General features: G+C 38.4%; 59 protein-coding genes. 27 read left to right on the top strand and 32 right to left on the bottom strand.

Annotated elements, in window-relative coordinates:
* Positions 1 to 226 precede the first annotated feature (226 nt).
* From R2R28_RS15260 to R2R28_RS15270, 3 genes are all read left to right on the top strand, one after another.
* Complete coding sequence (locus tag R2R28_RS15260) at positions 227 to 835, top strand: superoxide dismutase (RefSeq protein ID WP_316826550.1); 609 nt, start codon at positions 227 to 229, stop codon at positions 833 to 835.
* Positions 836 to 930: 95 nt separating this feature from the next.
* A complete protein-coding gene (locus R2R28_RS15265; RefSeq protein ID WP_316826551.1) occupies positions 931 to 1392 on the top strand; it encodes a hypothetical protein in 462 nt (153 codons plus the stop codon).
* Between the two features lie 36 nt (positions 1393 to 1428).
* On the top strand, positions 1429 to 1659 hold the full coding sequence (locus R2R28_RS15270; RefSeq protein ID WP_316826552.1) for a hypothetical protein: 231 nt from the start codon (positions 1429 to 1431) through the stop codon (positions 1657 to 1659).
* Between the two features lie 151 nt (positions 1660 to 1810).
* On the opposite strand, the gene R2R28_RS15275 is transcribed toward R2R28_RS15270, so the two are convergent.
* Positions 1811 to 2743 (bottom strand): hydrogen peroxide-inducible genes activator, encoded by a 933-nt coding sequence (locus R2R28_RS15275; RefSeq protein WP_316826553.1) that lies wholly within the window; start codon positions 2741 to 2743, stop codon positions 1811 to 1813.
* 132 nt (positions 2744 to 2875) lie between these two features.
* Positions 2876 to 3802, bottom strand: a complete 927-nt coding sequence (locus R2R28_RS15280; protein ID WP_316826554.1) for a GDP-L-fucose synthase — start codon at positions 3800 to 3802, stop codon at positions 2876 to 2878.
* 113 nt (positions 3803 to 3915) lie between these two features.
* Between R2R28_RS15280 and trmB the strand changes: the two genes are divergently transcribed.
* The 6 genes from trmB to R2R28_RS15310 all read left to right on the top strand — a co-directional run bounded on the left by trmB (position 3916) and on the right by R2R28_RS15310 (position 6872).
* Positions 3916 to 4566: a tRNA (guanosine(46)-N7)-methyltransferase TrmB gene (gene trmB, locus R2R28_RS15285; protein WP_316826555.1), complete on the top strand. Its 651-nt coding sequence runs from the start codon at positions 3916 to 3918 to the stop codon at positions 4564 to 4566.
* The gene (locus R2R28_RS15290; protein WP_316826556.1) at positions 4566 to 4901 is read left to right on the top strand and encodes an MGMT family protein; all 336 of its coding nucleotides are present in this window, start codon (positions 4566 to 4568) and stop codon (positions 4899 to 4901) included. Before trmB ends, R2R28_RS15290 begins: the two co-directional genes overlap by 1 nt.
* Before the next feature lie 63 nt (positions 4902 to 4964).
* Positions 4965 to 5309, top strand: a complete 345-nt coding sequence (locus R2R28_RS15295) for a carboxymuconolactone decarboxylase family protein (RefSeq protein ID WP_316826557.1) — start codon at positions 4965 to 4967, stop codon at positions 5307 to 5309.
* A 69-nt stretch (positions 5310 to 5378) separates the two neighbouring features.
* On the top strand, positions 5379 to 5741 hold the full coding sequence (locus R2R28_RS15300; RefSeq protein ID WP_316826558.1) for a four helix bundle protein: 363 nt from the start codon (positions 5379 to 5381) through the stop codon (positions 5739 to 5741).
* Between the two features lies 1 nt (position 5742).
* A complete protein-coding gene (locus tag R2R28_RS15305) occupies positions 5743 to 6330 on the top strand; it encodes a DNA-3-methyladenine glycosylase I (RefSeq protein WP_316826559.1) in 588 nt (195 codons plus the stop codon).
* On the top strand, positions 6330 to 6872 hold the full coding sequence (locus R2R28_RS15310; protein ID WP_316826560.1) for a GNAT family N-acetyltransferase: 543 nt from the start codon (positions 6330 to 6332) through the stop codon (positions 6870 to 6872). Before R2R28_RS15305 ends, R2R28_RS15310 begins: the two co-directional genes overlap by 1 nt.
* Before the next feature lie 37 nt (positions 6873 to 6909).
* On the opposite strand, the gene R2R28_RS15315 is transcribed toward R2R28_RS15310, so the two are convergent.
* On the bottom strand, positions 6910 to 7590 hold the full coding sequence (locus R2R28_RS15315) for a hypothetical protein (protein WP_316826561.1): 681 nt from the start codon (positions 7588 to 7590) through the stop codon (positions 6910 to 6912).
* 192 nt (positions 7591 to 7782) lie between these two features.
* Here R2R28_RS15315 and R2R28_RS29190 point away from each other — a divergent pair, with 192 nt between their 5' ends.
* From R2R28_RS29190 to R2R28_RS15330, 4 genes are all read left to right on the top strand, one after another.
* On the top strand, positions 7783 to 8346 hold the full coding sequence (locus tag R2R28_RS29190; protein WP_410479183.1) for a type II CAAX prenyl endopeptidase Rce1 family protein: 564 nt from the start codon (positions 7783 to 7785) through the stop codon (positions 8344 to 8346).
* A 94-nt stretch (positions 8347 to 8440) separates the two neighbouring features.
* Complete coding sequence (gene polA / locus R2R28_RS15320) at positions 8441 to 11248, top strand: DNA polymerase I (protein ID WP_316826562.1); 2808 nt, start codon at positions 8441 to 8443, stop codon at positions 11246 to 11248.
* A gap of 52 nt (positions 11249 to 11300) precedes the next feature.
* Positions 11301 to 12125, top strand: coding sequence for a TonB family protein (locus R2R28_RS15325; protein WP_316826563.1), 825 nt, complete (start codon positions 11301 to 11303; stop codon positions 12123 to 12125).
* Between the two features lie 103 nt (positions 12126 to 12228).
* Complete coding sequence (locus R2R28_RS15330; protein WP_316826564.1) at positions 12229 to 12570, top strand: hypothetical protein; 342 nt, start codon at positions 12229 to 12231, stop codon at positions 12568 to 12570.
* 208 nt (positions 12571 to 12778) lie between these two features.
* On the opposite strand, the gene R2R28_RS15335 is transcribed toward R2R28_RS15330, so the two are convergent.
* From R2R28_RS15335 to pdhA, 8 genes are all read right to left on the bottom strand, one after another.
* Positions 12779 to 13456 carry a metal-dependent hydrolase gene (locus R2R28_RS15335; protein ID WP_316826565.1) on the bottom strand — a complete coding sequence of 226 codons (678 nt, stop codon included), beginning with the start codon at positions 13454 to 13456 and terminating at the stop codon, positions 12779 to 12781.
* A gap of 57 nt (positions 13457 to 13513) precedes the next feature.
* Positions 13514 to 13819, bottom strand: a complete 306-nt coding sequence (locus R2R28_RS15340; protein ID WP_316826566.1) for a YbaB/EbfC family nucleoid-associated protein — start codon at positions 13817 to 13819, stop codon at positions 13514 to 13516.
* Positions 13820 to 13842: 23 nt separating this feature from the next.
* Positions 13843 to 14826 carry a hypothetical protein gene (locus tag R2R28_RS15345; RefSeq protein WP_316826567.1) on the bottom strand — a complete coding sequence of 328 codons (984 nt, stop codon included), beginning with the start codon at positions 14824 to 14826 and terminating at the stop codon, positions 13843 to 13845.
* A 5-nt stretch (positions 14827 to 14831) separates the two neighbouring features.
* Positions 14832 to 16061 (bottom strand): serine hydrolase domain-containing protein, encoded by a 1230-nt coding sequence (locus R2R28_RS15350; RefSeq protein ID WP_316826568.1) that lies wholly within the window; start codon positions 16059 to 16061, stop codon positions 14832 to 14834.
* Between the two features lie 68 nt (positions 16062 to 16129).
* The gene (locus R2R28_RS15355; RefSeq protein WP_316826569.1) at positions 16130 to 16681 is read right to left on the bottom strand and encodes a cupin domain-containing protein; all 552 of its coding nucleotides are present in this window, start codon (positions 16679 to 16681) and stop codon (positions 16130 to 16132) included.
* Between the two features lie 219 nt (positions 16682 to 16900).
* Entirely contained in the window at positions 16901 to 18676 is a 1776-nt protein-coding gene (locus R2R28_RS15360) for a DUF885 domain-containing protein (protein WP_316826570.1), read from the bottom strand.
* A gap of 141 nt (positions 18677 to 18817) precedes the next feature.
* Positions 18818 to 20488, bottom strand: coding sequence for a pyruvate dehydrogenase complex dihydrolipoamide acetyltransferase (locus R2R28_RS15365; protein ID WP_316826571.1), 1671 nt, complete (start codon positions 20486 to 20488; stop codon positions 18818 to 18820).
* Positions 20489 to 20518: 30 nt separating this feature from the next.
* Positions 20519 to 21514: a pyruvate dehydrogenase (acetyl-transferring) E1 component subunit alpha gene (gene pdhA, locus R2R28_RS15370; RefSeq protein ID WP_187592273.1), complete on the bottom strand. Its 996-nt coding sequence runs from the start codon at positions 21512 to 21514 to the stop codon at positions 20519 to 20521.
* A 495-nt stretch (positions 21515 to 22009) separates the two neighbouring features.
* Between pdhA and R2R28_RS15375 the strand changes: the two genes are divergently transcribed.
* From R2R28_RS15375 to R2R28_RS15390, 4 genes are all read left to right on the top strand, one after another.
* Positions 22010 to 22567: a C40 family peptidase gene (locus tag R2R28_RS15375; protein WP_025141508.1), complete on the top strand. Its 558-nt coding sequence runs from the start codon at positions 22010 to 22012 to the stop codon at positions 22565 to 22567.
* Positions 22568 to 22780: 213 nt separating this feature from the next.
* Positions 22781 to 23878: a CapA family protein gene (locus tag R2R28_RS15380; RefSeq protein WP_316826572.1), complete on the top strand. Its 1098-nt coding sequence runs from the start codon at positions 22781 to 22783 to the stop codon at positions 23876 to 23878.
* 44 nt (positions 23879 to 23922) lie between these two features.
* Positions 23923 to 24108, top strand: a complete 186-nt coding sequence (locus tag R2R28_RS15385) for a hypothetical protein (protein WP_316826573.1) — start codon at positions 23923 to 23925, stop codon at positions 24106 to 24108.
* The gene (locus R2R28_RS15390; RefSeq protein WP_316826574.1) at positions 24105 to 24230 is read left to right on the top strand and encodes a hypothetical protein; all 126 of its coding nucleotides are present in this window, start codon (positions 24105 to 24107) and stop codon (positions 24228 to 24230) included. The genes R2R28_RS15385 and R2R28_RS15390 overlap by 4 nt, the downstream gene beginning before the upstream one ends.
* 1 nt (position 24231) lies before the next feature.
* On the opposite strand, the gene R2R28_RS15395 is transcribed toward R2R28_RS15390, so the two are convergent.
* Positions 24232 to 24417: a hypothetical protein gene (locus tag R2R28_RS15395; RefSeq protein ID WP_025141500.1), complete on the bottom strand. Its 186-nt coding sequence runs from the start codon at positions 24415 to 24417 to the stop codon at positions 24232 to 24234.
* Positions 24418 to 24530: 113 nt separating this feature from the next.
* Here R2R28_RS15395 and R2R28_RS15400 point away from each other — a divergent pair, with 113 nt between their 5' ends.
* Positions 24531 to 25469 carry an SPFH domain-containing protein gene (locus tag R2R28_RS15400; RefSeq protein WP_316826575.1) on the top strand — a complete coding sequence of 313 codons (939 nt, stop codon included), beginning with the start codon at positions 24531 to 24533 and terminating at the stop codon, positions 25467 to 25469.
* 124 nt (positions 25470 to 25593) lie between these two features.
* On the opposite strand, the gene R2R28_RS15405 is transcribed toward R2R28_RS15400, so the two are convergent.
* The 4 genes from R2R28_RS15405 to R2R28_RS15420 all read right to left on the bottom strand — a co-directional run bounded on the left by R2R28_RS15405 (position 25594) and on the right by R2R28_RS15420 (position 30688).
* A complete protein-coding gene (locus R2R28_RS15405; RefSeq protein WP_316826576.1) occupies positions 25594 to 27759 on the bottom strand; it encodes a carboxy terminal-processing peptidase in 2166 nt (721 codons plus the stop codon).
* A 396-nt stretch (positions 27760 to 28155) separates the two neighbouring features.
* The gene (locus R2R28_RS15410; RefSeq protein ID WP_316826577.1) at positions 28156 to 28848 is read right to left on the bottom strand and encodes a hypothetical protein; all 693 of its coding nucleotides are present in this window, start codon (positions 28846 to 28848) and stop codon (positions 28156 to 28158) included.
* A gap of 29 nt (positions 28849 to 28877) precedes the next feature.
* Complete coding sequence (locus tag R2R28_RS15415; RefSeq protein ID WP_316826578.1) at positions 28878 to 29720, bottom strand: isoaspartyl peptidase/L-asparaginase; 843 nt, start codon at positions 29718 to 29720, stop codon at positions 28878 to 28880.
* Between the two features lie 68 nt (positions 29721 to 29788).
* Positions 29789 to 30688, bottom strand: coding sequence for a cyanophycinase (locus tag R2R28_RS15420; RefSeq protein ID WP_316826579.1), 900 nt, complete (start codon positions 30686 to 30688; stop codon positions 29789 to 29791).
* A 269-nt stretch (positions 30689 to 30957) separates the two neighbouring features.
* Between R2R28_RS15420 and cphA the strand changes: the two genes are divergently transcribed.
* Positions 30958 to 33573 carry a cyanophycin synthetase gene (gene cphA, locus R2R28_RS15425; RefSeq protein WP_316826580.1) on the top strand — a complete coding sequence of 872 codons (2616 nt, stop codon included), beginning with the start codon at positions 30958 to 30960 and terminating at the stop codon, positions 33571 to 33573.
* Positions 33574 to 33740: 167 nt separating this feature from the next.
* Here cphA and R2R28_RS15430 read toward each other — a convergent pair whose 3' ends face one another.
* The 13 genes from R2R28_RS15430 to R2R28_RS15490 all read right to left on the bottom strand — a co-directional run bounded on the left by R2R28_RS15430 (position 33741) and on the right by R2R28_RS15490 (position 44259).
* Positions 33741 to 34196: a PA2169 family four-helix-bundle protein gene (locus tag R2R28_RS15430; RefSeq protein WP_316826581.1), complete on the bottom strand. Its 456-nt coding sequence runs from the start codon at positions 34194 to 34196 to the stop codon at positions 33741 to 33743.
* A gap of 100 nt (positions 34197 to 34296) precedes the next feature.
* Positions 34297 to 35214 carry a glycosyltransferase gene (locus R2R28_RS15435; protein ID WP_316826582.1) on the bottom strand — a complete coding sequence of 306 codons (918 nt, stop codon included), beginning with the start codon at positions 35212 to 35214 and terminating at the stop codon, positions 34297 to 34299.
* A gap of 142 nt (positions 35215 to 35356) precedes the next feature.
* Positions 35357 to 36118 carry a class I SAM-dependent methyltransferase gene (locus tag R2R28_RS15440; protein ID WP_316826583.1) on the bottom strand — a complete coding sequence of 254 codons (762 nt, stop codon included), beginning with the start codon at positions 36116 to 36118 and terminating at the stop codon, positions 35357 to 35359.
* Positions 36119 to 36131: 13 nt separating this feature from the next.
* Entirely contained in the window at positions 36132 to 36779 is a 648-nt protein-coding gene (locus R2R28_RS15445; RefSeq protein WP_316826584.1) for an FkbM family methyltransferase, read from the bottom strand.
* On the bottom strand, positions 36776 to 38101 hold the full coding sequence (locus tag R2R28_RS15450; RefSeq protein WP_316826585.1) for a flippase: 1326 nt from the start codon (positions 38099 to 38101) through the stop codon (positions 36776 to 36778). Before R2R28_RS15450 ends, R2R28_RS15445 begins: the two co-directional genes overlap by 4 nt.
* A gap of 76 nt (positions 38102 to 38177) precedes the next feature.
* Complete coding sequence (locus tag R2R28_RS15455; RefSeq protein ID WP_316826586.1) at positions 38178 to 38792, bottom strand: hypothetical protein; 615 nt, start codon at positions 38790 to 38792, stop codon at positions 38178 to 38180.
* Positions 38793 to 38833: 41 nt separating this feature from the next.
* Positions 38834 to 39352: a DinB family protein gene (locus tag R2R28_RS15460; protein WP_316826587.1), complete on the bottom strand. Its 519-nt coding sequence runs from the start codon at positions 39350 to 39352 to the stop codon at positions 38834 to 38836.
* Between the two features lie 19 nt (positions 39353 to 39371).
* The gene (locus R2R28_RS15465) at positions 39372 to 40076 is read right to left on the bottom strand and encodes a DUF4476 domain-containing protein (RefSeq protein WP_316826588.1); all 705 of its coding nucleotides are present in this window, start codon (positions 40074 to 40076) and stop codon (positions 39372 to 39374) included.
* 77 nt (positions 40077 to 40153) lie between these two features.
* Complete coding sequence (locus R2R28_RS15470; protein ID WP_316826589.1) at positions 40154 to 40843, bottom strand: YjjG family noncanonical pyrimidine nucleotidase; 690 nt, start codon at positions 40841 to 40843, stop codon at positions 40154 to 40156.
* A 266-nt stretch (positions 40844 to 41109) separates the two neighbouring features.
* On the bottom strand, positions 41110 to 41427 hold the full coding sequence (locus tag R2R28_RS15475; protein ID WP_316826590.1) for a protein tyrosine phosphatase: 318 nt from the start codon (positions 41425 to 41427) through the stop codon (positions 41110 to 41112).
* 59 nt (positions 41428 to 41486) lie between these two features.
* Complete coding sequence (upp, locus tag R2R28_RS15480; RefSeq protein ID WP_316826606.1) at positions 41487 to 42131, bottom strand: uracil phosphoribosyltransferase; 645 nt, start codon at positions 42129 to 42131, stop codon at positions 41487 to 41489.
* A 219-nt stretch (positions 42132 to 42350) separates the two neighbouring features.
* Complete coding sequence (locus R2R28_RS15485) at positions 42351 to 43619, bottom strand: DUF7033 domain-containing protein (protein WP_316826591.1); 1269 nt, start codon at positions 43617 to 43619, stop codon at positions 42351 to 42353.
* 133 nt (positions 43620 to 43752) lie between these two features.
* Positions 43753 to 44259: a DUF6702 family protein gene (locus R2R28_RS15490; protein ID WP_316826592.1), complete on the bottom strand. Its 507-nt coding sequence runs from the start codon at positions 44257 to 44259 to the stop codon at positions 43753 to 43755.
* 194 nt (positions 44260 to 44453) lie between these two features.
* Between R2R28_RS15490 and R2R28_RS15495 the strand changes: the two genes are divergently transcribed.
* Together R2R28_RS15495 and R2R28_RS15500 are read left to right on the top strand one after the other, a co-directional pair.
* Positions 44454 to 45038 (top strand): HupE/UreJ family protein, encoded by a 585-nt coding sequence (locus R2R28_RS15495; protein WP_316826593.1) that lies wholly within the window; start codon positions 44454 to 44456, stop codon positions 45036 to 45038.
* Between the two features lie 11 nt (positions 45039 to 45049).
* Positions 45050 to 47422: a M1 family metallopeptidase gene (locus R2R28_RS15500; RefSeq protein ID WP_316826594.1), complete on the top strand. Its 2373-nt coding sequence runs from the start codon at positions 45050 to 45052 to the stop codon at positions 47420 to 47422.
* Between the two features lie 156 nt (positions 47423 to 47578).
* Here R2R28_RS15500 and R2R28_RS15505 read toward each other — a convergent pair whose 3' ends face one another.
* On the bottom strand, positions 47579 to 48739 hold the full coding sequence (locus R2R28_RS15505; protein ID WP_316826595.1) for an ATP-binding protein: 1161 nt from the start codon (positions 48737 to 48739) through the stop codon (positions 47579 to 47581).
* 288 nt (positions 48740 to 49027) lie between these two features.
* Between R2R28_RS15505 and uvrB the strand changes: the two genes are divergently transcribed.
* The 5 genes from uvrB to R2R28_RS15530 all read left to right on the top strand — a co-directional run bounded on the left by uvrB (position 49028) and on the right by R2R28_RS15530 (position 53586).
* Complete coding sequence (uvrB, locus tag R2R28_RS15510) at positions 49028 to 51070, top strand: excinuclease ABC subunit UvrB (protein ID WP_316826596.1); 2043 nt, start codon at positions 49028 to 49030, stop codon at positions 51068 to 51070.
* A 78-nt stretch (positions 51071 to 51148) separates the two neighbouring features.
* The gene (locus tag R2R28_RS15515; protein ID WP_316826597.1) at positions 51149 to 52441 is read left to right on the top strand and encodes a DUF3472 domain-containing protein; all 1293 of its coding nucleotides are present in this window, start codon (positions 51149 to 51151) and stop codon (positions 52439 to 52441) included.
* A 55-nt stretch (positions 52442 to 52496) separates the two neighbouring features.
* Positions 52497 to 52694: a YwbE family protein gene (locus R2R28_RS15520; protein WP_090497912.1), complete on the top strand. Its 198-nt coding sequence runs from the start codon at positions 52497 to 52499 to the stop codon at positions 52692 to 52694.
* Complete coding sequence (locus R2R28_RS15525) at positions 52694 to 53230, top strand: TonB-dependent receptor (protein WP_316826598.1); 537 nt, start codon at positions 52694 to 52696, stop codon at positions 53228 to 53230. The genes R2R28_RS15520 and R2R28_RS15525 overlap by 1 nt, the downstream gene beginning before the upstream one ends.
* A 104-nt stretch (positions 53231 to 53334) precedes the next feature.
* A complete protein-coding gene (locus R2R28_RS15530; protein WP_316826599.1) occupies positions 53335 to 53586 on the top strand; it encodes a DUF4834 family protein in 252 nt (83 codons plus the stop codon).
* Between the two features lie 159 nt (positions 53587 to 53745).
* On the opposite strand, the gene R2R28_RS15535 is transcribed toward R2R28_RS15530, so the two are convergent.
* A complete protein-coding gene (locus tag R2R28_RS15535; protein ID WP_316826600.1) occupies positions 53746 to 55080 on the bottom strand; it encodes a paraquat-inducible protein A in 1335 nt (444 codons plus the stop codon).
* Between the two features lie 33 nt (positions 55081 to 55113).
* Positions 55114 to 56439: a paraquat-inducible protein A gene (locus tag R2R28_RS15540; protein ID WP_316826601.1), complete on the bottom strand. Its 1326-nt coding sequence runs from the start codon at positions 56437 to 56439 to the stop codon at positions 55114 to 55116.
* A gap of 205 nt (positions 56440 to 56644) precedes the next feature.
* Between R2R28_RS15540 and R2R28_RS15545 the strand changes: the two genes are divergently transcribed.
* A complete protein-coding gene (locus R2R28_RS15545) occupies positions 56645 to 57616 on the top strand; it encodes an aldo/keto reductase (protein ID WP_316826602.1) in 972 nt (323 codons plus the stop codon).
* The last annotated feature ends 27 nt before the right edge of the window (positions 57617 to 57643 follow it).

Genomic DNA, 57643 nt, shown 5'->3' on the forward strand with positions numbered 1-57643 from the left:
AAAATGCTATTGATCCAACAAACCATCAACTATTAACCAATAGAAATTAATCATTTTTAACCAATCCATCCCGGAGTTATCGACCTGAACCTTACAACTTTCAGACCTTTTAACTTTACAACACCAGAGCAGAAAACGATTTGATGATAATAACATGAACAAATCTTAACGTTCTAATGTTATATTTGCTACAAGAAACATTTTTAAATCTTAAAACATAAACATTATGGCTTTTGAATTACCTGCGTTACACTACGCAACCGATGCATTAGAACCGCATATTGATAAAACTACCATGGAAATCCACCATGATAAACATCATCAAGCTTACGTTACCAACTTAAACAAAGCGTTAGAAGGTAAACCAGAAGCAACTTCTAGCATCGAAGAAATTGTAAAACACATTTCAAAATTCCCTCCTGCTGTTAGAAACAATGGTGGTGGTCACTATAATCACTCTCTATTCTGGAACATTTTAGGTCCAAATAAAGGTGGTGAGCCAACTGGCGATTTAGCAAAAGCAATTAACGAAACTTTCGGTTCGTTTGCTGAGCTTAAAACTAAATTACAAGAAGCTGGTGCTACCCGTTTCGGTTCGGGTTGGGCCTGGTTATCAGTTGGTGCTGATAAAAAACTTCAGGTTTCTTCTACTCCAAACCAGGATAATCCTTTAATGGACATCGCTGAAGTAAAAGGTACTCCAATTTTAGGTATTGATGTTTGGGAACATGCATATTACTTAAAATACCAGAACAAACGTCCGGATTATTTAGCTGCAATCTGGAATGTAGTTAACTGGGATGCAGTTGCTGAACTTTACAAAAAAGCTTTGTAAGCTAATTCCAATAAAATTTAAGAAAGGTCCCGATGCAAATCGGGACTTTCTTGTTTTAAGATAATTAAGTAACTTCGCACTACTAAATGTTTAAAATGAAAAGGCTTGTAATTTTATTTTTAATTGTTATTGGTGTAAATGGATGGGTGAGCGCGCAGCAGAACAAAATGCCTACACCTACTGAAATTGCACAAAAAAATGTAGACGACCTGGATAAAAGGTTAAAATTGAATGCTACGCAAAAAAGTGTGATTTATAGTTTCACTTTTAACCAGGCAAAAGAACAAGCCGATTTAATTAAAAGACAACAGGCCGGAAACTCACGTGAGGAGGATGTAGATAAGTTTTACAAACTACAAAACGAAACCACAAAAAACATCCGCAATGTTTTAAGACCCGAGCAACAGTCTGAATATGACAAAGTTATAGAAGAACGTTTAAGCGGAAAAGGCCTAAAGGGCAAAAACAAGAAAAAGAAAAAAGGTGAGGAAGAAGAAGTGGAAAGCGATATTAAAGGTTTGCTTTCTGGTCCGCCGGTTGAAAAACAAAACCAATAAGCTTAGGGCTTAAATAAAGGTAATAATCTATTAAAAATGCCAGAAATAATCCTCGGATCTCTTGTACTCGGGCTATTACTATCGCCGCAGTTACTTGCTGGTTTTTTAGCAAAAAGAACTGGTAGAAAATTCTGGTTTTGGTTTTTAATCTCCTTTTTAATTCCTATTATTTCGCTGATTATATTGATCTTTTTGGAAGATAAAAATCCTGAAGCCCAAAGTTATAAACTGGCTGATCATGTGGATAAGGATAGGGAGTTAGCTTAAAAGGTTGCGAAATAAACCAATCCTATCGAAAAGTCGTCATTGCGAGGAGGAACGACAAAGCAATCTTTTATGCTTTTGAGTCCTACCATAAAGATTGCTTCGTCAGCTGATAAAGCCTTCTTATAATGACGATCGCAGAGTATGTTGAAACTTAAATCCCAACAATATCTTTTTTCTTTTTTTGCTTCATAGCTTTAGGGATGATTTCTAAAATCTCATCTTTTAACGCATTAAGCATTCGCTTTTTGATAAAGTTTTTATGGGTTACCAGACTAATTTCGCGAACGGGTTCGGGAGATTTAAAATGACGAATTTTACTGCTTTGTTTCGCATTTAATTCTGCAATGGCTAGTTCAGGAAGCAAGGTGGCACCACCATTTAAATCGACCATTCGCACCAAAGTTTCTACACTACCGGTATTGTATTCTAAGCCCTGTAACCTGTTATTTTTAGTAGAGCGGCAGATATTTAAAACCTGGTTACGCATGCAGTGGCCTTCGTTTAAGAGCCAGATGTTTTCGTCGTTCAGGTCTTCCGCATCAACTGCTTTCTTTTTATAAAGCTTGCTGTTTTTGCTGATATAGCTTACAAAATTTTCGTAATATAAAGGTGTTTCTGTAATGTTCGGATCGGTTAGCGGTGTGGCTAAAATCCCACAATCCAGCACACCTGTTTTTAAATGATGGATAATATCTTCGGTAGTATATTCCCAGATTAAAAGTTTCAGTTCGGGATATTTCTCCAGCATGGCCGAAATTACTTCTGGCAATAAATATGGGGCAACTGTTGGGATCACGCCAATTCTTAATTCACCTAAAACATCCTGCTGCTGGCTGCTGATAAGCTCTTTTATTTTCCCGCTTTCTTGTAAGATGATCCTGGCCTGCGCAATAATTTGTGCGCCAATTTCAGTCGGGCTTACAGGCTGTTTACTTCGGTCGAAAATTTTAACACTAATAAGTTCTTCCAGTTTTTGCACCTGCATACTTAGGGTTGGCTGGGTTACAAAACATTTATCGGCAGCGGTTACAAAACTTCTGTAAGTATCAACAGCAACAATATATTCAAGCTGAACTAAAGTCATATAGGTAAAATTGATTTATCTTATCAAAGATATAAATTTTAACTATAATAAAAATGATTGAATTAGAGAATTCGTGAGTGATTGAATTTTGAATGAAAGAGCATGATTAAAAACATTCTCTCCTTCAATACACTAGTACCTGCTTTCGAAATCCTGATAGGCCATTGCAATACCTTCTCTTAATTCAACTTTATGTTTCCAGCCTAAATCATGCAGTTTGCTTACATCCATTAATTTACGCGGCGTTCCGTCGGGTTTGTTTGCATCGAATACCAGTTCGCCTTCAAAACCCAACACCTCTTTAATCAGCAAAGCGAGGTCTTTAATAGTTAAATCGTGTCCGGTACCAATGTTAATCAGGTTTGGTTTGCTGTAATTCTGCATCAGGAAATAACAAGCATCAGCCAGATCATCTGCGAATAAAAACTCACGCATTGGCGAGCCCGATCCCCAAACAACAACCTCCTTTTCGTTATTCGCCTTTGCTTCGTGAACTTTACGAATCAGCGCGGGTAAAACGTGCGAATTTTGTGGATGGTAATTATCATTATAACCATAAAGATTGGTTGGCATTACCGAAATAAAATTACAGCCGTACTGATCGCGGTAAGCATCGCACATTTTAATCCCTGCAATTTTTGCTATAGCATAAGGTTCGTTGGTATGTTCTAAAGTTCCGGTTAATAGGTAATCTTCCTTTAACGGTTGCGGAGCCATTTTAGGATAAATACAACTCGAGCCCAAAAACATCAGTTTTTTAACCCCGCTTATATAAGCATTATGGATAACATTATTCTGGATGGCCAAATTTTCATAAAGAAAATCTGCCCTATAAGTATTGTTTGCTACAATACCACCAACTTTCGCTGCAGCAAGAAATACATAGTCTGGTTTTTCTTCAGCAAAGAAATCGGTAACGGCCTGCTGGTTGCGCAAATCCAGTTCATCCGAAGTTTTGGCAATGATATTTCTGTAACCTTCTTTTTGCAGTTTACGGTAAATGGCCGAACCCACCATACCACGATGGCCTGCAATATATATTTTAGCTTCTTTTTCCACAGTAAATTTTATAGGTTACAAAAATACGATTCCTAAACAAGATTGACATGAATCTTTCTGGCAAAAGAAACATGGGTTATTGATTTAATTGTATTTTTGCAGAAAAAAAACTTTTGGGTAAAGATAAACTTAGGCGTTTTGCAGAAATCGAAACATTTGCAAACGTATATCAATTAGACGCGGGAAAGGCTTTAAAAGGGAATTGGGCTTCACAACATTTTAAAAACGAAAACCCTATTGTGCTCGAGCTCGCCTGTGGCAAGGGTGAATATTCGGTAAACTTAGCCAGGTTATTTCCTGATAAAAATTTTATTGGATTAGATTATAAGGGTAACCGCATCTGGCGGGGTGCTAAAACAGCCATTGAAGACGGCATAGATAATGTTGCTTTTTTAAGGATACAGATTGAAAACATCCTGGATTATTTTAATGAAGGAGAAATTGACGAAATATGGATTACCTTCCCTGATCCACAGCCACAGGATAGCCGCGAGAAAAAACGTTTAACATTCCCAGCATTTTTGAACCGTTATAAACTGGTTTTAAAACCTGGAGGGAACGTTAATTTAAAAACCGATAATGATCAGTTATACGCTTACACCTGCGAAAAGGTTGCAGAATTAGGCCTGCCTGTACATAAAAACACGGATCATTTATATACTTCGGACCTGGTTGACGAAGTGCTATCAATTAAAACCTATTACGAGAAAAAATACCTGTTACACGATAAAAATATTAACTATATTCAATTTTCTTTTGAATAATGGATACCAATTTCTACGAGCAGGTTTATGAGATTGCCCGATTGATCCCCAAAGGAAGAGTTACTTCTTATGGGGCAATTGCCAAAAGTTTGGGCGCGGCAAAATCATCGCGGATGGTTGGGCATGCCATGCTTTATGCCGGCACCGCTCATCCTAAAGTACCTGCCCACCGCGTGGTAAACAGCAGCGGACTCCTTACTGGAAAATTCCATTTTAGACCACCCGAATTAATGGAAGAACTGTTAAAACAGGAAGGTATTGAAGTTAAAAACGATAAAGTGGTTAACTTTAAAAAGGTATTCTGGAATCCACTGGAAGAAATCAACCTCGACTAAAACCCATCAGATTTAATATTAACGTTATTCTCTCATTCAAAATTTATCACTCAATAATTAATCATGGGAAAATTAGTAGAAGAATTTAACGGCTATCGCGAAAAAATGAACGATAGGATTATGGAAACAGCGAATACGAATATTAAACGTTTTTTCGCTTTAGATACCACTTCCTATGCTGATGGAGCCCTGGATGTTAAAACAAAAGAAATGCTTGGACTGGTAGCATCAATGGTGCTCCGCTGTGATGACTGCATTAAATATCATTTAGGCAAATGCTTCGATGCAGGCGTAAACAACGACGAAATGAACGAAATCTTCATGATCGCCAACCTCGTGGGCGGCAGCATCGTAATTCCTCATTATAGAAGAGCAGTGGAGTATTGGGATGAATTGAGTTCTTCTTAGTCCAGAGTCTGTAGTCCAGAGTCCTTAGTCTATTTCTCTTCCCAAATTATTATATTAGTTTAAAAAACTATGGGAAAGTTTAGAGAATTAATTGCCTATAAAAAAGGATTTACTCTTCTGATGGATATCTTTAGCTTAACAAAAGATTTTCCTAAATCAGAGCAAAATAGTTTGGTAGATCAGATCCGCAGATCTTCAAGATCTGTTTGTAGCAGTATTGGCGAAGCTTATAAAAAGAGAAGGTACCCAAATCATTTTACAAGTAAATTATCAGACGCAGACATGGAGAATGGTGAAACTCAGGTTTGGTTAGACGTGGCCCTTGCCTGTAACTATATTTCTAAAGAAAAATTCAATCATTTGGATGCACAATGTGAAAAAATTAGTAAACTATTAAGCTTCATGATTAAAAACCCTGCAAAATTCGCATAATATGACTCAAGACTCTGGACTAAAGACTAAGGACTCAATAAGCCGTTGCTCCTGGGCTACTTCCGATCCACTTTACATCAAATACCACGATGAAGAATGGGGGAAGCCCGTTTACGACGATAAAATTTTATTCGAATTTTTGATACTGGAAGGTGCGCAGGCTGGTTTAAGCTGGATTACCATTTTGCGCAGACGAGAAAATTATCGTAAAGCTTTTGCAGATTTCGAGGTTAAGAAAATAGCTGCTTTTACCGAAAAGGATGTAGAACGGCTGATGAACGATGAAGGTATTATCCGCAACCGTTTAAAAGTAAATAGCGCCATTACCAATGCAAAGCTGTTTATCGAAATTCAGAAAGAATTTGGCAGTTTCTCTACATACATGTGGAGCTTTGTTCCTGAGGGTAAACCGATCCAAAACCATATTGAAAAAATGAGTGATGTTCCTCCAAGAACCGAACTGTCGGATAGAATCAGCAAAGACATGAAAAAACGTGGCTTTAAGTTTTTTGGCACCACCATCTGTTATGCCCATATGCAGGCCACCGGAATGGTGAACGACCATTTATTAAACTGTTGCGCAAGATAATGTTTGCTTCACATACACTATATACTGATAGATTTTTATTGAGGCAATTTCATCCTAACGATCTGGCATCCGTATTTAAAGGCTTGTCGCACCCAGATGTTATACGTTATTATGGCGTAAGTTATTCTAGTCTGGAGGAAACCCATGATCAACTAACCTGGTTTAATGACCTTCAAAAAAACGAAGCAGGCATATGGTGGGCCATCTGCGATAAAGGAAATCATAAATTCTATGGCGCCATCGGGTTTAATGACTTAAGTAAAATCGATAAAAAGGCAGAAATTGGCTTTTGGTTACTACCCGAATATTGGGGAACGGGCATCATTAAAGAAGCAGCCAATCCGGTTTGCGATTATGCCTTTGAGAAATTAAGCTTAAGAAAAATTGAGGCTATGGTTGAAACAGAAAACGAAAACAGTAAAAAGATTCTGAGAAAACTTGGCTTCGATTATCAGGAGACGATGAAGAATTGCGAAATTAAAAATGATAGGTTTATCAGTCTGGCGATTTATGCAAAGTTAAAGAACGATAATATGACTTAAACGATCTTGTAATCCTAAAATCTATCATTAATTCTGTCTACTTTTTAGCCGCATTATAATCCTTTACCCATTCAATTACATCCCTGCTATTAAAGTCCGTTCCTGCTTCTACTTTAGCTCTTATTTCAGGTTGATCGGCCATTTTTTGCAATAGAATACTTCTAACTTCCATCTTTCTGCCATCATCCGTTATTGCTTTCATAGGCACTTCCTGTAAAGGCCCCGCACCTGGCTTTTCGATAAAGTAGCGGACTGCAGGTGCCCCTGCTGGTCTCTCCGGAGCGGAACTTCGTCCACCGCCAATGCTAATTCCTCCACCCATGCCCATACCACCGTAACCACCCGTTCCGGTTCCAATGCCTACTGACGGCCTGAACCTTACTTTTTTCTCTTTTGCCTCAGGCACTAAAGTACCTCCACCGAAAGAATACAGATTAACCGTCCCCATTTCAATTACTTTTACAAAACGGTATTCGAAATTACGTCCGTTTGCAAAACCTTTGCTCACAAAGCTATTGCCGTTCCAGAAGAAATTTTTAACCTCCTTTGCTGGCAAAATCACATCAGCTTCATCATTAGCACTGATAAAAACTGAAAAATAATCGGTCCCCTTTATCGTTCCACGAATCACGTCATCGTTGTTTTTAACGATAAAATCCTGCGCCTGGATTGTAAGGGTTATTGAAAAAAATAAAATAAATAAGCTAAAAATCTTCATATGTTAGTAATCTCGTGATATAACGCAAGTTATTCAAAAATAATATTCAAAATAAGAATGATACAAACACGCTCTACATTTTGGCAATTCTTAAAAAAGCCAAAACTTTTAAAACTTAGTAAAGATAATAAATCTCTTTGGAGAGATATGTTATGGCTGCTCATACTTGATTTATTATTTGCAAGTTTAGTGATGGCCACTTATTATATACTGGCACATTTTAAAATTATTAAAGAATATGTAGAGAAAATCGATCTATTAAAAAAATACGGGTTTATAACAAGCTTATTTATTGCCTGCATTATTGCTCCAACAATAGAAGAATTTTTATTTAGATGGCAATTGCGCAAAAAGTATCTGCCCATTTATTTTGTATGCTTTACCTTCGCTTTAATATCTGCTTATTTTATAAACAGTAAGTACCTCACTTGGTCAATCTATATCTTTTTTCTCCTTGTAGCACTAATTTTTCATGGATATTTTAAACGGATGAACGTCCGTAAAAGACTGGTTTTTCAACAACGGTCATTTGGTTATCTATTTTATTATTCTGCCATTATATTTGGCCTGATACATTTATCCAATATTAAAGGTTTAACGCTTAGTGATCCTGCCTTTATCATATTTGTCATCTCACAAGCTTTTACCGCCTTGTCTTTGGGCTATCTCCGTATAAAATATGGCTTATTATATTCTATCTTACTGCATTGCTTTTTTAATTTTGTAATGATCACACTAGAGTTCTTTTTAAGTTAAAATGAGTATATATCTCTTCTAAACCTTTAACTTTGGTTAATTTATCATCCGGTAAATCTATTTATCGGTGTAATCATAAAATCAGTGTAACCACATGAATAAAAAACTCTTTCTCCTAGACGGTATGGCGCTAATGTACAGGGCGCATTTTGCATTAAGTAAAAATCCCCGTTTTACTTCAACGGGTATCAATACATCGGCAGTGATGGGCTTTACCAATACCTTATTAGATGTTTTGAAGAAAGAAAAACCGACACATATCGCGGTTGTTTTCGATACGGAGGCACCAACAGAAAGGCATACTACATTTGAGGCATATAAAGCCCAACGACAAGCAATGCCCGAAGATCTGGCTGCTGCAATGCCCTATGTAATTAAACTGATTACCGGCTTTAATATCCCGGTGATTACTTCTGATGGTTACGAAGCCGATGATATTATTGGTACACTGGCTAAAAAAGCGGAGCAAAAAGGTTATCAGGTATACTGTATGACACCAGATAAGGATTTTGCGCAACTGGTTTCTGAAAATATTTTTATTTACAAACCGGCCCGTATGGGTAACGATATGGAAATATTGGGTGTAAAAGAAATATTGGCCAAATGGGAAATCGAAAATGTGTTACAGGTAATCGATATTCTGGGTTTATGGGGCGATGCCGTTGATAACATCCCGGGTATTCCAGGCATTGGCGAGAAAACAGCAAAAGCGCTGATCAAACAATATGGCTCGATGGAGAAAATTATCGAAAACTCGCACGAATTAAAAGGCAAGCAGCGCGAAAACGTAGAAAATTTTGCCGAACAGGGTTTGCTTTCTAAAAAACTGGCTACCATTTTATTGGATGTTCCGGTTGAGTTGGATGAAGCGAGCTTAGAGCTTTGCGATCCGAGTCGCGATTTATTAGAACCCTTATTTACCGAATTAGAATTCAGGACGCTAGGCCGCAGGGTATTTGGAGATGAATTTTCAGTTACCACTGCCCGTTTTCAGGAAGGCACCCAAACCGATTTATTTGGCAACCAGGCTGGTGAAGCCATTCAATATACCAATACGCTCGAAGAAGAACCGGCTGAAAAACTTCCGGCTAAAACCATCGAAAATACAGAACACGATTACCAGTTGGTTGATACCGCTGAGCAACGTGCCGATTTAATCAAATTATTGCTTGCCGAGAAACGGATTTCGTTCGATACGGAAACAACAGGCACTGATGCAAACATGGCCGATTTAGTGGGTTTATCTTTCTCGATAAAACCAGGTAGAGGTTATTATATCCCTGTTCCGGCAGAAAGGGAAAAAGCCCAGCTTATTGTTGATGAGTTTAGGGTAGTGCTGGAGAATGAGGCTATCGAAAAAATCGGGCAGAATACCAAATACGACATTCTGGTATTAAAATGGTATGGCCTTCAGGTACAAGGAAAACTGTTCGATACGATGCTTGCACACTATTTAATAGATCCTGATACCCGCCATGGCATGGATGTTTTATCAGAGAACTATTTGGGTTACTCGCCCATCTCCATTACCAAACTGATTGGTGCAAAAGGTAAAAACCAGGGCACCATGCGTGATGTACCGGTAATTGATGTGGTAGATTATGCAGCCGAAGATGCTGATGTTACCTTACAGTTGGCCCACATTTTCGAGCCGAAATTAAAAGAACTAAACGCGGCTAAACTGGCCGAAGAAATAGAGAATCCTTTGGTTTATGTATTGGCAGATATTGAAAAGGAAGGTGTTCGCATTGATATTGAAACCTTAAAGGCCTATTCTAAAGAGCTTGAAACCGAAATCATCAAGTTCGAACAGAATGTATATGACAAAGCAGGGATTAAATTTAACCTGGCCTCGCCAAAACAATTGGGAGAGGTGCTGTTTGATAAACTTCAGCTTGATCCTAAAGCTAAAAAGACTAAAACTGGTCAGTATCAAACCGGAGAAGATGTTTTAACAGCCTTAGCCAGTAAAAGTGATATTGTACAGGATATTTTAGATTTTCGCCAGCTACAGAAGCTTAAATCAACTTACGTTGATGCATTGCCTTTGATGGTTAACCCAAAAACAGGTCGTGTACACACATCTTACAATCAGGCAGTAGCCGCTACTGGCAGGTTAAGCTCTAACAATCCGAACTTACAGAATATTCCGATCCGCAGCGAACGTGGCAGAGAGGTACGTAAAGCCTTTATTGCACGAGATGAGAACCATATCCTGTTATCGGCCGATTATTCGCAGATCGAATTGCGCATTATTGCCGAAATCAGTAAGGAAGAAAATATGCTCGATGCTTTTAACAAAGGGATCGATATCCACACCGCCACAGCCGCCAAAGTATATGGTGTAAGTATCGAAGAGGTAGACGGAACCCAGCGTAGAAATGCAAAAGCAGTAAACTTTGGGATCATCTACGGTCAATCTGCTTTTGGTTTATCGCAGAATTTGGGCATTCCGCGTAAAGAGGCAGCAGAAATTATAGAACAATATTTTGAGCAATACCCGGGCATTAAACGTTACATGAGCGATACCATGAACTTTGCACGGGAGAACGGATTTGTGGAAACGATAATGGGTAGAAGACGCTATTTAAGAGACATTAACTCGGCCAATCAGACGGTAAGGGGTTTTGCCGAACGAAATGCCATTAACGCACCTATTCAGGGCTCGGCAGCAGATATGATCAAAATTGCCATGATCAATATCCATAAAGAAATGAAAGCACAGCATCTGCAATCCACCATGACCATGCAGGTACATGATGAGTTGGTGTTTGATGTGTTACGCTCGGAAAAAGACGTAATGAAAGCCATTATACAGGATAAAATGGCGAATGCTATTAAATTAACCGTTCCTATTGTAGTAGAAATTGGTGAGGGTGATAACTGGCTGGCGGCACATTAACATGAAAACCTTATCCATATTCATTTTATGTTGCCTGATATCCATTGGATGTATGGCCCAAAAAAGTGATACGCTGATTACTTATAGTTTTGGCGAAAACTATTATAAAGAAAAAATTAAGCCGGTTGAAACATATAAAGTGTACAAAAAAGACAGTGTTTGGCTCAAAACAACTTTTAATTGGAAACAGGAATTAATCAAAACGGAGACATTTGCCGATCGTAAACTAAAAAAGCTAAATGGCGGGTATTTTGAATATGAAAACGGTAAAATTTTATTAAAAGGATTATACCTCAATAACAAAAAAACAGGCCTTTGGACAAATTTCGATGCTGATGGCAAACCAAAAGAATCGAAAATATTTGAGGAAGATAAGCTTAACGGACCGCATATCCAATACTGGAAAAACGGCAATACAAAATGGAGTGAGCATTATGCGAAAGCCTATAAAGTTGGTGAATCGAAACTCTTTTATGAAGATGGTAAACTTGCCCTAAAAGAACTTTATGATGGAAAGGGTAACTTGACTGACAGTACCTATCTGGACAGGAATGGAGAACCGGTAACCAAAGCCGGTATTACAACCGAGCCATCATTTCAGGGTGGGATGAAGAAGTTTTATATGTTTTTGGCCAAAAGTATCAGGTACCCTGTAGAAGCCCGAAACAACAGAAACCAGGGAAAGGTATACTTATCCTTTATGGTGTCCGGTACGGGCAAAATAGAAGATATAAAAATTATTTCTGCACCTCACATCAGCCTGGCTGAAGAAGCCATCAGGATTTTGCGCCAATCGCCGGATTGGATTCCGGCCACCCTGTTCGGAAAACCTATCTCTGTACCATGCAACATCAATATTAATTTCACGATAAGTTAGGTTTATTAAAAAAATAAAAATATTCGTTATCTTCATTAAAACTTCATATCAATTAATGAATTTTATATCAACAAAAAAACGAGTAAAACAAAAATCAGAAATTATGAAAAAGTTATTGAGTTTAATCGCAATCGCAGCATTTGGTTTAACAACAGCATTTGCTCAAACACCTGCAACAGCGCCAGCAGCTAAAACCAAAATGGTTGCTAAAAAAGAAGTAAAAACAACAACTGCTCCGGTAAAAGCAGGGGTAAAACAAGAGGCCAAAAAGGTAGAGACTAAAACCACTACTACAGCTGCTAAAGTAAAAGCAGATGGTACGCCAGATATGCGTTTTAAAGATAATAAAGCAAAAGCAGTAACTAAAGTTGCTGGTCCAACTAAAAAAGATGGCACAGCTGATATGCGTTACAAAGCAAATAAAGAAGCTGCTAAGAAGAATTAGGTTCAGGTTTATAATTTGAAGGGTCTCTAATGAAAATTAGAGGCCCTTTTTTGTTTTTACGCTACATGAATTACTCCTTAAGCATGCAATTCGCAAAAAAAATCGTCATCTCGACCGGAACGCAGTGTAGCGGAGAGATCTACCTCGAGATAGATTTCTCTCCCGAATATTCGGGATTGCACTTCAGTCGAAATGACGAATAATTGAACTATAAGCTTATCGTTTCACCTATTTCAGGTAACAATAAAGTTTTCTTTTCGCGCTCAAATTTATCCAAAGCAGCTTTGGTATCAATTTCAATTACAGGGAAAGTATTATAATGTACACCAATTACCTTATCGCAATCAAAATACTTAGTGGCGATTAAGGCATCATCAACATCCATGGTGTAATTTCCTCCGATTGGTAAGATCGCATAATCCAGGTTATAAATATCAGCCAAAACCTTCATTTCGATGGTTAAACCAGTATCACCTGCAAAATAAATTTGTTTACCTTCTACTTCCAGCACAAAACCGGCTGGGTTACCGCCATAACTTCCGTCGGGTAAACCAGAAGAATGTGTAGCAGGTACCATGCGTACAGCACCCCATTCGAAAGTAAATTTACCAAAATTCATTCCATGTACTTTTTCTACACCTTGCTTCGAAGCCCAGTCGGTAATTTCAGGCATTGCAATAACAGTTGCCTGGGTTTGTTTGGCCAATGCTACTAAATCGGCTACATGATCTCCATGACCATGACTAACCAAAATATAATCAGCCTCAATAGCCTTAATATCTATATTTTTAGCTAATGGGTTATGTGATATAAATGGATCGAACAATAATTTTTTACCAGCAGCTTCGAGTAAGAAACAAGACTGGCCATAATAAGTGTATTTCATAATTTTAGTATCAAGTAGTAAGATTTGGGAATCAAGATTGATTTAGTGAGAATGGCACTATTGACCAAACATGCCACCTAAGCCACCCAGCATATCCTGTGCTGATGCCTGCATTTCGGCAGCGCTAACCTGTTCAGCACTTGCCATGGCTTTGTTAATAGCAGTTAATAAAAGTTCTTCCAACTCCTCTTTATCTGCATTTTTTAAAAATTCTTCGTCAATGGCTACTGCGGTAATGGCTTTATTTGCTGTTGCAGTGATTTTTATCGCACCATTTTCAACTTCTCCATATACCGATATGGTATCAAGGCGTTTTTTAATTTCTTCGGCTTTTTGCTGAGCCGCAAATAATTTATCGAACATAACAGTTAGTATTTATAGTAAAACTAAATTCGGCCCAAAATCGTATTCGCTTCATCCAGAAAGCGCTCAATTTTTTTAGTGCCGGTAAAGTGTTTAAGGTTTAAGATGGTTACTTTGTTTTTGGCAGGCAATAAAATCTCTGCCCTTACTTCGGTACCTGAATACATAAGATTGGTTGTTTTCCTGATCACCTGAAAACGGATCAGGTCATCAAAGGGATATTCTTTTATTACTCTGCCTGCAAATGTAGATCGGATAATTTTTCTTTGGCTCTTATCAAAGCGGAAATTCGAAGTTGCCGCAAAAAGAAGCCCGAAACCAATGGCCGCGGGGAGGTAGCTTAAAAACATTCTTTTAAAAGCATTCTCGTTAGCCATAAAGCCGGGATTAAGCAATATAGCAACGGTAGCGCCGATAAAAATGAATCCAAAGATCAAGCTGCCCAGCTTATTATCGCGCAACAGGTATACGCCTCCTTCATCTTTAAAAAACTGAAAGTCGTAAATGGCCTGTTTAGGGATTACGGGAGCATTGGCAAAAACCAGTTCATCAATTTTTGGCAATACTTCTTGTTGAAACTGGATGAGGTTAGGGCTACTGGCTTTGCTGTAACCACCGGAAACAATTAATCCTTTACCATGACGGTTACTTTTTTTAAAAAGCCTGTAATTGTAACCACTGCCCAATATTTCGTAAGGCTCAACAGAAGCGATATCATCAAATGGGATCGACCCTGTAGGCAAAAACGCAATCTTTTTATACAAAACTCTGTTATTTCCATCAAAAACGACTTTCGTTTCGGCAATAAAAATCAGCAAAAGTGGAATTAACAATAAAAGTCCATAATATCCAAAGGTGAGTTCAGTTGAATAACCCTGGATCGATCTCGATAAAAAGAAAATAAAGGCCGCAAATAGTACAAAAAAGATAACACCAACTATCCTTAAATTTCTTTTAGGATAGATGGTTAATGTACCAGGGCCGATAATCCATTTTGTTTTTGCCATAAAAATTAATCTTCATCCGAACCTGGCAAACTTCCGTTACCATGGTAAGCCCCTTTACGGATAATTGGCATATCGAAGTGTTTATAAAGATCGTCGAGATGCATTAAACTTCCGTTAGTCAGATTGCCTAAAAACACAATAACGATGTTTTTGTTTAAATCTCTTACATAAATATGTCTGAACCCATGCCACCAACCCGTATGGTAAACTACTTTATCCATTTTTTCGCCATCAAACATCCTCCAGCCGTAACCATAGTTAAAATGTCCGTTTACGGGCTTATTGTGACCTGTATAAGCAGAATCAAGGCTTTTTTGAGTCAGCAATCTTCCATTTTTTAAATATTTATCAAACAGTACCAGGTCGTGTACCGTACTGTAAATACCTTTATCTCCAACGGGGCCATCCAAAAAGTTTTGTGCAACAGAATAACGCCACGTACGATCGTGACCAACCACATCAACCGGGATTTTTTCATATTCGGTTGTGCTATATACGTGAGTATGTTTTAATCCGGCTGGCTTAAATACGTGCTCCATCATATACTGTGAATACCGTTGTCCGGTTACTTTTTCGATGATGGCACCCAAAACCATAAAGTTTGAGTTATTGTAGTGGAAACGGTTATCGGGTTTGGTGTATGGATTAGGTTTGCGTTCGGCAATTACATCCATCACTTCCTGATTCGTTACTCCTTTTTTCATGTTGCGCTTTTCTTTACGCCAGATATCATCGATAAAGTACACGTAATTCATCATGCCGCTTCGGTGAGAGAGTAATAATTTTACAGTGATCCCATCGTAAGGAAAATTCGGATAAAACTTTTTTACGTTGTCGTTTAATGATAGTTTTCCAGCTTCTACCAATTGCATAATGGCTGTGCCGGTAAAGGTTTTAGTAATCGAAGCCAGCTCGAACTCGGAGTTAATGTTAAGGCTATCGCGGTGAAGATAGTCAGCCCATCCAATGGCTTTTTCGTAAAGGATTTTTCCGTCTTTAGCCACCAGCATATTGCCGTTAAAGCCAAATTTCTTATGCAGGTTATCTACAAAATCAGCAATCCATTTATCTCCTTTTTCCGGATTGTAAACCAATAAAAGGCTATCGGCCTTGTCATCTTCTTTGGTGCGGATTTTTTTTTCTGCCGCCTTTTTCTCTTCAGCTTTTTTGCCTGAACAGGCGGTTAATAAGGTTGCGGAGAGGGCTAATGCTGAACATATATATCGAAAATTCATTTATATCAGGGATAGTGTATTTAAAACCCGAAAATTAAAGAATTTTAGACGGTAAAAACGAAAGAGTTTTACACATTTTCGCATTTTTGATTGTACCAGCACTCAAACAAATGGCCTTTACTTCCATAAACAGGGTCGCTATCCGGATTGTTCACTTTAGCAATGTCATCATCAGCCTCAGGGCGCTCTTCTACCGTACCATATTTCATGTTATACCCGGCACCATTCGGGTAGGCTGCCACCACGGTAAAGTCATCACTTGAGTTTAGTTTTTTGTGTGCAACACCTGCCGGAATGATGATCACATCGCCCTTATCCAGTTCGATACAAACACCGTGATCGCCACCAAACTGTACATCGGCCTTGCCACAGAATACCCCCATCACTTCGTGCGTATTACTGTGGTAATGATGATAATCGAAAATGCCATCCACCCACGAATTGGTATAACCATTCTGCGCAAAAACCTTTCTGATTACCTCTTCCGTATCGTCAGGATGTAACCTGAAAGTACCTTTGTAGATCATTAATGGCAAAGTGGGGTTATTAGGGAAATTGCCATTTTCTTCAATTTTATGCGCAACTAAATAAGCTTCTTGTATCAATTTTTCTCTGTCCATGATTTGGGTGTTTTAATCATTAACAAAGTAATTGGAAAAGGGTTTCGGAATTTGATGAATTGGGATAATAGCGGTTCTTGCAGACACGAACCACGGCGTAAATAATGATCGTCATCTCGACTGGAGCATCGCAGAATGGAGAGATCTATCTAGATAGATTTCTCGGCTGCGTTTCACTTTGCTCGAAATGACGACTTCTTGGACAACTATATATAGATCTTATTTCTGGCTTGCTGCCCAATCATCCATTTTTGTTTCAAAAACAGATAGCGGCAACGATCCATCTTTTAAAACAGCAGTATGGAAAGCGGCCAGTTTAAATTTAGGTCCTAACTCTTTTTCGTATTTAGCCCTTAATTCGCGAATTTTCATGGCACCGGTTTTGTAGCCCAAAGCCTGTGCTGGCATCCCCATATAACGTTCTATTTCGGCTGTAGCGCCTTCGGTACTGATGGCTTCATTATCCGTCATATATTTAATCGCAGCTTCTCTGCTCATGTTCTTGCTATGAATGGCTACATCAACAACCAAACGGATCGCCCGGTGCATTTCATCACCCAAAGCACCCATGTGTTGGTAAGGGTCCTGATAAAGGCCTAATTCTTTCCCTAAAGATTCGCAATACAACGCCCAACCTTCTACATAAGCATTGTGCCCACCAAAACGACGGAAATTAGGTAATGATTTATTCTCCTGTGTTAAAGAAATCTGGTAATGGTGGCCAGGAATTGCCTCGTGCAGAAATAAGGATTCCATCCCCGAAGTAGTGTTAAATGTTTTTGCATCTAAAATCGGCACATAAAATATCCCTGGCCTCGTTCCGTCAGCCGAACCCTGATTGTACTCTGCACTGGCCGAAGCTGCCCTGAAAGCCTCTGTTTGGCGAATTTCGAAAGGTGTTTTAGGTTCTACGTCAAACATCTTTTTCAAATTGGGTTTCATGCGCTGGTGGATATTTTCAAAAGCATCTAAAATTTCTTTTGGTGTTTTATAAGGCATAAATTTTTTATCGGTTTTCATGTACTCGAAAAAGGCTTTTAAATCGCCCTTAAAACCTACCAGATTTTTAATGCTATCCATTTGGCCTTTAATACGGGCAACCTCCTTTAAACCTGTTTGATAAATCTCTTCGGGTGTTTTGGTAGTAGTGGTTTGTTGTTTCACCAGATAAGTGTACCAGGCCAAGCCACCAGGCATGGCAGAATAACCAGATGTTGTACGGCTTTTTGGTAAATATTCATTTTGAAGGTAATCGCCCAGTTTTTTATAGGCTGGAATGATCACATTGGTAATCGAATTGCGGTACGCCCCTGTTAATTTCTCTCTATCTGCTGCAGAAAAACTGTTTGGCATTAACTTAATGGGGCCATAAAACAAACTTTCTTCAGGTTTGGCTACCACCATACCCTGCATCTGGGGAATCATTTTTACCACCAATGCTTTTGGCAATACAATACCTGCTGTTACACCTTTTTTAAAATTTCCAATGGCAGTATCTGCCCATACCGAAAACGCTGCGGCACGCTTTAGCCAATCTTCATAATTTTTTACGGTTTTAAATGGTTGGGCTCCCGTTCCTGAACCGAGTTGACCAATGGTGAGGGGCAGAGCGATCATTTGGTTAAATGGCAGATATTCTGAGTGATATTTCAAACCTTCCAAATTGACTTCCAATTGATCTTTCAGGTAGTCGAAAGATAATTTATCGTTTGCATCAAAACTTTCGCGGTCATACTTACCTAAGCTTTCCAGATAACGCTGATTGTAGCTTTTAAATTCTTTTAAATATGCCTGCGATCCATCGTTGGCCAAAAGATCATTATAACGTTCATCGCCAATATATGTAGCATTAAGCGGGTTTAATTTTAATCCATCCTGATAATATTGTTCACACATGGCAGCAAAAGCTTTATTATCGGCATTCTCCGAACTACTTTTTTGCTTACAGGCAACTACCGCGCTAATACAGGCAGCAAAAAGAATTATTTTCCTCATTTGTTTTGGTTTAAGGTTTAATCAAAAATAGCAAATTAAGTCGCCATTTACTAAAAGCCTTAAACGCAAAAAAGCCACCCTGAAAGGATGGCTTTTAATTTTATAATGAGATCCTTCGAGAAGCTCAGGATGACAAATGCATTACGCCAATAACCTGATTGGCTCTTCTAATAAACCTTTTAACGTTTGTAAGAATTGTGCTCCTGTTGCACCATCAACAACACGGTGATCGCAACCTAAAGTCAATTTCATTACATTACCAGGAACAACAGCACCGTTTTTAACAACCGGAACTTGCTGGATAGCGCCTACTGATAAAATTGCACCATCAGGAGAGTTGATGATTGATGTAAACTCATCAATACCGAACATCCCTAAGTTAGATACGGTAAAGGTAGAACCTTCCCAATCTGCTGGCTGTAATTTTTTAGCTTTTGCTTTTCCACCGAAATCTTTTACTTCAGCAGAAATGTGTGATAATGATTTACCATCAGCAAAACGTACTACTGGCACCAATAAACCGTCTTCAACAGCCATGGCTACACCAATATTGGTATGCTCGTTAAACCTGATTTTATCGCCACCCCATGATGAGTTAACAGCCGGGTGTTTTTTCAAGGCAACCGCAACCGCTTTAATAACGATATCGTTGAAAGAAACCTTAACCGGAGCAACAGCATTGATTGCAGTACGTGCAGCCATTGCATTATCCATATCAATACTGATGGTTAAGTAGAAGTGAGGAGCAGTAAATAAACTTTCTGCTAAACGTTTTGCAATTACTTTACGCATTTGCGAAACCGGAGCTTCAGTAAATTTAACTTCGCCAACGTAAGTAGGAATAACTGGTGCTGGTGCAGCAGCTTTCTCAGCAGCCGGAGCTGAAGCAGACTCTGCTTTAGCAGGTGCAGCTGATGGTTTAAAGTTTTCGATATCTTTTTTAATGATACGGCCACCTTCTGCACTACCTGCAACTTGTGCTAAATCAATCCCTTTATCTTTAGCGATTTTCTTAGCCAAAGGAGATGCTTTAACACGGCTATCTGATGAACTTTCTGCAACAGGAGCAGAAGTATTTGCATCAGCAGTTGCAGCTTGTTTTTCTTCTTTCGGAGCTTCTTCCCCGCCTTCAGCTTTAGCGTTTGAGCTTTGAGCTCCTCCAGCCAAAATTCCGCTAACATCTGTTCCTTCGGGACCAACGATTGCGATAATTCCGTTTACTTTAGCAGCCTGGCCTTTTTCTACACCGATATGTAATAAAGTTCCGGTTGCATAACCCATTACTTCCATAGTTGCCTTATCGGTTTCTACATCAGCAAGTACATCATCATCCTTAACTTTATCGCCAACTTTTTTATGCCATTCGGCTATTACGCCTTCAGTCATGGTATCGCTTAATAAAGGCATGCGGATCACCGTAACACCTTTAGCAGCCAATTCTTCTTCGCTTAAACCACCGCCTTGAGCAGGGGCAGCTTCCTCTTTTTTATCTTCAGCTTTTGGAGCATCGTCTTTGCTTTCAGACTTCGGACTTGCCGACTGTTCTGCTTCCAGAGCAGTTTTATAATCTTCACCTTCTTTACCGATAACGGCCATGATGGCATCAACAGGAACAGCTGTTCCCTCTTCTACACCTATGTATAAAAGCGTACCATCCCAATAAGATTCCATATCCATTGTTGCCTTGTCAGTTTCTACTTCTGCCAAAACATCGCCGCTTTTCACTTTATCGCCCACTTTTTTATGCCACTTCGCCAAAACCCCTTCGGTCATGGTGTCGCTCATTTTGGGCATTTTAATTACATCAGCCATTATATCTAATTAATTGAAATCTTATTAATATTAGTCCATTACGTAAGGGTAGTTCTCGGTCATATATACATCTTTGTATAATTCAGATGCTTCTGGCCAAGGAGATTCTTCAGCAAATTTCACTGCCTGATCAACAGTTGCTTTTACTTTAGCCTCTACTTCTTCAATCCATGCTTCGTCTGCATACTTTTCTTTTAGAATAGTTTCTCTTGCATGCTCAACAGGATCTTTTGCTTTGTAATCTTCTAATTCTTCTTTGGTACGGTATTTAGCAGGATCGGACATCGAGTGACCACGGTAACGGTAAGTTCTCATTTCTAAGAAAGTTGGTCCTTCGCCTTTACGTGCACGTTGAATAGCCTCATCCATGGCGTTGTGAACCGCAACCGGATCCATACCATCAACTGGTGCGCATGGCATATCAAAACCTAAACCAATTTTATAAATATCGGTCATGTTCGTAGTACGTTGTACCGAGGTACCCATTGCATAACCATTGTTTTCGCAAACAAAAATAACAGGCAATTTCCAAAGCATGGCCATGTTAAAAGTTTCGTTTAATGCACCCTGGCGCACCGCACCATCGCCCATATAACAAATGTTAACGTTATCGGTACCTTTATATTTTTCTGCAAAAGCAACGCCAGCACCTAGAGGAATCTGACCGCCAACAATTGCATGACCACCGTAAAAGTTATGCTCTTTACTGAACATGTGCATTGAACCACCTTTACCTTTAGAGCAACCTGTAGCTTTACCGTACATTTCTGCCATAATACTATCAGCACTAACTCCTAAAGCTAAGGCATGGGCATGATCACGGTAAGTGGTAATCATTGAATCGCCTTTTTGCATTGCAGATATTGCTCCTGCAACTACAGCTTCTTGTCCAATGTATAAATGACAAAAGCCACGTATTTTTTGTTGTCCGTATAACTGGCCGGTTTTCTCTTCGAATTTGCGCATCAGCAACATCGACTCAAACCACTTTAACCAGGTATCTTTATTTATTTCTACTGCACTCATTTTAGGGTATTTGTTTTTTGCGACAGCAAATCTAATTTTTTTATTGTAATTTTTGGCACTTTTAAGTGTAAAAACATCATGGTATTGGGGTTAAAATCAGATTTAACAGTTGTTTTACAATTAAATACAAACCAGAAGTGCTTTCGCTCATTTGATGCAGATTTTTTATAATTAAATCAACGCCCTTTATCATAATATGTATTCAATTTATTCTGAAATTTAATTTTGCATTAGCGCTTATTTCCACAATTTAAAAATAAGGCAATCTTAAACCAAAATGGAATATCAAAAACAAAAATACTTTTAAAAAAAGATTGTTTCAGGCTGATTTTCTGTTTGAAAACGGTGGATAAAAAACAAAAATGTTAATAACTTTCACTTTTTATAACATTACATTTGGATAACATTTGTATAATCAATACTTTTGACAACCAACAATAAGCCCATGTGGTGTACGTTAATGTGTAAGTGAATACCCAAACATAACTGTATAACATGATTAAAAAAATTTTGTTTTCTACCCTAATTGCTATCTGCACGCTCTCAACCGCATTTGCGCAAACAAAAACAAAAGAATCTGGTAAAGAATTAAATGACCCTGATAACCTTGCATCACAATATTTTTCGCAGGTAATGGGTGTTGCGGTAGATGCAACCTCGAATTTAAAACTCTACAAATTTATATACGAATGGATCGGAACACCATATAGTTATGGTGGAAACAGTAAAAGAGGCATTGATTGCTCGGCTTTTACTAAAGCGATTTACGACAAAGTTTTCAACACTACCATCAGAAGAAATTCTCGCGATATTTTCAGCATGGTAGATCCCTTATCTAAAGAAGATTTAAAAGAGGGCGACCTGGTTTTCTTCAAGATTAAAAGCAGAAGTATTTCACACGTTGGTATCTACCTTGGTGACAACAGGTTTGCACATGCATCCAGCTCACGTGGCGTAGTAATCAGCAACCTGAACGAGCCTTATTATAGCCGTTACTTTTACAAGGGCGGGCGTGTATTAGAATCGTTTAAAAAAGAATTTGAAGTAGAATAGTTCAGTTGGCGGTTAACGTTTTTAAGTTGACAGTTACTAAAAATATAGAATCCTCCTAAAGAAATTTCGGAGGATTTTTTGTTTAACACAACTCCAGGTCGTCATTTGAGCGGAGTGAAACGCAATGAGAAATCTACTGCAAATCTCTCTCCCGAAACTTCGGGACTGTGCTTCAGTTGAGATGACGACTTTCATAAATACAATACACACTTAATGAAGCTTATTAACACCATTTTAATATTACCTTTTGTTGTAATTACCCTGATCAGCTGTACCAGCAATAATGCACAGGTTGCAGCCCCATTGGTCAAACAAGACACCACAATCAGGAAAATAAAGGATACAATATCCATCACCGCTGTTGGTGATATCATGCTCGGCTCGGCCTTTCCTTCCAAAATCAATCTACCGCCTGATGATGCTATTAACAGCTTTCAAGCGGTAGATAGTTTATTAAAAGGTGATATTGTATTTGGAAACCTGGAAGGCTGTTTTTTGAATTCAGGCAGTTCTAACAAATGTAATGGCATTAACCCTAACAATTGTTATGCCTTCAGAATGCCTGAACGTTACGCGGAGATTTATAAAAAAGCAAGTTTTAACGTTTTAAGCATTGCAAACAACCATGTGGGTGATTTTGATGCGAAGGGGAGAAAAAATACAGCAAGAATTTTAGATTCTTTACAAATTCACTACGCTGGCCAGGTAAACAAACCTTTCGAAATTTTTGAAAAAGATAGCGTTAAATATGCCTTCTGTGCTTTTGCACCTAACGAGAATACGGTATCAATCAACAAGGTCGACAGCGCAAAAGCATTGGTTACCCGTTTAAAAAAAATGGCGGATATCGTAATTGTTTCTTTTCATGGCGGGGGCGAAGGAGCCAGGTTTGAACATGTTCCCCGTAAAAACGAGATCTTTTATAAAGAAAACAGAGGGAATGTTTATGCTTTTGCACATGCGGTGATCGATGCGGGTGCTGATGTAGTTTTGGGCCATGGCCCGCATGTAACCCGGGCAGTTGAAGTATATAAAAATAAATTTATCGCTTACAGTTTAGGTAATTTTTGCACTTATGGCATGTTTAGCTTAAAAGGCAATAACGGCATCGCCCCATTACTTCAACTAAAAATAAATGCCAAAGGCGATTTTTTATATGCAGATATAGTATCCGTTAAACAGGATAAAATTAACCGCCTAACCCTTGATGAGAACGACGCGGCTTTTAAACGCATCAAAGAACTCACTGATATTGATTTCGTCGGTCATCAACTTAAATTTGAGAATAACAAGATCAGCTTAAAAGATTAATCTTCTGCGACATCAATCTCAAATTAATTCAGAATATTTGCCTTATGAAAACGGGATTAATACTTCACTATATTATTGGTATCGCAGCAGCACTTATGGTTTTGGCCGCAGCATACTATATCAATCAAAATCCAAAGAATCTATTATCTGCAGGAATTATCATTTTAGCAGGATCTTTGGTTGCCTTTAGTCAATACCAGATCATCAAACACAAAAAGAAACAAAAATGATTGCTGTTATTCTGGACACTACTCATGCCGCAAATTTTAAAGATGGAATTTATCTTGGCCTGGCCATCGGCGCAGCAATTGTACTTTTTCTATTGTCGAGAAAGTATAGGAGGAAGGGTTAACCTAACTCTCATCCTTCGTATTCTTTACCAATCCAATACCTGATACAAAGAAAATCAGTCCGATAATACCGTAAACCATTAATCCCCTTGTATTTTGGCTGTGGTTTACGAATCCATATCCGGCATAAATTAGGCCGATGATTCCCAATATCGTTAACACGGTTCCAAAAGTGCGTTTTACATTCATGATCTGTTTTTTTTAACATAAGACAAAAATTTACGGCTTTTGTTTGAACACTGGAAAATGGATGATGAATCGTTTGTATTTATTTTTTTATAACTTCATAAAAAAATCTAATTATGCAATACACCATTTACGTTGTAGCTATTGTAGCATTCATTATCCTACTCAGCTCATTTGTTACCGTTAAACAGGGAACCATTGCGGTGGTAACGGTTTTCGGTAAGTACCGCCGTCAGTTAAGACCAGGTTTAAATTTTAAAATCCCATTAATAGAGCAAATTTACTCCCGCATTTCTATTCAGAACCGCTCGGTAGAGTTATCTTTCCAGGCGGTAACGCAAGATCAGGCCAATGTATATTTTAAAGCCATGCTTTTATATTCTGTTGTGAACCAGGATGAAGAAACGATTAAGAATGTAGCCTTTAAATTCGTTGATGCTACAAACCTGATGCAAGCTTTAATCAGAACCATCGAAGGTTCGATCCGTGCTTATGTAGCTACACAAAAACAAGCAAATGTGTTGGCTCAGCGAAATGAAATTGTATTGCATGTAAAAGAGCAGATTGACCAGGTTTTAGATGGCTGGGGTTACCACCTTCAGGATCTTCAGTTAAATGATATTACTTTCGATGAAGAAATTATGCGCTCTATGAGCCGCGTGGTGGCATCAAACAACTTAAAAGCAGCTGCTGAGAACGAAGGTCAGGCGCTATTGATTACGAAAACCAAAGCTGCAGAAGCAGATGGTAATGCGATCAAAATTGCGGCAACTGCTGAACGTGAAGCTGCTCAATTACGCGGACAGGGTATTGCGTTGTTCCGTGCAGAGGTTGCCCATGGGATGAGTAAAGCCGCCCAGGAAATGGAACAGGCCAACCTGGACATTTCGGTAATCTTATTCACCATGTGGACAGAATCTATCAAACATTTTGCTGAAAACGGCGATGGCAACGTCATCTTTTTGGATGGCAGCACCGAAGGCATGAACAAAACCATGAAAGAAATGATGGCTATGCAGGTGAATAAACAAAACGAACCTACGGCGAAGAAATAACGATGAATCTTTAGTCCTCATAGGTTTGACAAGCAAGATGTCTATAAATCTATGAGGGCTTTTAAAAAAAATGCCTCTTTAGCTAAAAACTAAAGAGGCATTTTATATGAATAAATCTCTTAAATTAATTATTCTTAGGCATCAAACCTAAGTTCATTACATAACTGCCTGATTGTTGCATAAAATCTCCCATCACCCTTAACGATTCGTCTTCAATAAAATCGAAGGCATCTTGCTTGGTTACTTTATCACCTTTTTTAATGGCTGGTAATCCCCTTAAAGCTCTTAATTCATTTTGTCTGGCAAGGGTTTTAACTTCCTGTGCTTCGCGTTCAGCTTTAAGTTTAGCTTCATTTAAGGTTACTGAAACTTCATTATCACGTTTTTTAAGATCAGCAATATCCTGTTTAAGGTATTTGAAATCTAAAGAGTTTGAAATCCTTTGTTCGCTGTTTTTAATCAGTTGGGGCTTAACGGCCGTTAAATTGGCAACAGCTTTAAAGTTAGAGCTAGGAATCACATCCCAAGGTAACGCAGATGGTTCGGTATCTTCACCAATTTTATCCATTGGATAAACAGAAGGGAAAACAACATCTGGTGTAACCCCTTTATGTTGTGTACTGCTACCTGCTACGCGGTAAAATTTAGCCATGGTTAAATTGATCTGACCTAAATTGATATCAGCGGGATTAGCGCTACTTGGAGATGTTCCTACTGTTTTATCTTTAGAGATTAAACCGGCTACTCTTTGCAACATGCTTGGGTTTACCAGTTTATTTAAATCGATAGAAGATTGAACGGTTCCTTTACCATAGGTTTGGCTGCCCATTATAATACCACGACCGTAATCCTGAATTGCACCAGCGAAAATTTCAGATGCAGATGCACTTAAACGGTCTACCATTACACCGAATGGACCATCCCATGCTACACCACTGTTTTCATCTTCATCAACTTCAATTTTGCCCCTTAAATCTTTTACCTGCACTACTGGTCCTTTATCAATAAATAAACCTGTTAAAGAAATGGCCTCCACCAAAGAACCACCACCGTTTCCACGTAAATCCAATACAATTGCATTTACCTTATCGTAAGTTTTTAATGAGTCGATCAGTTTTCTTACATCACGGGTAGTGCTTTTATAATTTTTATCGCCAGCATTTGCAGCTTTAAAATCAGCATAGAAAGCTGGCAAAGTGATAATGCCCACTTTAATGTCCTTACCATTACTGTTAATGGTTTTTACTTTTTTCTTGGCAGAAGTTTCTTCCAGTACAATTTTATCGCGAACCAATTCTATAATCACTGGTTTCGACGACATTTCTTTTCCAACCGGAATCACTTTTAAACGCACTTTAGTTCCTTTCGGACCTTTAATTTTCGATACAGTATTATCTAATCTCCATCCCACTACATCAACAAATTCACCATCACCTTGTGCCACGGCAATAATCCTGTCGCCAGCACTTAACTGTTTACCTTTAAAAGCAGGTCCCCCCGCAATAATTTCTGAAATTTTTACCACTTCGTTTTCTAATTGTAAACGCGCTCCAATTCCTTCGAAAGAGCGCGACATATCTTCGTTAAAAGCAGCAGCGTTACTTGGGTTGAAATAATTGGTGTGTGGATCAATAGATTCAGTAAATGCATCCATTAAAATCTGGAAAACATCCTGATTATTGGTTTTTGATGTTTGAGACTGAAGATTCTGGTAACGTTTGGTTAAAGTTTCTACATTTTTTGCCTCGGTTGTTCCGGCAAGATTAAGGTTAATCAATTCGTATTTAACACGTTTTTTCCAGGTGTCGTTTAATGCCGTAGAAGAAACTGCCCAAGGCAATTTTTCTCTATCGTAAACATAAGTATCAGTCTGGTTAAAATCGAACTTGGTTTTAATCTGCGCTAACGAATAAGTAAAATATTCATTTAACCTTTTAGCGTATACATTATAGATAAAAAATGGACCACTTAAATCGCCGTTTTTAAAATCGTCGTCTAAAGTAAACCTGTATTTTTCAAATTCCTTGATATCAGATGCCAGGAAATAATTTTTACCCTGATCTAATGATTTGATGTACTTATCTAAAATAATAGAAGATATAGAATCGTTGATCTGAATTTTTTTATAATTATAACTTTCGATCAAATTCACAACCTCCTTAATCACAAGCTGTTGCTGCTGATCCGGTTTCACATTGGTAATTCCCTCAACTATCGGCTGAGTTTTAGGTGCAGCATGGCAGGCAAGTACAGCTCCGGTAAAAATTACAAAAAATATTCTCTTTAACATCTCTTTAAATGATTTAAAATCCATTTCCAATTCTATATAGCCAATATGATACCATTTTAGCAAAAAAACAAAAAAGAGACAGCATTATTACCGTCTCTTGTTAAAACTTTATCAAATCTAACTAAAAGCTTTTTATTTAACAATTTCTTATAGCACAACGTTAAGAGATATTTTTTGTTTTGGGCAACATTTAAAATTTGACCAAATACAGACGTATAAGGATTTGAAAAGCAAGTTATTAAACTCAATTCGAATAATATTTATGAGTTGTCATCAATTTTAGTATCATTTTCTTAATACGATCCTCATGCTGAACTTGTTTCATCTTTCCTGCTAGATAGACCCTGAAATAAATTCAGGGTGACGGCTTGAGTTAAAAATATCTAAAAGACTTCTTTAGCTCTGATTTGCTTTTTTAGCTGTGGTTTTGCTGGCAATCATTTCCCTTGCATCCTTAATCTGTGTTTTATACTGGCTTGTTTTGATTGAGTTGGCAAGCCACTCTGCCGATTTTAAATCCCTTAGTGCAAGTGTAAAATCTTTCTTTTTGATTTTAACCTGAACAATGCCTAAAATGGATTCGATATAAGCATTATTACTTTTTAACTGCTTTGCCAATATGCCTTGCTGGGTGTAAAACCACATGGATTGGGTATATTTGGTATTGGCGAGGTAAACTTTGCCCAAAAGGCTATAGGTATTCATTATGCCTGCACGGTTGCCCGTTTTGGAATAATTTTTTAGGGCAACGTTTAAAAGGATCTGTTCTGCATCGGTAAAACGGCCCAATTGATAGTGCATGCTGCTCATTTTAATAATCGCCTGCCCGTATCTGTTAAAGTTTTTTACAGAATTATATTCGAAAGCTGCTTTTCCAAATAATGTAAGGGCTTCGTTATAATCACCTTTTCGCTCTAAATCTTCCGCTTCTTCAAAAAAAGAATTTCCATCTTCCAGATCAAATTTAGATACCGCTATGTTAATAGCACTACCTCCATTGGGTTCCTGGATTTCTGTTCTGTCTATGTTTTGAGCCTGAAGTTGTAACGATGCAAAAAGGCCGATTAAAGCCAGTACAATTTTGGTCATGCAACAAAAATAATACTTTAAATCTAATTTTAGCTAAATACCTGTAAATTAACATCAAAAGATGCCCAAACCATATATGGATGAGAATCGCAATGGTATACTTCGCCACCTGCAGTGATGCCTACAATGCCTGCAAAGCCATCAAAAGCCTTTAATTCGGCAAAAGATTTATCTGAAGCATCTTTTAAAGAAAAGCCATCGGTTACACGGGTAACGATTTTTGCGGCCAAAGCACCGCTTACAATATCTTCGCCAACACCGGTACAGGAAATACCTGCAAATTGATTAGCATAATTACCTGCAACAGTTGCCGAATCGCTCACACGACAAGGGATTTCGAATCCTTTGCCACCTGTAGAGGTTGCTGCTGCCAAATTTCCATCAGCATCAAGCGCCACACAACCTACGGTTCCTTTATTGTTTTTCTGGTTTAATTTAGCTTCGTATTCTGATTGACGCTGTGTTGTAATGGGATTAAAATATTCAAATCCATTATCACGGGCAAACTGTTGTGCCCCGTTGCCGCTTAAAACACGGTCATCATAGGTTAAAAGATTCTGCGCAACCTGGATTGGATTCTTCACATCTTCTACGTTGATCACACCACTAAATTTTTCGGTTTTACCATCCATTAAAGCCGCGCTTAACCTTACTTTTCCATCACTTTGGATTTGCGAGCCAATACCAGCGTTAAATAATTCGTTATCTTCTAACAAGGCAACGGTATAAACCACTGTTTCTAAAGCGGTGTGGGTTTTCAGGTATTCGTGCCCGAGCGTAACAACCGAAGCTAAAGCATCTTGCTTGGCCTTTTTTGTTTCCTGATTGGTGGATGACTCGCTAAAGAAGCCGCCGTGTATAATTAGTTTCATTTGTTAGATTTGAGTATGGAGATTTGTGATATGAGACCTCAGATTTGAGACCATAAGCCTTAAACCTTTTAACCTATTGGGATAACCTTTGGATGGTGGATCACCAAACTGTGGTCATTTAAATCATAAACATCGCCATCGCACATTACGTGCACCACCATATTTTTAATCGAAACCGGCTGGCCCATTTCTACATCGGTTAAATTGGTATCAGCCATGGTGCGGCCATCTACTAAAATTACCATGCCAGAGCCAATGGCTTCCATGGTATGCCCATCTGATATGAAAAGACCAGTATCTTCGCCCAAACCAATCCCTAAAATACCGGGATTACTAGCTGCAGCATATAATAAACGACCAATTCTACCACGTTGAACAAAGTGAGTATCAACTATCACATCGTCGATAAAACCCAATCCACCAGTAATTTTTACCTCACCTTTAAGTAAAGCATCTTTACTGCTGCCCTGGTAAATCATGTTTTTAGAACTTGCTGCTGCTCCTGCAGATGTACCCGCAATTACCACCGGTTCATTTCTATATTTTTCCAATAGGATTTGATGGATTTTCGTTCCACCAAAAATAGATGAAAGGCGGAGCTGGTCGCCACCGGTAAAAATGATGACTTCGGCAGCTTTGATACGCTCATAGTTTTCATCAGAATTGGCTTCTTCGCGGTTGGTAATATTTAACACACCAACATTATGTACATCCAACTGAGCGTAAGCTTTGATGTATTCTTCACCAACTTTTTCAGGCATTAATGATGCGGTGGTGATGATCTCGAAACGCGATTGGGTATCTTTAATTGATTCTGTGGTAATCCGTTTTAAAATTCCACGTTCAAAAAAATTCATATTTTCAGGCAGTCCAAATTGTGTTTCTGCGAAGCTACCAGTGTTTATTGCGCCACCTATGATGATGAGTTTACCTTTCGGAACCATTCTTTGTGTATCTAATTGTATCAAAAAACCCAAATATATAGGCTTAAGATAAAAAACACGACTTTTTTTGTCAATAATATTCAATTTATTAACAAAGGTTAAAATAATCTAACCTAAAATTAACACAATAGTGCTTGAAAATAAAACAAATACCTGCTAAAATTGATTTACGTAAATGGGACGTCTAATTTCAAAATAAATGCATATTTTACAGTCATCAATTTCATTCTCAAAATTGAGTTAAAAAGGCTGTCCCAAACCCTTGTTAAATTAAAAAACGAACAAAACATTACATGAAGATATTAAACATACAAGTATTAAGAGGGCCAAATATATGGTCGATTAGCCGGAAGAAATTGATCCAGATGCGATTGGATTTGGAAGATTTGGAACAAAGGCCTACCAATGTGATTGAAGGCTTTAGCGAAAGAATAGAGAAACTGCTGCCGAGCATGTTTACCCACCGTTGTTCTAAAGGTGTTGAAGGTGGTTTTTTTACCCGTGTGAAGGAGGGCACCTGGATGGGCCATGTGATTGAGCATATTGCTTTAGAGATCCAGACATTAGCCGGCATGGAAACTGGCTTTGGCAGAACACGTATGACTAAAACCGAAGGCATTTACAATGTGGTTTTCAGTTACCTGGAAGAGAAAGTGGGCGCTTACTCGGCAGAAGCAGCCGTAAGAATTGCTGAAGCTTTAATCAATAATGAAGAGTACGATTTAGAACACGATATCCGAAGGATGAAGGAAATCCGCGAGTTGGAAGCTTTAGGCCCAAGTACAGGTTCTATTGTAGAAGAAGCGGTAAAAAGGAGTATTCCATGGATCAGGCTGAACAAAAGTTCGCTGGTGCAATTGGGTTATGGCAAAAACCAGGTTCGTTTTAGGGCCACCATGACGGAAAAAACCAGCAGTATTGCGGTTGATATTGCCAGTAATAAGGAAGAAACCAAACGTTTACTTACCGAAGCCGCTATTCCGGTTGCCTCGGGCGTAACCATTTCTAACCCTGATGACCTTGAAGCATCGGTTAATAAAGTAGGATTTCCACTCGTTTTTAAACCTTTGGATGGTAACCATGGCAAAGGCGCAACCATTAATGTAAAAACGATGGAAGATGCGGTTGCGGCTTTTGAATATGCCAAAACCTATTCGAGAAAGGTAATTATTGAAAAATTCATTACCGGATTTGATTTCAGGGTGCTGGTAATTGATCATAAAGTAATAGCAGCTGCACAACGCGACCCTGCTCACATAAGAGGAAATGGCATCCACACCATCCAGGAACTAATTGATAAGGAAAATGAAGATCCACGCCGTGGTTACGGCCACGAAAATGTATTAACAGAAATTGCTGTTGATCGTGATACATTGGATTTACTGGCAAAAAAAGAATATACTTTAGAAACTATTCCTGAAAAAGGAGAAGTGGTTTATTTAAAATCGACTGCTAATTTAAGTACGGGCGGAACATCAATCGATGTGACCGATATTGTACACCCACAGAATATTTTCATCTGTGAAAGAATTTCGAGGGTAATTGGTCTGGATATTTGCGGTATCGATATTATGGCGCAAAACCTTACACAGCCTTTAACTGAAAATGGCGGTGTGGTTTTAGAGGTTAATGCTGCCCCCGGATTCAGGATGCACCTGGCACCAAGCGAAGGTTTGCCAAGAAATGTTGCTTCATCGGTTATCGACATGCTTTATCCGCAGGGTAAGCTATCGCAGATTCCGATTATTGCGGTAACCGGAACCAACGGAAAAACCACCACTACACGTTTAATTGCGCATATTATCCGCAGCAACGGTAAACGTGTAGGCTTTACCACCAGCGATGGTGTATATGTACACAATACCATGTTGATGAAAGGTGACACCACCGGACCGGTAAGTGCAGAATTTATTTTAAAGGACCCAACCGTTGAGTTCGCTGTTTTAGAAACTGCCCGTGGCGGAATTTTAAGGGCCGGACTAGGTTTTAATGCCTGCGATATCGGTGTTGTAACCAACATACAGGAAGATCACCTTGGTATTTCAGACATTCATAATCTTGATGATTTAACCCGTGTTAAAGCAGTAGTAATTGGTGCAGTTCGCCGCAAGGGCTGGGCTGTATTAAATGCTGATAATGGTTATTGTGTACGCATTGGTAAAGATGCCCGTTGTAATGTTGCTTATTTTAGCATGGATGAAAACAATCCGGTTATTAAAGAACATTGCAGAAAAGGCGGTATTGCTGCAATTTATGAAAATGGATTTATTACCATTAAAACCGGCGACTGGAAACTAAGGGTTGATAAAGCGACACATATTCCCCTAACTTTTGGTGGATCAGTAAATTTTATGATTCAGAATGTACTCGCGGCAACCTTAGCGGCTTATTTATGGGGTTATAAACCAGAAGATATCCGTTTATCGTTAGAAACTTTTATTCCTTCGGCAGCACATACGCCAGGAAGGATGAACATTTTCAGGTTTAAGGATTTTAAAGTTTTAGTAGATTTTGCGCACAATCCTGACGGATTTAATGGTATAAAAGGGTTTTTACAAGGTGTAGAAGCTACTGAACATGTAGGTATTATCTCTGCAACAGGAGATAGAAGAGATGAGGATATTATAGAAACAGCCCGCATTTCTGCACAAATGTTTGATAAGATTTATGTTTGTCAGGAGAAATACCTCCGCGGAAGACAACAACAGGAATTGGTTGATCTTTTAGTAAAAGGCATTAAGGAAGTTGATCCGAATAAAGAGATTATTATCAACAATAAAAGTACCGAATGTTTGAGAATAGCAATTGAAACGGCTAAAAAAGGCTCTTATTTAACCATTTTAAGCAACACGATTGACAATACCATTCAGCGTGTTACCGAACATCTGGATAGGGAACTGGAAGCGTAGTTCTTGAGTGGGTTTTTCCGTCGGTAATCGTCATTCCCAACTCGATTGGGAATCGTGATGCAATAAGCTTTAAGATTCCCACCTGCGCGGGAATGACGATCGTAATAAAAAAACCTCCTCCAATTCATAAATCGAAGGAGGTTTTTTCGTTTTTATATAATTCTCACTTACAATTGCGCATCACGCAATCTTTTAATTTCATCATGTGATGTTCTTAAAGATGCTTTTTGATCAGATATCAACTCTCTGATATTTGCAGGAATTTCTTCTTCCTCTAAAGCCATTTTATAACCATTTTGGGCAGCATCTTCGCCAAACTCGCAATTATTTAAAACGGTTTTACGGTCGTGACCAGTAAATATGGCTTTAACATCCATCCAGGCCCTGTAGATTTTACCCGAATTGGTGGTTCCTGTTTCCACATCTTGGCCTAATGCACTTACTTCTGTAGCCAAAGCCATTTTATATTTGCGGCTTTCGTCAATCATATTTAAAAATAGCGTTTTCAGATCTGCATCACCATCTTTTAATTCCTGACGGGCTTTTTCATAACCTTCGATACGGTCGTTATTGATCTGGATCAGGTCATTCAATACTTCTGCTGTTGCTGTTGTCGTTTTCATGTTGTTATTTTTTATAGTTTCGATGTATAAAAGCAACACGGGTAATCAAAAAAAGGTTTGTCATTTTTTCAATTGCCCACAACAAAAAGGAATATCATTACTATTTTTTTGAGAAGTATTGTGCGAGTTTTTCTTTTACAAAACGGCGAACACGGGTTACCATATTCCCTTTGCGTTTGGTTAAAAAGGATTTAATGGCTTTGTAAGCCAGTTCATCCTCAGCAATTACAGTTGGAAATTCAACGATTGGTTTAGGGTTGATAATTACATTATAAATATCGTTTATTCCCGAGTGTACACCAGTGCCATCATGGCCGATATTATTTACCAACGATTGTGATGGATTGAGGGTTAAACCATCTTTTAAAAAGATAGAAGCGTACCACCTGATGGCCCAGCTATTGTTTTTCCCTTTTTTAAACTCCTGCATTTGTTTCCAGAAATTCATTTTATTATCGATGGAAAAAGCTGCTTTTTTCTTTTTATCAAACTGTTTTAGTAATACATCGATATTGGGCTCAAAGTTTTTCCAGGCCCTTCCCCAGGTGGCCCAGCCCCAACTGGTAGCTGCTCTGTAAAAAAACGATTGTGAAAGGTTTTCTGATTTTAAAGGATACATGTACGCTCCGATGTGCATTACTTTTTCTTCTTCGCTATACCGGCTTAAGGCTTCATTAAAATAGTGCAGTGTATGTGGAGAGGTTACCAGGTCATCTTCAAAAACAATTACCTGATCATATTCTTCTATTAGCTGGGTTACACCCGCAATAACAGCGTTTGCTAACCCAGCATTATCCTTTCTTTCGATTACTTTAACCGATTTAAAACCCTTCGTTTTATTGATGATTTTACGCACCGCAGCCACATTTTCTTCATCGCGAACTGTTTTTGCGCCATCGGAAAAGATGTACAAATGGCTTTCGGCAGCCAGTTCGTTCTGCTGCAGAAATTTTAAAGTACGCTCGGTATGCTGCGGACGGTTATATACGAAAAGTGCTATGGGCGCAAGGTTTTGCATATTGTTTTATTTCTTAAAGGGTCGTCATTGCGAGGAACGAAGCAATCTTAACCTATACGCCAGTAGCGATTGTTGTAAGATTGTTTCCTCGGCTGAAAAAGCCTCATCGCAATGACGGATGCGAGTAAAGCCTTTACACCACCTAAAATATCTGCAGGTTATGATCTGATTTTTTAGTTAATACCGTGTAGGCATTCGCAAACTGTTCTTGTTTTTTTCTGCCGAAGAAATTACCTAACGTTTTCTTTATGCGGTACTCGAGTTCGATTTTTAAGTTTTTGGTAAATGTTTTTGGTGCCTTTCTATTGATAAACTCGTTAAATTTTACCGTTTCAGGAGCAGTCATCGAAACTTTATCCTCTAAAATTTCCAATCCTTCACTCTGCAACAGGAATCTTAAAGATGTTGGCGTATACATATTAATGTGCCCGTAATCCAAAAAATGTTTCATCCTTTGATCTACACCAAAACGGTAATCCTTTGGCACTTCTACCACAATATATTTGGCTACCCTTTTCAATTCGCGGATCAGGATCCTTTCATGTTCTACGTGCTCTAATACGTGTGCAAGAATAATCAGATCGAAAGTATCGTCTTCGTAAGGAATTTTATAACCATCAAAGGTCTGCGCATCTTTCAAGCTGGAAAGATTACGGTTTTTTATAATATCGACACCACTTTGTGCAATTTCCAAAGCGAACAATTCGGGCGCAAAATGCCATTCGTTTAAAAAATGTAAAATACTGCCATCGCCAGCACCAACCTCAAGCACTTTTTTGGGCTTAAGTCCTTTGCAAACATCGACAATATTTTGGGCTTTGTATTTAGCGCCAAGCATCCGCCAGGCTACATCGCTATTGGTATAAAAATTATCGTAGGCTGTTTTTACTTCTTCGCTTAACATGGTTCCAACTGATTTAAATACCTAAACAATTATCCTGTTTATAAAAAACCGAAGTTGCTTTTTCGTAGAAAAGTCCAGGTGAAATTCCACTGAAGCTGATTTCTTTAAAACCCTGCTGTTTCAACAATACCCTTGCAGGATGATAAACTTCGCGTTCACTATCATCTAAAACCAACACACCATTTGAAGAAAGGGCTTCTACGCTGTATTTACAACAATTTACACGATCGCGACCATCCACAATAATAATATCGAATTTTTTATTTAGCAAAGTTGCTTTTTTGGCATATTCGCCATCTTTTTCCAATTGGCAAAAGATCATTTCGGCATTGGCCGGACTGGTATTTTTAACCATATCATGCCATCCTTTATCGTGTTCAACAGAAGTTACCGAACCCGCTCTTTCCGCATAAAAAATGGTAGAATTGCCAGAGCCATATTCGAAAACATGCTGGCTTTTGTTTATCCGTTCTTTAATAAAATCGATAAACGAATAAGTTACCCAAGGCAGCGCTTTTCCGTTGCCATCTACGGCTTGTTTTTTATCAAAGGCTGTGAACCAGCCAATGCTGTTCAGGTAGCCTTTATGCCCGTATGATAATAATGCTTTAAGCCTGTTTGGCTTTGCAATTAATGTGCTTAATGCTTTAAGAGTACTCAACGTTTAAATATTTTTTGAAATGCGGTGACCAAAAATAATGATTTTAACATCATTATACCCTGTTTACGAAGTTTAGGGATAAATAGTATAAAAAAGGCGGAAATAAAGTATGCGATTACTGTTGCTACGGCAGTACCCATCATACCCATTTTTGGAATTAGTATAATGTTTAAAATGATATTTACAGCTGCACCTATCCCTGTCCTGATAAAAGTTAAGCGACCGAAGTTTTCGGCAATTAAATATTGACCACTTGCTACGCCAAGAAATATAAAAGCGGAGCCCCAAACATGCACAGACAACACTGGCGCAGCATCTGCATATTCTGGGTTAAAATAGCTGTAAATAAATGGCGAAGCAAAAGTTATAAAAATTGCGAAACTAAAACTTAACCAAACCATCAAATCGTATAAATTTTGAAGTCTTTTTTGATACCGCTCCTGATCGTCTCTTCTTGCGTTTAAAATTGCGGGAAAAAGCGACGAAACAATTGCAACCGGCACAAAATTTAGGGCTTCGCTAAAATTAACCACAGTTGCATAGGCGCCTGCTTCGGGTGTTCCCCTTTCTCCTAAAATTTGTTTAAGCATAATTAGATCAATTTTCATATAAATTGAAACCATTATGCCTGAGATGATTAAAGGCCATGAAAGCGAAAACAGTTTCTTAGCCAGTTCTTTCTCGAATTTCCAGTTAAAGATGTTTCTACCTTGCCTGTTATATGTAATGATATAGCCTATTGAAAGCAATATCGTGTCGAAAAGAAATGCAAAAAAGAAATAACTTATTGGCGAATGTGTATAAATTAAGATAATTTTTATCACAGCTGAAATCAGATTCCCAATAATCTGAACCTGCATGATGTATTTCGATTTTACTTCTGATTGGAAATAAGAATCGACAACAGTAAAAGATTGAAAAACTCCAATAAATGAAAGCAGAAGGATAAACTCGTATTGAATATCCCGTAATGGATAAATAAGCCACGCTAACGAAATTAAAGGGATGCATAAGAAACCTGCAAAAGTTTTAAGTCCAAACGCGGTACCTAAAATCTGATCGCTCTTTTGTGGAAACTGATGAAGTTCTTTAACAATAAATTGATCTAAACCAAGTCCCGCTAATGCCGCGAATAAAAACACATAAGCTATCGATGTAGTTAGAATACCATTACCATAAGAGAGTAAGTAGTTTGCAACCGCAATGTTGGTTAACATTTTAATTCCTAAACTGCCAACTTTCCCAATCAGGAGCATCCCAGTATTTTTAAAATACTTTTTTAGTGCTTCTTCGTCAAAACCTTTTATGGCGGGTAATTTCATTAACGCAAAGATGTAAAAAAATGTGCGTTAAGTAAGGTATCCTAAATTCAAAATATTTTTAGCCACTATATCGGGATTAACCTTCACTTTTTGTTTCCTGCGCTTTAGTTTCTATGGTTTTAGGATCAGGGGTAGAAACCGGAACTGGGTTTACAATAGGCGCAGGTTTGCTGTTTAATGGTGCACCAATGGCAAGGTCGCACCTGTGGTTTGGCTGACCATGCGGAGGGTTTAAACCTTTACCTACTTTTACGCCCGAAACCTGCGTAACCGCGGGTTGTGTAGTGGTAACTACCTGCGTTGGTTTACTATCTAAAGGCGCACCAACTGCAATATCGCATCTATGGCCAGGTTCACCATGTTTAGGATTTAGTTTTTTACCTGCTGTGTTTACTACAGGAGGCACGGGAACAGTTACTGGTTGTGGACTAGCACTTTTTTGCGCTTGAACTGCAGCTGTTTGGTGTAATGGCGCACCAACGGCTAAAGCACAGGTATGGCCGGCATCGCCATGTGGCGGATTAAATATCAGGTTACTTTTAGCGCTTTGCGCCACAGGCTGAACGGTATTGCTTTTTTGCAGACCTTGTATACCTGCAGGCGTTGGAATAACAGCTTGAGCAGTTTCTTTCTTTTCGCTGTTACAAGCAAAAAGTACAGTGAGCGTTAACAGGTAAAAAGCGTATTTCATGAGCAAGAGGTTTAGTATTAACCAAATATGGCGAAATTATTTTAGGCCTGAAAGCTCTTTTCTATTCTTTCTAACTGTTTAAGGTGGTGGTCTAAATGGATTTCGATAAACCTAAGCCACTGTTTTGCATTTAAATAGCCCAATCGAGGGTGTTTTGTTTTACAATCGACTTTTGCGTTTGCAATTAATGGGTAATTTTCATCCAGTGCCTTTTCTACCGCTAAAATAAAATCGAGGGCTTCGGCTTTGCTGATTTTTTTTACCCGTTCAATCAGCCGTTTCGGTACTTTATATTTTTGTGCAGGCGGAAATGCTCCAAAAAACAAAATCAATTTTACAACAAAATGTGTGGGTTTGTTTTCGCCTTTACCATTTGCAGCGTTTACGAGCGCTATTAAAGATAACAGGCTCGAATCAAAAATATGTGAGTATACCTCACTATAACTCCAGCCCGAAATTGGAGGGGTAGTTTGAAAAATATTTTCAGGATATTTTGATAGTTTCGATTTATAGGAATCGATGATTTGCTTTACCGATGCCTTAACTTTTGCAGCCGCCATTTAATAAAGATAGGCCGAATTACTGTTTCTCCAAATATTTTAAAAATTCATCTTTATAATAGGGAAACTCAAATATTTCGGCGAGTGTAAAATAATTCTGTGGATCTACTACGGTTTTATAGAGGTTTTGAGCAGTTTTTAAACGCTCTTGATCGAAAGTGAATGTTTTAAGTATCAGTTTGCATTGGCTACTGGAAAATGAAGCTTTTTTGCTCACTGCGCTGATCAATCTCACTCTTTCACTATCAAAACTACATTTTTTGTAACTGGCATAAAACTCCTGAAAAGCCTCACCCGACAATAACCGGTAATTTATATCAGGCTGTGAAACCACTGGCGGAACAACACCGCTGTTGTAGTCTCCAGCGTAACCATCAAAATCATCGAGCATATATTGCCTATTACCGTAAATATTCAGTTGCTTTAAAGTAATCAGTCTCCCATCGTCTAAACTTAAAATCAGTCTTTGTTCAGGAATAACCCTGATCTGTTGTTTTAAGATTGCAGTATTGCCCTGAATAATGGATAGTGTTGGTGCAGAATTGTATACATCGTAAAAACGGAATCTACCGTTTGATGAAGCAACAAGCTCATCGTCTAAATATACACTATACTTACCTGGATTAGCGATCTGAAGGAAAACCTCAGCAGATCGGCGATTGTTTTGAGCAAAACTTAGGGTAGCAAAAAGCATTGCCAATCCTAAAAAGATGGTTTTTTTCATTTTAATTAAGGTTTCATTTGTGTGTGTGTTGAGTTAATGCCAAACAGATGCCAAAACCAAACAAAAAAGGAGTAGAGTTAAAAAAGTTTTAACAATTCTTCCAGGTGGATAATTTCCTGTTTTACATCTTCAGGTTTGCTTTTTTTCAAAGGATTAAAGAAGATGGCTTCCATACCAAAATTTAACGCACCATAAATATCTGCTTCCAGACTATCACCGATCATGATACTTTCTTCTTTTAGAGCCTGAGCTTTATCCAACGCATATTCAAAAATGATCGGATTTGGTTTGTTTACACCTACATCTTCGGAAATAATTACATTTTCGAAATACGGATTAAGGTTAGAAAGATCCATTTTGGTTAAAGTAGTTTCCTTAAACCCGTTGGAAATAATATGCAGCGTATATTTCTGTTGTAAATAAGCCAGTACAATTTCTGCTCCTTCGAACAGGTTGGTTTTGGTAGGCGAAATGGTTACATAATCTGCCTCGAATTGATGCGGAACGGCATCGGGATGGATACCCAGCTGAATAAAGGTTTTGCTAAACCGCTCTGACCTTAAAAAATCTTTCGTGATTTTACCTAAATGATAATCGGCCCATAACTGATGATTATTCTCCGTATAAGAAGTAATAAAATCAGAACATGATTTAAGGCCAAGCTCCTCCAGTTTATAGGTATGATAAAGCTCATTTAATGTTTCTTCGGCATTGCGGTCAAAATCCCAAATGGTATGGTCGAGATCGAAGAAAATATGTTTTTTCATGGTAATAATTTCCACAAAGGTAACCTAATGATCTTTGTCCTGAAAGTTTGAGATTAATTAATGATTGAAGAATATTTTGTATTACAGATGTGGGGATACAAAATAGACTCCTTTAAACATTGACAGACCTTTAATAAAATTGCCGTCATCTCGGCCGCAACGCAGTAGAGTGGAGAGATCTATCTCGAGGCAGATTTCTCAACTACGCTGCACTTCGCTCGAAATGACAGAAATTTAGAGGAGTTATCTGTAAAAATAGTTTCTCCTCACAAATACCCCTCCACCTTTGATCTTATCTCCTCAATAAGCTCTTCATCCATATATTGATAATCGTCTGGAATATTCAAAGTAATCATTTCCTTCCCATAAACTTCTTCAGGAAAACGTTCAGTAATTCTTTGTTTGTGTTTTTTCTCCATTACAAAGATCAGATCGGCCCAATCGATCAATTTAGCATTGATTTTAATTCTTGCAGAAGGTTCGGTTCCGGCTGAGCGCACCTGATGTTCAGGATGATTTTTATAAATGGTTTCGGCAGTAGCACTACGCCATTTATTCCTGCTACATACAAAGAGAATATTCAAATTTATTACTTATGAAAATGTACAGACTCTGGACTAAAGACTTTATACGAAGGCCTATATTAAACTTTCTCTCCATAAGCCAGATCACCAGCGTCGCCAAGTCCGGGAACAATGTACGATTTGCTGGTCATTTCTTCATCGATGGCTCCAACCCAAATTTTCGCCTTAGGCAAATTGGCACGTACATGCGTCACGCCTTCGGTGCTGGCGATAGCGGCAACAATATGAAGTTCTTCAATTTTATAGCGGTTAATCAATTCCTTACAGCACATTACCATACTCTGTCCGGTTGCCAGCATAGGGTCGGCCATAATTAAAACCTTGCCATCTAAATCAGGAGTAGAAATATAATCCATCTGGATCACGAAATCGCCACTTTTTTCTACTTTTCGATAAGCCGAAATAAAACAGCATTCAGCCCTGTCGAAAATATTAAGCAAACCTTGTTGCAAAGGCAATCCGGCCCTGAGTATAGTAGCCAGAACAGGTTGTTGCGCTAAAACATCACAAGGCGATAAGCCTAAAGGTGTGGTAATATCTTTAGTGGTATAGGTTAATGATTTACTGATTTCGTAGGCAAAAAATTCACCAAGCCTTTCCAGGTTTTTACGGAAACGCATCGAATCTTTCTGGATATTTTCATCCCGAAGTTCTGCGATAAAAGTATTGGCAATCGATTTAATTTTGCTTACATCAAAAATCATCATTCTTATTTTTCGGTTTTTATAAAATTTAGCCCTAATTGGAAGTTAAGAATTTTTAACCTTACCCATTTTAATGGTTAAAATTAGCAATTCTAAAGCAGATAATTAAAAAAACCAGTTCGTTTCAAGATAGATTGCCAAGTGTAAGGCCATCAATTACCGACCATATAAGAAATATAAGGGCTGATGATTATAACTTGACTTAATTATTCTCTTAAATCAATTTCCGGCATAGTTGAGCATTTCGATAAACAGTAATCTTAATTTTTTATATTTAGGATGATCTGACAAACTTTTTAGGCTCCAGCTGCTGTAAAAAGTTCCATTTACAACCTTTACCGAATCGACATATTGGTTTAAGGTTTTTCTTGCCGATTCTGTTGTTAAATATTGAAGGACATAATCGGTTAAACAATAAGAATGTACAACCAAAGGTGTTACTTTTTCAAGCTGAAGATCGTACCAGTTAAAAGGGGTACAGGTTCCAGCCCTAAAACCTGGCACATTGCTATACCCCATGGAGTAATCGGAAGTAATCCCTGAATTAAGGATGTTTAAATAACAGATCGGAAATTTTAATATCTCCAGTTGCTGGCTAATTAAAGGAATAGCAGCTGGTTGAATTTTCTTAAGTTTGATCAGGCCTTCTTTAATTACGGCCATTTTCTGCCTGTCGCTGGCACAAGGCCTCAACAAACCAACAGATTGATTATTAAGGCTTTTAGCAACACCATTAATTTTAATATAATCCATCGGTACTTCAGGGAAATCGACAAAATAAAGGGGATTATTTTTTTTAACTCCCGTAATTATATTTACTTCATCTAATACCTGCTCATTGTTGATTCCCACTCCGGTGAGCCGGTCGAATTTAGCGCTCAGGTAATTGTTCTCTTTTTTAAAAACAGCGCTAAAAACAAACTTTGTCCGGTTCAAAAAGCCTTCTGGCATGCCCGGCAAAATATTGAAGTTGATGGTGGGCTGATGCTGAAATTTCTTTTCGTGAAATTTAAAATTTGGATGTTTCTTTTTAATTAAGCTCTTGATCATCAGTGCCCATTCGTCAATAATGGGTTTATCTAAAACCTTCCATTTATACTGATAACTTTTTGAAGGCTTAAACTCTTCTTCTGTATTTCTTTGATGCAGGTATTCCTCGTAACGGCTTAATATAAAAAAAGAAGCCGCAAAAACATCAAAAGGCAGGGCAGATTGTTCAACGGGAAAAGGGACCAGATACTCGCCAAACGAAATCTTTTTCAACTTAATTTCTTCCAGTTTATTGGAGAAAAGCAAAGCTGTACTTTTAAAAAAAAGCTCATCACCGAGCGGCTGATCGCCATAACCGATCTTAACTTGCTCACTTTGCTGAAAATACTGACTGTTACCAGTAAATTCTACCTCAGCTTTAAGAATGTCCTTAAAAATAAAATTGAAGATATATTTTATCCTGGGCGTTAATATATTGGAGAAGATGATTAGATGCATAACTTATTTTAACAACACGGGATTTAAAAAAAGATGACAAGAAATATTCCTCAGCTAATATTAACTTTTAATATAGCCTATTAAAATTAACGGTAATTTAACATTGAACCGTTATCTAATACAAAAATTACAATTAAAAGTTTGCGGTAAACTTCTTTTCGGGGTACAGGATTTTGGTGCTTTTGCGGATCTTAGCCTTTACCACGTGAACGATACTCATCTGATCATCAAACATATCGTATAAAATAACATCGTTAACCTCTACAGATTTTACATCCGGTATTTTTTCAACCTCGAGGTAAATATTGGTGGCTTCATGATCAATTTCAAATCCGATGTAATTCATGGCAACAGCTTTTCCATTGGCTTTTAGCTGCAGATGGCTAAACAAGTATTTTTTTACCAGTTCATCCATCGCGGTTTTCATATTTGGACTGCTTAAATCAGTTTTCTGTTTATACAATTTGGCTAAAATAGCTTCAAAATCATCAGAAAAAATCCGGCAGCTTATTTCTAAGGTTTTATCCTTTGCATTAAAATTTACTTCTGTTGTACTCACATGCAAAGGATGTTTGATTCCGGCTTTAACAGAAAAGAAAGTACAGCACAAAAGCAAAAGGATATATTTTAATCTACACATTAATATATTGTTGTTAGGATAAACAAAGTTAAGATTTAAAGGTCAAACGAAATAACGGCAAGAAACTACTCAAAAATCAGTAACAAATTTGGTATTTATGGTTTTGAATGAAGAATATTTGGGCTTTTTACAATTAAAAACATAATTTTAAGCCTTGTAATCTATTTTAACTCCAATAGTTAGCTTATTATTTCATGCCGTTACAGGATTTTATCTTTTATTTTAAACTGGGTTGGGAGCACATTATAAGCGCCGATGCTTTGGATCATCAGCTTTTTGTTTTAGCGTTGGTGGCCATTTACAGTTACCATAACCTGAAACAGGTACTGATATTGGTTACTGCCTTTACCATTGGCCATTCATTAACCCTGCTTTTAAGCGTTTTAGATATCATCAGGTTCGAGAGCAAATGGGTAGAGTTTTTAATCCCTTGTACGATTGTAATTACTGCGATAAGTAATCTGTTCAGAAAAAATTTTTCGTTAAAATCAGTCAAGATCAATTATTTTCTGGCATTGGGTTTTGGATTGATCCACGGAATGGGATTTGCCAATTCGATCAGAATGATGCTGGCAAAAGACCAGAATATTGGCTGGGGCTTGTTTGGTTTTAATGTAGGGCTTGAAGCAGGGCAAGTTTTTATGGTTTTCATCATTTTATTGATTACTTTTTTTATTTTTAACTATACCCGCATCAAACGTATCAGCTGGGTATTATTTGTATCAGCAGCCGTATTTAGCCTGGCTTTAAAAATGGCTTTAGAAAGAATTCCCTTTTAACACAACATAACATGAATAAACTGTTTACTTTAACTGGCCTTTTACTCTTTTCGGGTAGTTTGGCTATGGCCCAAAACATTCAGAATAACCCTGGCAGCAACCACGGGAACAAGTTCGAACAGCTGGGTACCATTTTACCTACACCCAATGAGCAACGTACAGCCAGTGGGGCACCTGGCGTTAAATATTGGCAGCAACGTGCCGATTACAATATTAAATGTGAGCTGGATGAAAAGAACCTGTTGCTTACAGGCTCTGAAACGGTAACTTATACCAATAATTCTCCTGATCCTTTAACCTATATCTGGTTACAGCTTGATGAAAATGAGCACAGTACGGATAAAAATGCAAACTATCAGGATGCGACTAAAATGCCTCCTACAGGCATAACCAAAACCCTGGATCAGTTAAGCGCTACGGCAAACAATGGCGATGGAATCAACATTACCAAATTAACCGATGCAATGGGTAAAAACCTAAAATACACGGTTAACAAAACCATGATGAGGATTGATTTGCCCGTAGCTTTAAGAACCGGCCAGAAACTAATTTTCAACATCGACTGGAATTACAAAATTACCGACAGGATGAGTGTTGGCGGACGTGGTGGTTATGAGTTTTTCCCAACAGATGGCAATTACCTGTTCACCATGACGCAGTGGTACCCGCGTTTGTGCGTATACAGCGATTTTCAGGGCTGGCAGAACCATCAGTTTACCGGAAGGGGCGAATTCGCCTTAACTTTTGGTGACTTTAAAGTTCAAATGACAGTTCCTGCAGACCATTTGATCGGAGCCACCGGAGAATGTATCAACTACAGTGCGGTGTTAAACCCAACACAATTGAGCAGGTACAACTCTGCAAAAACCGCAGCTGCTCCTGTAGAAATCCAAACTTTGGCAGAAGCTAAAACAGCAGAAACCAAAAAATTAACCACTAAAAAAACCTGGGTTTTCAATGCCAATAATGTGCGCGATTTTGCATGGACTTCTTCCCGTAAGTTTATCTGGGATGCCATGCCGCAAAAAATTCAGGCCAATAACAATACGGTAATGTGTATGAGTTTTTATGGTAAAGAAGCCTACAACCTGTACAGTAAGTTTTCTACCCGTGCAGTAGCGCATACCATTAAAACCTATTCAGATTTCACCATTCCTTATCCATACCCCGTTGCGCAGAGTATTGAGGCAGCAAACGGAATGGAATATCCGATGATTTGTTTCAACTACGGTCGTACAGATGCAGACGGAACTTATAGCGAAAGCACTAAAAATGGCATGTTAGGGGTAATTATCCATGAGGTTGGCCACAACTTTTTCCCGATGATTGTAAACAGTGATGAGCGCCAGTGGACCTGGATGGACGAAGGCTTAAATTCTTTTGTAGAATATTTAACAGAAGAGCTTTGGGACAATAAATTTCCAAGTAAAAAAGGCCCTGCTTATACCATTGTTGATTACATGAAACTGCCAAAAGACGAATTGGAGCCAATTATGACCAATTCTGAAAATATTGCACGTTTTGGCCCGAATGCTTATTCAAAACCGGCAACAGGCTTAAACATTCTCCGCGAAACCATTATGGGCAGAGAACTTTTCGATTATGCCTTTAAAGAATATGCCAGAAGATGGGCTTTTAAACACCCTGAACCTGCCGATCTTTTCCGCACCATGGAAGATGCCAGTGGCGAAGATTTAGACTGGTTTTGGAGAGGCTGGTTTTACGGAACTGACCCATGCGACATTTCATTAGACAGTGTAAAATTTGCCAAAGCAGATTTCCCTAAAGAAGTTCCTGCAGCCAGATCGAGGATGGTAAAAATTGATAAACCTGCTGTAAATGCTTTTGAGGATATTTCAAAAATCAGAAACCGTGAAGACAAGAAAATCGGATTCTACGTTGATAAAAACACCGCTGCGCAGGATTTTTATTATAAATACGACAGGGGCATGGTTACCGTTGATACCACAGTTGCAACCAAAATGGATGCATCTATGCCTGTAGAAGTTGTTGCGGAAGCTGATCAAAGTAAATACGCAAACCAGTTCTTATACGAATTAAGCTTTAGCAATAAAGGTGGTTTGGTGATGCCGGTTATTGTGGAATTTACCTATAAAGATGGCACCAAAGAAATCGACCGGATCCCTGCTCAAATCTGGAGACATAATGAATTAAAAACTTCGAAATTTTATGTAAAAAATAAAGAAGTAGCTTCAATTTTAGTAGATCCATTACGTGAAACAGCCGATATTGACACCTCAAACAATACCTGGGGCGGTAAAGCAAAAGAAAGCAAGTTTAAGGTTTACAAAATGAAAGCCGGCGGAGCTGTTAGAGGCCAATCAGTTGGTAAAAACCCAATGCAGGCAGCTGCCGGGAAATAACAGATACTCACAATCATTCTAAGCGATCGTTATTTCGACCGTAGCGGAGAAATCTAATTATTGGCCAGCTATTGGCGAGGTGCATTAAGATTGCTTCGTTCCTCGCAATGACGACTATTCTCCTCATCCCCGTTGAAAAAAATCAACGGGGATTTTTTATTGAATTTGAGGTAAAATATTCAATAAGAAATTTTTCAGGTTGGTTACCGTTATATCGTTTGACGACACATAAGTTTCGCTTTTTGGCGTAATGATATATTTATACTTTGGCTCAAGATCCTTTATGCAACTAACAAATCCTTTTGATACTGTTGGAGCATTAGACAGTTTAATTTCAATACATGCTATTGGTGTAATGCCTTGAACGAGGATTAAATCACATTCTGCCCCAGTTTGGGTCCTGTAAAAAAAAAGGTCCGTCTGCTTTGCTTTCATCTGATAAATCTGCTCAATTACATAGCCCTCCCAGGATGCGCCTATAGCTGGGTGACCAAAAAGATCGTTATAACCTGGAATATTTAATAAACGATGAAGAATCCCAGTATCCCTTATATAAGTCTTAGGGGACTTAATCAATCGCTTCTTCGAATTAACAAACCATGGCTGCAAACGTCTGATCAAAAACCCTCCCTCTAAAAAATCTAAATACTTAGTAACAGTAGGTGCGCTTACGCCTAACGATCTCGCGAAAGACTCTCCATTAAATAAATTTCCATTCAAATGAGCAAGCATACTCCAAAAGTTTCTTAACAAAGTTGGCGCTAAATCTACGTTAAACATTTTCGCCAAGTCTCTTTCTACATAACTTACAATAAAATCATCAATCCATTCTTTACTCAACATATTGGTTTCTGCCAATATAGATTCAGGATACCCACCACGGAACCAATGTTGCTCAAAGTTTATTTCCTCGGGCAATTCAGTTAACCCTATTGGACATAATTCATTGTATGAAATTCTTTCGGCTAATGTTTCAGAAACTCCCTTAACCAATTCAGGAGAAGCGGATCCAAGCAATATAAATCTTCCAGGAGTTCTTTTTGTATCAATTAAAGGGCGCAATAAAGAAAATAATTCCGGCAATAATTGAACCTCATCAATAATTACGGTATAATCTTGCAAGCTTTCTAAAAAAGTATAGGCATCCTGTAGCTTAGCCACATCCCGGGGATTTTCCATATCAAGGTAGATATAATCGCTACCTAAACTTTTTGCTAAAGTAGTTTTTCCAACCTGCCGTGGGCCAAGGATTGCGATTGCAGGAGACTTTTTAAGTTTATTTTTTAAATGTGCTTCAAGATTTCGGATAATTAGCATAAACAAATATATACACAAACATAGTAAATCGAAAGTTAAACTTTCGATTTACTATGTTTATAGCCGTTTAAGTGTTAGAAAAGCAATATCTAATTTTCATCATAAATTATTTATACAATCATAAAACTATTATTAACCGCTCAATCTCCAACTTTCCTGACTTTCGTCTGTTTTACTTTTTAGCCCCTAAATCGTATATTTCCTCCGAGCCCCTTTATGTTTTTATCGGCGAAGGAGAGAACATTAAAATTGATTTAGAGATCAATTTTAACTAAGTTTGATATATCCATGAAATTTAAAATCACCTCAGAATATCAGCCCACCGGAGATCAGCCAAGTGCAATAAAACAATTGGTAGATGGTGTAAATGCCAACGAACATTATCAAACACTATTGGGCGTTACCGGATCTGGAAAAACGTTCACTGTTGCCAATGTTATTGAGCAGACCCAAAAACCAACTTTGATTTTAAGTCACAATAAAACCCTGGCGGCACAGCTTTACGGCGAGTTTAAAAATTTCTTTCCCGAAAATTCGGTAAACTACTTTGTATCCTACTACGATTATTATCAACCTGAAGCTTTTATCGCATCAAGCAATACTTATATCGAAAAGGATTTGAGTATTAACGAGGAGATCGAAAAGCTGCGTTTGCGCACTACCTCTTCATTAATGAGTGGCAGGCGGGATATTATTGTGGTATCGTCCATTTCCTGCATTTATGGTATGGGTAATCCCGAAGATTTCTCACGGATGGTTTTTCGCTTTGGGGTAGGACTAAGGATTTCGAGAAATGCTTTTTTGCATAGCCTGGTCGAAATTTTATATTCCCGTACCACAACAGAGTTTAAACGCGGAACTTTTAGGGTTAAGGGCGATACTGTAGATATCTACCCTGCTTATCTGGATCATGCTTATCGCATTTCCTTTTTTGGAGATGATATTGAAGAACTTTCTGCTATTGATCCGGTTTCCGGTAAAACCATAGAAAAACTCGAAGATATGGCCATTTATCCTGCCAATCTGTTCGTTACCCCTAAAGATCGTTTTAATCAATCCATTTGGGGAATTCAGGAAGAGCTGGAAATCCGTAAAAACCAATTAATTGCAGACAGGCATTTATTAGAGGCCAAAAGATTGGAAGAACGAACCAATTTTGATATCGAAATGATGAAAGAACTGGGTTATTGCTCCGGTATCGAAAATTATTCACGTTTTTTTGATGGAAGACAGCCCGGCATGCGCCCTTTCTGCTTATTGGATTATTTTCCGGAAGATTATTTAATGGTAATTGATGAAAGCCACGTTACCGTTCCACAGATCAGGGCAATGTATGGTGGCGATAGATCTCGTAAATTATCTCTGGTAGAATACGGTTTCCGCCTACCTGCTGCGCTTGATAACAGGCCCCTTAATTTTAACGAGTTTGAGGCGCTTGCCCCGCAAACCATTTATGTAAGCGCAACGCCTGCTGAATATGAACTCGAAAAATCAGAAGGTGTGGTGGTAGAACAGGTAATCAGGCCAACCGGTTTATTAGATCCGGTGATCGAAATCAGACCAGCCATCAATCAGGTTGATGATCTTTTAGACGAAATCGATATTACCATAAAAGATGGTGGACGTATCCTGGTAACCACTTTAACCAAACGTATGGCTGAAGAATTAACCAAATACCTCGATCGTTTAAATATCAAAACCCGGTATATCCACTCCGAAATTAAAACTTTGGAACGGGTAGAAATCCTTCGTGGTTTACGTTTAGGGGAGTTTGATGTTTTAGTCGGAATTAACCTGTTACGTGAGGGTTTAGATTTACCTGAAGTTACCCTCGTGGCTATTTTAGATGCCGATAAAGAAGGTTTCCTGCGTTCGGAGAAATCATTGATCCAAACCATTGGTCGTGCAGCCCGTAACGATAAGGGCCGTGTAATCATGTATGCCGATGGCATTACCGATAGTATGGAAAAAACGATTTCAGAAACAAACAGGCGTAGGGATATACAAATTGCTTATAACCTGGAACATGGCATTACGCCAAAAACGGTTGGCAAATCAAGGGAAGCCATTTTAGAACAAACTTCGGTACTCGATTTCTCTCAAAAAGCGAGTGATAATAAAGCCAGGGCTTATGTAGAAAATGCCGAAATCAGTATTGCAGCAGATCCGATTGTACAATATATGGGTAAAGCTGAACTGCAACGGGCAATTGACAACACCCGTAAGGATATGCAAAAAGCTGCAAAAGATATGGACTTTTTACAGGCAGCGAAACTCCGTGATGAAATGTTTGCATTGGAAAAAATGTTTAACGAAAAATTCCCTAAGTAACGATTTGGTTTAAAACAATGGTTTTTAGATAAATTTGGATTACAATTGCAATTCAATAAGTTATCTAAAAACCATTCAATGAAATCTTTTAAACTCGTAGCGCTGATCGTACTCTGCGCAATCGGTCTGAAAAGTCAGGCCCAAAATTCTACAACTATTTCCCTGCCGCTTGCAGGTAATGCCTACAGTTCCTTACATCAGGATTCTGAAAGAACCTTATCCAACAAAGGAATTGTAAACTGGATTGATCCAAAAGAGTATTTTACGGCTTATTTCAGGATTTCGAAACCTGGAACAGTTGTCATTTCATTAGGTGAAAAACCTATTTTGGAGGGACCATCTACTTTGGAATTTTCCTTAAACAATCAACCTAAAAAGGTCGTTCTTGATGAAAACAAATCTTTCGACGGTAAAATTGGCGAGTGGACAATTAAAGATACGGGCTATGTGGCCATCACCATTAAAGGCCTGAGTAAAAGCGGTAAAAATTTTCCTTCTATTCAATCTTTAACCTTCGCAGGGACTGCTATGGAAGGCAAAATCGCCTATGTTAAAAACAATGAAGGCAATTTTTTCCATTGGGGCAGGCGTGGGCCATCCGTTCATTTAAATTACCAACAGCCAGAAAATGTAAATGCAGAATGGTATTACAACGAAGTAACCGTGCCTAAAGGTGAAGATATTTTAGGTTCCTATTTTATGGCCTGTGGTTTTGGAGAAGGTTATTTTGGCATGCAGGTAAACAGCCCGACAGAAAGACATATTTTGTTTTCGGTATGGAGCCCGTTTAATACCGACGACCCGAAAAGCATCCCTGAATCGCACAAAATTAAAATGTTGAAGAAGGGCGAAAGTGTACATACCGGAGAATTTGGCAATGAGGGTTCTGGCGGCCAGAGCTACCTAAATTATATGTGGAAAGCTGGAAATACCTACAAATTTTTGCTTCATGGCGTACCCGGAAAAGATAGCGTTACCACATACACCGCTTATTTCTTTGCTCCGGAAACTAATAAATGGCAACTGATTGCCAGTTTCACCAGACCACAAACCAAAACTTACTTAAAACGTTTTCACTCTTTTTTAGAAAACTTCTCACCCGTACAGGGCGATTTATCGCGGAAAGTATTGTTCGACAACCAATGGATTCGGGATGATAAAGGCGTTTGGAGCGAATTAAAATCAGCACGTTTTACAACCGATAATACAGGCACAAAAGCATATAGAATGGATTATCAGGGTGGTGTAGATCACGGCGCATTTTATTTAAAGAATGGCGGCTTTTTTAACGATTACACCACACCACGAAAAATATTTACCAGAACCTCTGCAGGAAAGAAACCAGAAATAGATTTCAGCAAATTACCTTAACAATCAAAATAATTATGGAATTTTGAAGCTTTTATCATCAACTAATTACAGCACAATGGACGGGCAAAACAGAAAAGACATTTATCCAGGGTTAGAAGTCGGAATTATTTTGAAGAAAGATCAACGGTCGGGCAACATCACTTATGGCGTGGTTAAAGACCTGCTTACTTCATCGGCATTTCATTCAAGAGGGATAAAGGTCAGGCTCGAAGATGGCCAGGTTGGCCGCGTAGCTGAAATAGTTGAAGACTAATGAAACAAACTTATCTTATTCTTTTATTTTTTGTAATAACGGCTAGCGTATCAGCCCAAATAACTGATGCACTCAATAGAAACCCTGCTGATCATAAATCAGACGCTGGCCCAAAGGTCAGTATCTGCGCACCTTCAAGGGCTGGCATCATTGCAAATCAGCCATTATACGTTGTTAATAATGTTACACTTAGTTATCCAAATGCATTTGAATACATCAGGCCAAATGATATAGAGGCTATAAATGTGTTAAAAGGTAAGCAAGGGACAGACAAATATGGCCCAAGTGCAAATAATGGTGTAATTGAAATTTCACTTAAGAATAATGTTAAATTATTGAACCTGGCAGAACTGCTTAGTTCCTATAAAATCAGAAAAAAATACCATGATCTTCCAGTTTTTATCGATGAAAAAAGATTAGATCATCGTAATGATTTTTACCTCTCGAGTGACATTGTAAAAGATGTAGAAATAGCAAAAATTAAATATAAGTCTGGAAAAGATCGCTTTATCAGGGTTTCATTAAAACCATTATAGGCCTATTTGCGTATTATATTGTAATCAAATTGCAATTAAAGGCTAAAAAAGTAACAAAATAAATTTTGTGACGTCTATATTTGTAATAACAGTAAATTTAAAGAATGGCATTAGTAAAATTCATTTTCATCACGATATTGGTACTCTGGCTGATCAGAATGTTGATCAGACTGATTCTACCGATGCTGTTTAATAACCTGGCCGGCAAGATGCAAAGTCAGGCAACAGGGCAGCAACAACAACAAAGGCGGTCGAAACCTGAAGGTTCTATCTCGATAGATTATATGCCTCCTAAACCCGATCAAAGTAAAACAGATAAACTCGGCGATTTCGTAGACTACGAGGAGGTCAAATAGAATTAACCCTGAACTTGTTTCAGGGTTTTTTGTTTAAACCCACCCAAGTCGTCATCTCGATCCGATAGCTATCGGATGAAGCATAGTCCTGAATTTTCGGGATAGAGATTTACAATAGATTTCTCGGCAACGTTGCTCTTCGCTCGAATTGACGGCCTCTTAACAAGGTCCATTTTGTTCATCGATGCGTTTAAGTATGTAAGATAGAACAATCGTATACACTACATAAGTTACGAATACCCAAAAGCCCAGCTGCAGCGCCGAATTATTCGCGGTTACGGTCTTTAATGTATCATTCTGCATATTAAGCCCCGAAAGCTGGCTTTTCAGGATACCATTAAGCCCGATATAAGTCATGCCGATACCCACCACCATTACATCGGCCATATCCCATTTACCAAGATCGAATGCCAGAAACCGCAGCGCCTTTTGACTGCCAAAAAGATGGCCGCAGGATACATGAACACCTCTTGCAACAATTCTTAACAGCGGAAGCACTACAACAAAAATAAGCAACAATACACCCACCAGTACGGCATCGGGTTTTGGTTGTTCAATCAATGTGCCTATAATCCCCAATATACTTTTGCTTTGAAAGAAAAGCACCTGATTGGTAAATGCGATTTTATCTCCAAGTAATGCAAACTCCAGTGTTTGTATGCGCGCATCAACCTCAATAATCGGCGAAGTAACGCCTACGGCAAGCAAAATAGCGGCAAATAACAGCGACATGATAAACAAGGGCACATGCAATTGCACCTTTTTCCTTAAAAACAGCCACAGCATTAACGCAATGGCTACACAACCCAGCATTCCGAGTGCAGACTGAAAACTGGCCTTTTTGATTGTTGCCAGTCTGGCATTTACCAACTGATCAAAGGCTTTCGCATTTGCAACATGGTATTTCTGATAAATATTGTGCTCAACCGTGGTAATGGTCGTATCTGTACTGTCGTATGTCTGCGCTTCAAGTTCATCCACTTTGCTCGTTGCAATGCCCTTTAACCTTTTTAAACTGGTGGGGCTCGTTATTTTCGCTACAATTGTTTTGGCAAACGAAGGCACCTGGGCATGAAGTTCATCCACATCTACAAAACTTTTAAAGGCTAATTTTTTAAGCTTACCACCCAGGCTTTTCTGAGGTTTGGTTACTTCTGATACGGCTTTGTTTACCAAACCGTGCAGTTCCTTTTCAACCTCCTTCCGCATTTCAGTTTTTTGCTTTGCAGTAAGTTTGAAACCTTGCACCCTGCGATCAACAACTGCCGAAATTTTTTCTCCCCACCTGTCAACCGAGAAAATGCCAAAAGTAATGTTGTTTGATAAACTGTAATCTTCTTTGATGTGTTTCTGTTCTACAGAAAGCTGGTGGAAACGGTAGCCAAAATAAACTTCTCCGAACAAAAGCATGCAAAGCCCTGCAATGAGGATCAAAGATGTGCCCCTGTTCTTTTTTACCCGAATATTTTGAGTGGTATTTTCTGTAGTTGCCATAATTAATTATCAAACAGCTGAAATGAAAAGGATTTAATGGACGTCATGTGGTGTAATGAACTTCAAAATGGTGGATAATATGAGGCCATAAAGCACAAAACTGATAAATATGATATATCCCGGCTGCAGGGCTGTATTATTGGTGGTTAAAATGGTGAGAGAATCATTTTTAATGTTAAGTGCCTGTAGCTGCCCTTCCAGTAAACCATTAAGGCCAATGTAGGCCATTAAAACAGCAATTACTATTACATCGGCCATACTCCATTTACCCGATTGGAAAGCGAAATATTTAATAATTCCATTTTCAGCCAAACGTTTATTTCCTAAAAGATGAATCCCTGTTGAACTGAGTTTTACTACAGGGAAAAGAATACTAAATACCAGGATTAGTATGCCAACCAGTATCGAATCAATTCCTGGCTGGCCGATTAATACCCGAACAACATCCATAATGCTCTTACTCTGAAAAAACAATACCTGATCTTTAAACACTACGTGTTCGCCCAGCAATACAAAATCGAGCGAACGAATCCGTGCATCAACTTCGATCATTGAAGCCGTCAATCCTACAGCTAAGAGAATGAAGGCAAAAAACAACGACATTACAAAAAGGGTAACATGCAGGTCTCTGCGCTTACGAAGCCCCCACCAAAAACCGAGTACAACCACCACACAGGCGAGCATGCCAAAAGAATATGCATAAGTTTTTGTGCGGATATCAGCAAGTGATGCTACTAGTTTTTTGTTCAGCACCGCGGTAGAGCTTACCTGGTATTTATGGTACATCGCTTTTACAGCAGCAGCATTTAAAACATAGGCACTATCCAGTTTTTCCTCATTGGCCAGTTCGTTAAACTCACCAATAGCCATTTTACTTAACTGTTTTTTGTTTTTCGGGTTATCTACTTCTGCAATAATTTTTTTTGCAAAACCGGGCACTTGTGCCTTTATACTATCAGAGTTCACAAAATTCCGGATGGCAAATTTTTGTATTTTCCCGCTCAGGGTTTTTTTCGGTTTATTAACAAGGGCCTCTGCTTTATTGATTAACGCAAGCAATACCTGTTCAACTTCGTTTTGCAATATCTTTTTTTGCTTTTTGGTCATTTTGAGATTGCCTACCTGGTGGTGCACAATCTTCGACACATTATCTTTCCATTGCTGCACCGAAAACAGCCCGTAGGTAATGTTATTGATATCCGAATAATCTTCCTTAATACGTTCTTGCTGGTCGGAGAGTTGATGTAGCCTAAACCCGAAATACCCCTCTGCGCCAAGGAGCAGGCCAAGAGCCAGTATAAGCAGCAATTTAGGAAAAAATGACTTCCGCTCCTTTGTATGTTTTTCTTGTGTTTCCAATCCGATTAATTTAAATGGTTGAGGGGGTATTGCCACATAAAACCAATAACACCTAAAAAAGGTTTTAAAAGGACAATAAAATAGTGCAAGTAAAGAAAATGTGCTATTAAACTGAGCCTCCCAGACAAGTAAATTGAGCCATAGGGAAAATATACTGCACACAAAACTGTTGATCTTTGTTATGCTAATAATAAAAAAGCTTGCTATGGAAAATATAACGAAAATAAATCTTGGTAAAAACGGACCGCTTGTTTCCAAATTGGGATTAGGCTGTATGCGGATGTCATCCGTTTGGGGAGGGCCGGTTAACGACGAAAGTGAAAGTATTGCAACTATTCAATCTGCTTTAGATAGTGGTATAAATTTTATCAATACAGGGGATTTTTATGGAGCCGGCCATAATGAAATGCTTATCGGAAAAGCCATTAAAGGCAGACGGGACGATGCTTTTATCAGCGTTAAATTTGGTGCAATTTTTTACAATGGCCAGTGGCTGGGTCTAGACCTTCGCCCCATGGCTATTAAAAATTTTATCAATTACTCTTTGGTGCGTTTGGGTATAGAAACCATCGATCTCTATCAACCATGCAGGTTAGATGGCAGCGTACCGGTTGAAGATGTGATTGGCACCATTGCTGAGCTGATTAAAGAGGGAAAAGTACGCCATTTGGGCGTTTCGGAGATTACGGCTGATCAGCTTCGCAAAGCAAATGAGATACATCCCGTTGCTGCATTAGAAATAGGTTATTCGCTGGCCGACCGCCAAATTGAAAAAGATCTTCTGCCAACGGCAAAAGAACTTGGCATTGGGGTGGTGGCTTTTGCCAATACAGCTGAAGGCTTATTAACAGGCGACATGAAAGCTCCATTGGCTGCCAACGACTATCATAATCATTTCTCTCGTTTCCAGGGAGAAAACCTGATCAAAAACCTGGAGAAGGTAGAAATATTAAAAAACATGGCTAAAGAAAAGGGTTATAGCCCTACACAACTGGCCATTGCCTGGGTAAATGCACAAGGTGATCATATTATGCCATTGGTAAGTATGAGCAGAAGATCGCGTTTACCAGAAAATATACAGGCCATGAAAATCGGCTTCAGTCAGGAAGAAATGGATACACTAAATACACAATTTTCATCAGGTGCAATACTTGGCGGAACTTATTTACAGCGGTAAGAGGTGGGGCTAATATTAGCCCTACCT

Source organism: Pedobacter miscanthi, assembly GCF_032678605.1.
GTDB lineage: Bacteria > Bacteroidota > Bacteroidia > Sphingobacteriales > Sphingobacteriaceae > Pedobacter > Pedobacter miscanthi_A.

Excerpts from the sequence above, each read along its gene's own strand:
- R2R28_RS15400 (WP_316826575.1), top strand. The coding sequence starts at position 24,531 with ATGCAATACACCATTTACGTTGTAGCTATTGTAGCATTCATTATCCTA.
- R2R28_RS15335 (WP_316826565.1), bottom strand. The coding sequence starts at position 13,456 with ATGAAATACACTTATTATGGCCAGTCTTGTTTCTTACTCGAAGCTGCT.
- R2R28_RS15330 (WP_316826564.1), top strand. The coding sequence starts at position 12,229 with ATGAAAAAGTTATTGAGTTTAATCGCAATCGCAGCATTTGGTTTAACA.
- R2R28_RS15450 (WP_316826585.1), bottom strand. The coding sequence starts at position 38,101 with ATGAAATTACCCGCCATAAAAGGTTTTGACGAAGAAGCACTAAAAAAG.
- R2R28_RS29190 (WP_410479183.1), top strand. The coding sequence starts at position 7,783 with ATGGCCACTTATTATATACTGGCACATTTTAAAATTATTAAAGAATAT.
- R2R28_RS15545 (WP_316826602.1), top strand. The coding sequence starts at position 56,645 with ATGGAAAATATAACGAAAATAAATCTTGGTAAAAACGGACCGCTTGTT.
- R2R28_RS15260 (WP_316826550.1), top strand. The coding sequence starts at position 227 with ATGGCTTTTGAATTACCTGCGTTACACTACGCAACCGATGCATTAGAA.
- R2R28_RS15525 (WP_316826598.1), top strand. The coding sequence starts at position 52,694 with ATGAAACAAACTTATCTTATTCTTTTATTTTTTGTAATAACGGCTAGC.
- R2R28_RS15310 (WP_316826560.1), top strand. The coding sequence starts at position 6,330 with ATGTTTGCTTCACATACACTATATACTGATAGATTTTTATTGAGGCAA.
- R2R28_RS15355 (WP_316826569.1), bottom strand. The coding sequence starts at position 16,681 with ATGGACAGAGAAAAATTGATACAAGAAGCTTATTTAGTTGCGCATAAA.
- R2R28_RS15275 (WP_316826553.1), bottom strand. The coding sequence starts at position 2,743 with ATGACTTTAGTTCAGCTTGAATATATTGTTGCTGTTGATACTTACAGA.
- cphA (WP_316826580.1), top strand. The coding sequence starts at position 30,958 with ATGAAGATATTAAACATACAAGTATTAAGAGGGCCAAATATATGGTCG.
- R2R28_RS15485 (WP_316826591.1), bottom strand. The coding sequence starts at position 43,619 with ATGCATCTAATCATCTTCTCCAATATATTAACGCCCAGGATAAAATAT.
- R2R28_RS15385 (WP_316826573.1), top strand. The coding sequence starts at position 23,923 with ATGAAAACGGGATTAATACTTCACTATATTATTGGTATCGCAGCAGCA.
- R2R28_RS15435 (WP_316826582.1), bottom strand. The coding sequence starts at position 35,214 with ATGCAAAACCTTGCGCCCATAGCACTTTTCGTATATAACCGTCCGCAG.
- R2R28_RS15295 (WP_316826557.1), top strand. The coding sequence starts at position 4,965 with ATGGGAAAATTAGTAGAAGAATTTAACGGCTATCGCGAAAAAATGAAC.
- R2R28_RS15520 (WP_090497912.1), top strand. The coding sequence starts at position 52,497 with ATGGACGGGCAAAACAGAAAAGACATTTATCCAGGGTTAGAAGTCGGA.
- R2R28_RS15495 (WP_316826593.1), top strand. The coding sequence starts at position 44,454 with ATGCCGTTACAGGATTTTATCTTTTATTTTAAACTGGGTTGGGAGCAC.
- R2R28_RS15300 (WP_316826558.1), top strand. The coding sequence starts at position 5,379 with ATGGGAAAGTTTAGAGAATTAATTGCCTATAAAAAAGGATTTACTCTT.
- R2R28_RS15305 (WP_316826559.1), top strand. The coding sequence starts at position 5,743 with ATGACTCAAGACTCTGGACTAAAGACTAAGGACTCAATAAGCCGTTGC.
- R2R28_RS15470 (WP_316826589.1), bottom strand. The coding sequence starts at position 40,843 with ATGAAAAAACATATTTTCTTCGATCTCGACCATACCATTTGGGATTTT.
- R2R28_RS15455 (WP_316826586.1), bottom strand. The coding sequence starts at position 38,792 with ATGAAATACGCTTTTTACCTGTTAACGCTCACTGTACTTTTTGCTTGT.
- R2R28_RS15500 (WP_316826594.1), top strand. The coding sequence starts at position 45,050 with ATGAATAAACTGTTTACTTTAACTGGCCTTTTACTCTTTTCGGGTAGT.
- R2R28_RS15375 (WP_025141508.1), top strand. The coding sequence starts at position 22,010 with ATGATTAAAAAAATTTTGTTTTCTACCCTAATTGCTATCTGCACGCTC.
- R2R28_RS15390 (WP_316826574.1), top strand. The coding sequence starts at position 24,105 with ATGATTGCTGTTATTCTGGACACTACTCATGCCGCAAATTTTAAAGAT.
- uvrB (WP_316826596.1), top strand. The coding sequence starts at position 49,028 with ATGAAATTTAAAATCACCTCAGAATATCAGCCCACCGGAGATCAGCCA.
- R2R28_RS15530 (WP_316826599.1), top strand. The coding sequence starts at position 53,335 with ATGGCATTAGTAAAATTCATTTTCATCACGATATTGGTACTCTGGCTG.
- R2R28_RS15430 (WP_316826581.1), bottom strand. The coding sequence starts at position 34,196 with ATGAAAACGACAACAGCAACAGCAGAAGTATTGAATGACCTGATCCAG.
- R2R28_RS15315 (WP_316826561.1), bottom strand. The coding sequence starts at position 7,590 with ATGAAGATTTTTAGCTTATTTATTTTATTTTTTTCAATAACCCTTACA.
- polA (WP_316826562.1), top strand. The coding sequence starts at position 8,441 with ATGAATAAAAAACTCTTTCTCCTAGACGGTATGGCGCTAATGTACAGG.
- R2R28_RS15270 (WP_316826552.1), top strand. The coding sequence starts at position 1,429 with ATGCCAGAAATAATCCTCGGATCTCTTGTACTCGGGCTATTACTATCG.
- R2R28_RS15340 (WP_316826566.1), bottom strand. The coding sequence starts at position 13,819 with ATGTTCGATAAATTATTTGCGGCTCAGCAAAAAGCCGAAGAAATTAAA.
- R2R28_RS15380 (WP_316826572.1), top strand. The coding sequence starts at position 22,781 with ATGAAGCTTATTAACACCATTTTAATATTACCTTTTGTTGTAATTACC.
- R2R28_RS15325 (WP_316826563.1), top strand. The coding sequence starts at position 11,301 with ATGGCCCAAAAAAGTGATACGCTGATTACTTATAGTTTTGGCGAAAAC.
- R2R28_RS15345 (WP_316826567.1), bottom strand. The coding sequence starts at position 14,826 with ATGGCAAAAACAAAATGGATTATCGGCCCTGGTACATTAACCATCTAT.
- upp (WP_316826606.1), bottom strand. The coding sequence starts at position 42,131 with ATGATTTTTGATGTAAGCAAAATTAAATCGATTGCCAATACTTTTATC.
- R2R28_RS15405 (WP_316826576.1), bottom strand. The coding sequence starts at position 27,759 with ATGTTAAAGAGAATATTTTTTGTAATTTTTACCGGAGCTGTACTTGCC.
- R2R28_RS15505 (WP_316826595.1), bottom strand. The coding sequence starts at position 48,739 with ATGCTAATTATCCGAAATCTTGAAGCACATTTAAAAAATAAACTTAAA.
- R2R28_RS15395 (WP_025141500.1), bottom strand. The coding sequence starts at position 24,417 with ATGAATGTAAAACGCACTTTTGGAACCGTGTTAACGATATTGGGAATC.
- R2R28_RS15360 (WP_316826570.1), bottom strand. The coding sequence starts at position 18,676 with ATGAGGAAAATAATTCTTTTTGCTGCCTGTATTAGCGCGGTAGTTGCC.
- R2R28_RS15415 (WP_316826578.1), bottom strand. The coding sequence starts at position 29,720 with ATGAAACTAATTATACACGGCGGCTTCTTTAGCGAGTCATCCACCAAT.
- R2R28_RS15465 (WP_316826588.1), bottom strand. The coding sequence starts at position 40,076 with ATGAAAAAAACCATCTTTTTAGGATTGGCAATGCTTTTTGCTACCCTA.
- R2R28_RS15290 (WP_316826556.1), top strand. The coding sequence starts at position 4,566 with ATGGATACCAATTTCTACGAGCAGGTTTATGAGATTGCCCGATTGATC.
- R2R28_RS15460 (WP_316826587.1), bottom strand. The coding sequence starts at position 39,352 with ATGGCGGCTGCAAAAGTTAAGGCATCGGTAAAGCAAATCATCGATTCC.
- R2R28_RS15490 (WP_316826592.1), bottom strand. The coding sequence starts at position 44,259 with ATGTGTAGATTAAAATATATCCTTTTGCTTTTGTGCTGTACTTTCTTT.
- R2R28_RS15350 (WP_316826568.1), bottom strand. The coding sequence starts at position 16,061 with ATGAATTTTCGATATATATGTTCAGCATTAGCCCTCTCCGCAACCTTA.
- R2R28_RS15440 (WP_316826583.1), bottom strand. The coding sequence starts at position 36,118 with ATGTTAAGCGAAGAAGTAAAAACAGCCTACGATAATTTTTATACCAAT.
- R2R28_RS15535 (WP_316826600.1), bottom strand. The coding sequence starts at position 55,080 with ATGGCAACTACAGAAAATACCACTCAAAATATTCGGGTAAAAAAGAAC.
- R2R28_RS15515 (WP_316826597.1), top strand. The coding sequence starts at position 51,149 with ATGAAATCTTTTAAACTCGTAGCGCTGATCGTACTCTGCGCAATCGGT.
- R2R28_RS15265 (WP_316826551.1), top strand. The coding sequence starts at position 931 with ATGAAAAGGCTTGTAATTTTATTTTTAATTGTTATTGGTGTAAATGGA.
- R2R28_RS15365 (WP_316826571.1), bottom strand. The coding sequence starts at position 20,488 with ATGGCTGATGTAATTAAAATGCCCAAAATGAGCGACACCATGACCGAA.
- R2R28_RS15410 (WP_316826577.1), bottom strand. The coding sequence starts at position 28,848 with ATGACCAAAATTGTACTGGCTTTAATCGGCCTTTTTGCATCGTTACAA.
- pdhA (WP_187592273.1), bottom strand. The coding sequence starts at position 21,514 with ATGAGTGCAGTAGAAATAAATAAAGATACCTGGTTAAAGTGGTTTGAG.